Source organism: Enterobacter sp. WCHEn090032 (assembly GCF_003986875.1).
Classification (GTDB): domain Bacteria; phylum Pseudomonadota; class Gammaproteobacteria; order Enterobacterales; family Enterobacteriaceae; genus Enterobacter; species Enterobacter sichuanensis.
This window is the reverse complement of record NZ_RXRN01000037.1, coordinates 1-45,302: the sequence shown is the minus strand read 5'-3', so window position 1 is coordinate 45,302 and position 45,302 is coordinate 1. Positions and strand designations below refer to the sequence as shown.

The following is a 45,302-nucleotide window of genomic DNA, read 5'->3' as shown; positions in this document are numbered from 1 at the left end:
ATACACCCCAAAGGGGAGAGGGGACTGGTTGGTGCGGTCTGTAATACCAGCACCGGTCCGCATTTCTCCCTCTCCCTTTCAGGGAGAGGGCCGGGGTGAGGGTATTTTTTACGCCGGTATCTGGTCAATCTTACTGCTGCGCGACCACACGCGGTGCGCGGCGAGCAGATCAAACAGCTTCGTCATAAACGCGTCGTCAACGTTATCTCCCTCCACAATGCCGTCCTCACCTTGCTCGGCCACCTTCAACGGCGCTTTAAACTGTCGCGCATCGCCGGAAAGGGCGATCGGTTTCAGGTGCTTATAGGCTTCGAGCAGATAATAGACGGCGTCACCGTTGGTCAGCAGGCTGGTTATATCCCCGCCCGGCACAATCACCGCGTCCACCGTCAGCGACGGTGCACCGGCAAAGGTTGCCGCCACCGGCAGCACGGAGCCGTCATCAGCGGTCACTTCACCCATGCGTGAATAAAGCAGTTTGGCGTGTACGCCTTTGGTTTTCAGCGCCTGCATGATCCCCAGCACGTCGCTGGCGCGGGCTTTGTCATTCAGCAGGATCGCCACCACGCGGCCTTTGATCGACCCTCCCGGCACCGCGTACAGGCTCAGCGACGGATCTTTCTTGATGCCGTTAACCTCTTTCGGCGGCGCAAGATTGCGCTGCTCATCGGTCAGCGTGATACCCAGGTTATCCGCCACGCTCTGGGCAAGCTGAATATCAATATGCGCCAGCTGGTCGACTACGCGCTCGCGGATATACGTGCGCACCACTTTGCTCAGTTCAAAGCTGAAGCCGCCGATAATATGCTGCTGTTCAATCGGCGTCTGGCTGTTCCAGAACAGGCGAGGGTGGGCGTAATACTCGCCGAACGACGGGCTGCGCTCGCGAATTTTATTGCCATCGATCCGCTCCTGATACGATTCGAATCCACCACGTTTTGGGGCCGGAGGGGTTTCACGCGGCCAGTTATCGTTGATGGAGTTCGGCTCATAGTTGGCCGGGTTGGTATCAATATCCTGACGGTGCATCCCGTCGCGCTGGAAGTTGTGATACGGGCAGGTGGGGCGGTTGATCGGGATCTCGTGGAAGTTCGGCCCGCCAAGACGGCTGATCTGCGTATCGGTATACGAGAACAGGCGTCCCTGTAACAGCGGATCGTTGGTGAAATCCAGCCCCGGCACGATATGTCCGGGGTGGAAGGCGGCCTGTTCGTTTTCGGCAAAGAAGTTATCCGGGTTGCGGTTGAGCACCATTTTACCCACCAGCTGAACCGGCACCAGCTCCTCCGGGATCAGTTTTGTCGGGTCCAGGAGATCGAAATCGAACTTAAATTCGTCCTCTTCCGGGATCAGCTGCAGGCCCAGTTCGTATTCCGGGAAGTCACCGGCTTCAATGGACTCCCACAGCTCCCGGCGATGGAAGTCCGGGTCGCGCCCGGTCAGCTTCTGCGCCTCATCCCACACCAGCGAGGCTTTACCCGCCACCGGTTTCCAGTGGAAACGGACAAACGTGGCTTTCCCCTCGGCGTTGATCATCCGGAAGGTGTGAATGCCAAACCCCTCCATGGTGCGGTAACTGCGGGGGATCCCGCGGTCTGACATCGCCCACATCACGTTGTGCAAGGTTTCAGGTTGCAGAGAGACATAGTCCCAGAAGGTGTCGTGCGCACTTTGTCCCTGCGGTATGGCCCAGTGGGGCTCCGGTTTTACCGCATGGACAAAGTCAGGAAATTTATGCGCATCCTGAATGAAAAACACCGGGGTGTTATTACCCACCAGATCGAAAATACCCTCTTCGGTATAAAACTTGGTGGCGAAGCCGCGGATATCACGCACTGTATCCGCCGAGCCCGCACCGCCCTGAACGGTGGAGAAACGCACAAACACCGGCGTTATCTTGTCCGGGTCGGAGAGGAAGTCCGCTTTGGTGATCGCTTTCAGGCTCTTGTAGGGCTGGAAGTAGCCGTGCGCAGCGGAGCCGCGCGCGTGGACGATGCGCTCCGGTATGCGTTCGTGGTCAAAGTGGGTAATTTTTTCCCGCAGGATAAAATCTTCCAGCAGGGTTGGCCCGCGGGACCCGGCGCGCAGGGAGTTCTGGTCATCAGCGATGCGCACCCCCTGGTTGGTGGTCAGCGCATAGCCTTCTCCGCCTTTGCGATGAGGATCGAGGGATTTGAGCTTCTCATTGCCGGTGTCCGGTGATTTCAGACTGCCCGGCGCGGTAGGCTGCTCGCCTGGGGCGGACGGGCCAGGGGAAGGGCGATGAGAGCCATCTTCAGGGGCAAGTGAGTCCATCCCAGGTTGCGATTCTTCGGTGCCATGAATGGGTGATTGATGTGTTTTATCTTTGTTCGACATTGCACGCTTCTCCTTTATTCATTCCTAAAAAACCCTGTTAACTATAGAACAATGTAGGGAAAGGGCAGGTGAACTAAGAGTTTTCAGATACTGACTGCGTAAAAGGCACGCTCAACCACACGCAAGGCGCGACGCGTGGGGGCAGGATCGGCTATCATAGAATTTTCCTGCTTCAAGAATTTGTTTTAGTGAATCCGTCGCTTATGAAACCTCTTCGTCAACAAAACCGCCAGGTTATTAGCTATGTGCCCCGCGTTGAGCCCGCGCCGCCTGACCATGCCCTGAAAGTGGAGGGGTTTCGCGATGTCTGGCAACTGCGGGGTAAATACGTGGCCTTTGTGCTGATCGGCGAGCACTTCCGTCGGTCCCCTGTGTTTAACGTGCCGGAAGCGGCCCAGCGCTGGGCAATACAGATCCGACAGGATGAAGACATCCTGGAATAACCCTCAGTCTTTTCCTTTGTGACCCCGTCCGCGCGTACAAAATAAAATACAACCCTGTTTGTCAGGGTTATTGGATAGATAAAATGCATACTGAGTGTTTTATTTATTCCGTGCTGGCGCAGTGGGTGGTCAAATAATGAAATAATAAAGCGTGATGTATTTCATGTTATTTTTGCTGCAAAAGTTAATCTGTTGTTTTTAAGATGAAAATAATTTCATGATATTTTAGGTGTAACTTCTATCCTATAAATGTTAATAAAAATTTAACGTTTTCAGGATGGTAAAATATGCACCAGGCGCGTAATACTGCGGGGATACAGTATCCCTTGTCTCGTCTCGCTGTGGCTGTTCGTCATGCTATTCCTTTCCTGGTTATTGCCGCGCTGCCGGTCAGCGCGGCGACGACGATTAATTCCCAGTCGACAACGTATACGCTGTCCGGTCCCGGCCCGTTTGATATGCCTTCGCCAAATAACATCACCGTGACCAGCGGCGCTGCGATTGACGGCGACACGACGCAGGACTGGCAGGTAACCGTCGAAGATGGCGCCACGGTGGATGGCCCGTCATATGGCCTGTCGCTTGGCTCAGCATCGGGGAACACGTTGCTGAATCTGGGGGGCGATGTGACAACGACGGGAAGTGGTTCCGGAGGAAATGCCGCCGGGGTCCGACTGACCAACGGCGGCACGCTGAATATTCTCTCGACGGGTTCGATTAACAGTAATAGCGACGGTATTTTCCTGACCACCGGCGGCACGGTGAATAACAGCGGCTCAGTGAGTGGCGCTGATGGTGGTACCTCTGTTTATTTTAGTTCCGGCACAGGCGTTTATAACGGCGACAGTAATTCGGTTATTGGTGGGGGCTACGGTATTATTGTGGATGCGGGAACGTCAACAATTACCAACGCCGGTACAATTGACTTACTGCATAATGGCGTCTGGTTTCGCGGCAGTTCTTCGGGCTCTGTTGATAACCAGACTGGCGGTATTATTCATTCGACCAGTACCTCTAATTATGGGATTGAAATCAACGCTTCGGGCGTGGTGACTATTACTAACGAAGGTGCTATTACCGGTAATACCGGCATTATATTGGGTACCAGCGGACACACCCTGACAAACAGCGGCGCCATTATCGGTACCGGGGGGACCGCCATCTCGCTGACGGGGAATAATAATACCGTCACTCTCGATACGGGGAGTGATATCACCGGCAATATTGCCGCAACCGGAACCGGTAATACCCTGACGCTAAACGGGCAGGGCACGCTTAACAGTAACGTTACTGGCGTGCAAAGTATTACCGTGGCGGCAGATGTCGGTCAGAGCTGGCTCCTCAACGGCACGTCAGACACGACAGGCACCATAAATCAGGCGTTGCATGTGCAAAGCGGCACTCTGATCCTCAACGGAGCCCTGACTAACAGCGGTGCTGGCGGGGGAACCACCATTGATGGCGATGCGACTCTCCAGCTAGGCAACAATTCCACCTTTGGCAGCGTAACGGGGAACATTGTCGATAACGGCACACTGCGCTTCTCCCGAACCGATGATGTGAGCATCGGCAACGCCATCAGCGGCAGCGGGAGCGTCAATCAGGCCGGAAACGGCCAGACCACGCTGACGACCGCCAACACTTATTCCGGCGGCACCGTGGTGGATGCCGGCACGTTAAATGCGGCAGATCATAATGCCCTTGGCTCCGGGAACGTCACCATTAACAGTGGCGGGACGCTGGCCTTGTCTTTCAACGGTGACGCTTTCACCAATACCATTACCAACAACGGCGTGCTGGACGTCATTGATGCGGATAACACCCTCGTCGGGAATATCACCGGCACCGGGGAAAGCCGAATCAGCGCGCTGACGACAACCATCGATGGTGACAACAGCGGCTTCAGCGGCCTGTGGAACATTGTCAGTGCCGGGTCGGCATTCATCCATACCGCGGAGAGCCTCGGCGCAGGCACGATACAGCTGGCAGGGGTGCTCAACATTGTGCCCGCTACGGGAGGATTTCTGTTGAGCAATGCCCTTACCGGTACCGGCCTGCTGAAGATTGCGCTGACCGGCGGGAACGCCTTTGATTTTACCAATACCGTCGGGACGCTTTTTACCGGCACCATGGCGATGGGGGCTGGTACCTTCAGCCTTGATGGCGTGAATACCCAGACCCTGACCAACGCCACGCTGCAACTGGATCCGGGCAGCACCACCACGGTGGGGTCGACCCAGCAGAATATCGGCAACCTGACCTTTAACGGCGGCATCCTGCGCTTCCCGGACCTTCCTGGCGGGGTGATCAATACCGGCAATCTGACGATGACCTCCGGCACCGTCCGCGTGGATCCGAATGACATCCTGGACACCAGCAACTTGCTGCGCACGGATGATGGCGCGGGCGTGCAGCTCGTCACCTCGACCGGAACTGCCGGGGCAGCATCAAATTTAACCCTGCAGGATTTAACCGGGAATACGCTCACCACCTCACAAGCGAATATCGTTCAGGGGGTAGACACCGTAGCGGTGGCGACCTACAGCAATTTTGGCCTGAACGGGAGCGGCGGGCTGGCCGTCGGGTACACCCTGAGCCAGCTGGATATTCAGCCTGGGCAAACCTTAACCCTCTCCGGCGACGCGGCTACCCCTTCCGGGGCGGCAGATATGAAAGCGCTGCTGATCGGCAGCGGTAATCTGGTGGTTAATGCGACCGAGGCCATTACGCTTGCGAACGCGGGCAATACCTACACTGGCACTACGACCGTGACCGGCGGCACCCTGCGTGCAGGGGCGGTAAACGTGATTGACGACAGCAGCCAGGTCACGCTGAACAGCGGCACCGCGTTCGATCTGAACGGTTTCGATCAGAGCGTCAATAACCTCAATGGCACCGGGAACGTCACGCTGGGGGCGAATACGCTGACGGAGAATACCGCGGGGACCGTGACCTATAGCGGCGTTATCAGCGGTACCGGCGCGGTGACGGCCGCAGGGCCGGGGACCTGGATCCTGACCGGCGATAATAACTGGACTGGCGGCACGACCATTGATACGGGCGTATTACAGCTGGGAGCCGGAGGAACGTCCGGGGGCATTACCGGCGATATCACCAACAACGGCGCGCTGGTGATCAACCGTTCGAATGCCCTGACGCTGGCCGGAGCCATCGACGGGACGGGGACCGTCACCCAAAGCGGGACGGGGGAAACCACCCTGAGCGGGGCAAACAGCTACAGCGGAGGGACCACGGTCAGCGCCGGAACCCTGAATGCCGCTAGCGCGACGGCGCTGGGCACGGGCGCAGCGTCGGTCAGCAGCGGCGCGACGCTTGATCTCACCTTCAGCAGCAGCACCATCAGCAACGCTATCGCCAATGCCGGGCGGGTGGAGGTCACCGGTGTAAACGAGACGGTCAACAGCGTCTTTACCGGCGCGGGTGAGAACCGCATCATCGCGGCGGGAACCGTGCTCGGCGGCAATAACAGCGGCTTTACCGGCAACTGGAATATTGTCACCGGGGCAACCGCGAACGTCGGCGCAACGCAGAACCTGGGCGATGCCGCGGTTCAACTGGACGGGACGCTGAACATTGCCCCGGCAAGCGGGAATTACACCTTCACCAACACCCTGACCGGGGCCGGGCTGATGACCGGCGTGCTTGCCAGCGGCAGCACCTTTGCGTTTGATAACACCGTCGGCAGCGCCTGGACCGGTACGCTGCGGCTCGGACAGAGCAATTTTGATCTCTCAGGTGATAACACCACCACCCTGACCAACGCCACCCTGCAGCTCGACGCGAATAACACCACCACGGTGGGCAGCGGCCCGCAAAATGTCGGTAACCTGACGATGAACGGCGGAACGCTGAAGTTCGGCAATCTGCCTACCGGGGTCATTACTACCGGCCAGCTGACGCTGACGTCGGGTACGGTGCAAATCGATCCCTCTCAGGTCGCCAGTAGTGGGGGGACGCTGCTGACCGAGGACGATGGTTCTGGGTTGCAGCTTATCGCCGCCACCGGCACCACGGGTGCGGCGTCGAACCTGACCCTGACGGATCTCTCCGGCAACGCCTTGAGTAGCGCGCAGGTTAATATCGACCAGAACAGCGCCACGGTCGCCATCGGTACCTACGGCTACAGCCTGAACAACACCAACGGGCTGGGTGTTGGGTATACCCTTAATCAGCTGGCTCTGCAGTCCGGCCAGACGCTCACGCTCTCCGGTGATACCGCCACCCCGACTGGTGCGTCGGACATGAAGGCTCTGATTACCGGCAGCGGCAATCTGGACATTGACGCGACCAACGCTATCACCCTCACCAACGCCGGTAACAACTATACCGGGACGACGACGGTAACGGGCGGTACCCTGCGCGCAGGTGCGCTTAACGTGATTGATGACAGTAGCCAGGTCACACTCAACAACGGCACCACTTTTGACCTCAACGGTTTCAATCAGAGCGTGAAAAACCTCAACGGCGCGGGCAACGTGACGCTGGGTGCCGGCGCGCTGACGGAGAATTCCACCGGCAACGTGACTTACGCGGGCGCGATCAGCGGCACCGGATCGGTCACCCATGCGGGCAGCGGAACCTGGATCCTTACCGGCAACAACACCTGGACGGGGGGGACGACGCTGAGTGGCGGCATACTCCAGCTGGGCGCGGGCGGGACCAGCGGGTCGATTGTCGGCAACGTGACCAACAATGCAAGACTGGTGGTTAACCGTTCAGACAATGTCACCTTGTCTGGCGTGATTAGCGGAACAGGCACCCTGACCCAGAAGAGCGCCGCGACAGGCACCACCTCGCTGACGGGCGCTAACACCTTTACCGGCGCGACCACGGTCCAGCAGGGCACCCTGCAGCTGGGCAACGGCGGGACCACCGGCTCACTTGCCAGCGCCAGCGCGGTAACTGTCGACAGTGGCGCGACGCTGGCCTTTAACCGCAACAACGCCCTGGCGGTCGGCAGCACCATTACGGGTGACGGCAAGGTCACGCAGGTCGGCAGCGGGACTACCATTATCAGCGGGACCAACAGCTATACTGGCGGAACCACCGTCGCGGTGGGAACCTTAAACGCCTCGAACGCCAGCGCGCTGGGGACCGGGGCGGCTACCGTAAACAGTGGCGCGAATCTGCTGCTCTCCTTCAGTGATGGCACTTTCGCCAACGGTATCGCCAATGCCGGGTTACTGAATGTGGCAGGAGCAGGCAATACCCTGAACAGTAATATCACCGGGGCGGGGACCAACCGCGTCAGCGCGCTCAACACCATCCTTGCCGGGGATAACACGCTCTTTACCGGCAACTGGGATATCACCAGCGCCGGTTCGGCGACGGTGACCGGCGGGCAAAATCTGGGCGATGCCGCCGTACAACTGAACGGCATGCTTAATGTCGCACCGCCGGGTGGCGGCTGTACCTTTACCAACACCCTCACCGGGGCCGGCGTGATGATCGTTGAGCTCTCTCCCGGTAACAGTTTTGCTTTCGATAACACCGTTGGTAGCGCTTTTACCGGCACGTTAATGCTGGATCAAAGCATGTTCGCTTTGTCCGGCGCCAACACGACCGCACTTACCCGCGCCACTCTGCGGCTTAACGCGGGCAGTGAAACCACCGTCGGCAGCGGAACGCAAGCTATCGGTAACCTGACGATGAACGGCGGGGCACTGATCTTCAACGGTGAAGTGCCACCCGGACAGCCAGATGGCTCGGTGGCGGTCACGGATTTAACCCTGACCAGCGGTGAAATCCGCACCGAAGCACCTGTGACAGGGATCCCCAATCCGGCACCGACGGGACAGAACCTGATGGAAGAGGATGACCGGGAGATCTTATCCCGGCTGGTCTCCGCCTCGGGCACCGTGAGCGGCGCGGCGGGCAACCTGACCCTGACCGATCATGACGGCAACGCCATCAGCGATCCGCAGCAGTTTGCTATCACCGAAGGCGGGACGGCGGTTGCCAATGCTACCTACAACTACTCCCTCAGCACCGGCACCGGCAACGACGGGCTGTATATCCAGTACGGGTTAACCACGCTGGATCTGCTGAGCGCCCAGACCCTGCACCTGACGCCGGATGCGGGCGCGGTGGGCGCGGCGGCGACGCTCAGCGCGCAGGTAACGGGGGGCGGGAACCTGGATGTGGATGCCAGCGCGGCAGGAGGCCAGACGGTGACCCTCAGCAATAGCAGCAATAACTATACCGGGGCGACCACCGTATCGGGCGGCACGCTGCGTCTTGGCAGCAACCAGGCGCTCGGCAACACCAGCCTGCTTACCATCAACAGCGGGGCGAATACCAGTATCAATGGCATGACCCAGACCATTGGCACGCTGGCGGGCGACGGTGGGCTGGCGATCAACGGCGGTAATTTGACCATCAGCAACGGTGGGACGTTTGGCGGGGTCACCAGCGGCGCGCTCGGTGCGCTGAAGCTGACTGGCGGCACCCTGACCCTGACCGGGGCGAATACTTTTACCGGCGTCACCACCCTCGATAGCGGGGCAACCCTGCAGGTGGGGGCGGGCGGCACCACCGGCAGCTATGTCGGGCCAGTCGTTGACAACGGCACCCTGACCTTTAACCGCAGCAATAACGTCGCCCTGACGGGGGCGGTGACCGGCAGCGGGGAACTGCATCAGGACGGCGCGGGCACGCTGTTTGTTAACACCAACGTCGGCGTCACCGGACCCGTTGTCATTAATGCCGGGACGCTCAGCATTGGTGACGGCACCACCGATGGCAATGTGACCTCCAATATCACCAACAACAGCGCCCTGCAGTTTAACCGCAGCGACTGGACTTACGGCGGCGTGATCAGCGGTACGGGCACCGTTGAGCAGGTCAGCGCCAGTCAGACCACGCTGACCGGGGCCAACACCTACAGCGGCGCGACCGCCGTCAGTGCCGGGACTCTAAACGTGGCGAACGTTGCCGCCCTGGGCACCAGCGCCGCGACGGTTGATGACGGCGCGACGCTGGCACTGTCGTTTGGCTACGGCACCTTCGGCAACGCGGTGGCAAACAACGGTCTGCTGGACGTCATCGGGGCCGGGAATGCCCTCACTACCAACATTACCGGGACCGGCGTTAACCGTGTCAGCGCGCTTCAGACCACTCTTGCCGGGGATAACAGCGGCTTTAATGGCAGCTGGGATATCACCCGCAGCGGCGGGGCAACCATCACCGTCCAGCAGAACCTCGGCGGTTCACCGGTGCAGCTGGACGGCATTCTCAACGTTAGCCCGGCCAGCGGCTTTACTTTTATCAACGCCCTTACCGGCAGCGGTCTGCTGGCTGCTACGATGGGCAGCGTCAGCGACGCCTTTAACTTCGCGGCCTCGGCGGGCAGTGCCTTTACTGGCATTGTGGCGCTGCGGCGTGGCACGATGGCGCTGGAAGGGGATAACGCCAGCGCATTAACCAATGCGACGCTGTCGCTGGGGACGGGCGCTGTTGCTAACCTGAACAGCGACCAGACCATCGGCAACCTGACCTTTGCTGGCGGTCTGCTGGATGTGGCGATGAAGACGCCGGATTCGGCCGATATCCTGACGGTCAATAACCTGAACGTTGATTCCGCCGTGACGCCGCCGAACGTTGGTGTGGTGAATCTGCAGACCGCCGCTCTGCCGCCGGGGGCAAAACCGGACGGCAACTTCCTTGACCAGGATAACGAGGTGGATAACGGCATTCAGGTGGTGAAAGCCACTACCGTCAGCTCGGAGGGAACCCAGCTTAAGCTGCTGCTGGACGGGACTGCCCCGGCGGATGAGGTCGACCAGGTCTCCGACGGCTTTGGGCACGACGACGTGCTGGCGACTTACGGCTACACCGCCGTGATGACCGCAGGCGCGAATGCCCCTGGTGGTCCGGGGTTATACGCGGGCTATATGCTCAAGGTGTTAAACAGCCAGTCAACGGCGGTGATCGACACCGCGGGCGCCACGGACAATACCCTTGGGGCGCAGTTGACCGGCGTGGGGGATTTCGACTTCCGCGCCAACGACGGTACTATCACGCTCGCGAATACCGCCAACGACTATCAGGGCAAAACCCTTGTCACCAGCGGCACGCTGCAGTTGGGCGGCAACAACACCCTCGGCCAGTCCAGCGCGTTGTATATCGCCGCCAGCGCCATCACCGATATCAACGGCTTTAGCCAGAACATCGGTGCGCTGAACGGGGCGGCGGGCAGTACGCTGACGCTGAACGGCGGGGCGCTGACCATCACCAACGGCGGGCAGAGCGACGGGGCATTGACTGGCGGCGGCAACCTGAACCTGGCAGGGGGTGAACTGACGGTTAGCAATGCTAACCGCGGTCTGACGGCGACCGTCGATATCGCTGATGGCGCCACTGCGCATCTCAAAAATGCCGACGCGCTGGGCAGCGGCGACGTAGCCCTTAATGGCACGCTGGTGCTGGACTCCGTGACGGGATCGTTCGCCAATGCCCTGCAGGGCGCGGGTGCCATGAACCTGGTGAATGCCAGCGACGTCACGCTGACCGGCAACAACGCGCGCTACAGCGGCGCTATCGATATTGACGCCGGGAACCGCCTGACGGCACAACAGGCTGCGAACCTTGGCAGCGCGACCCTCACCAACGACGGCGAGCTGGTGCTGGACGCCCGCGATAACTGGGCGTTTGCAAATGCGATGAGCGGCAGCGGCCTGGTGACCAAAGCCGGGGCCGGTGTGGTGACCCTTGCCAGTGATTACGGTCATACCGGTGGCACCCACGTTGAGGCGGGCACCCTGGCGCTGGATAACAGCGCCGCGGCGCTCTCCGGCGGCGGGGTCGTCACGGTGGATGAGGGAGCCACGCTCGGCGGCTACGGTAAGATTGTCGGCAATGTCACCAGCAGGGGGACTGTCTCCGCCGGGGACGCCATCACATCCCTGACCGGTGGCGCAGGAAATCTGACTATTCAGGGCAACCTCGATAACTTCAACACCGTTAACCTGGCGGGGAACAGCGTTGGCAATACCCTCACCGTCACGGGGAACTATACCGCCCACAGTACGCTGGTGCTCAATACGGTACTGGGCGGCGATAATTCGAAAACCGACAAACTGGTGGTGCAGGGTGATACCCGTGGCCATACCGACGTCTATGTGAATAACAAAGGCGGATCCGGCGCGCAGACCGTCAACGGGATCCGCGTCATCGAGGTCGATGGCGCCTCAAACGGCGACTTTACCCTGGCTAACCGCGTAGTCGCCGGTGCGTATGACTATCAGTTGTTTAAAGGCACGCCGACCAGCAGCGACGGGGACTGGTATCTGCGGGTTCCTGTGGAGCAGCCGGTGGTGCCGATTCGCCCGGAAGCGGGGGCCTATCTGGGTAACCAGAGCGCGGCGATGGATATGTTCACCCACAGCCTGCACGACCGTCTGGGGGAAAGCCTGTTTGTCACCGGCAACGGTCAGCAGGTGAACGCGCCGTCCGCCTGGATCCGCACCTTCGGCAACCGCACCGACAGCCGGAGCGCGGGACAGATTGGGCAGGATACCTGGAGTAACGGGATGCAGATTGGTTTCGATCTTGCCAGTAATTTGCAGGTCCAGAACCGCTGGCAGGTGGGCGTCATGGCGGGTTACGGCTCCGCGCGAACCCGTAACCAGAGTGACGGTCAGAGCACCGTCGCCCGCAGTGAAGTGGATGGCTACAGCGTCGGTTTGTACGGCACCTGGTTTGCGGACGGGCGCCCGGAAGGGACCGGGCCGTACATTGACACCTGGACGCAGTATGGCTGGTACAACAACAAGGTGAACGGAGACGGTCTGCCGGAACAGAAGTATGACAGTACCACCCAGACCGTGTCGGTGGAGGGGGGCTGGGCCTTCAATGTCTATAACACCTCGCTGATGAGCTTCTTCGAGCAGGTCATCTATACGCATTACGATGCGGACGATGTGAAAGAGGACAACGGTACGAAGGTGAAGATGAACGACGGTGGTTTCAGCAACCGGCTGGGCGTCAGGGTCTACGGCTATTCCGCCGACAGGCAGGGACGTCAGTGGCAGCCGTTTATCGAGGTGAACTGGCTCTATCATGGCTATACCGACGCCGTGAAAATGGACAACACGCGTCTGGAATCCGATACGCCGAAGCATCGTTATGAGGTGAAAGCAGGCGTGGAAGCGAAACTGAATAATCAGTGGAGCCTGTGGGGCAATATTGGTACCCGGCAGGGGGGCAGCGAGTACCGCAGCGTAGAGGGCGGTCTTGGGGTGAAATACAGCTGGTAAAACATGGCAGAAATAAAAAAGCCCATCACATCATCGGATGGGCTTTTTTTATTCAACTGAAACGCGATTAACGGTGCGCCAGCTCGGCGTCGTCTTCACTTTCCAGAATCGCTTTGTCAGTTTGCTTCAGCCACTGGCTGGTCAGCGTTCCGGCGGTCATCGAGCCGCTGACATTCAGCGCGGTACGACCCATGTCGATCAGCGGTTCAACGGAGATCAGCAGGGCGACCAGCGTAACCGGCAGACCCAGCGCAGGCAGAACAATCAGCGCGGCGAAAGTTGCGCCACCGCCAACGCCCGCAACGCCTGCGGAGCTCACGGTCACAATCCCGACCAGCGTGGCGATCCAGACCGGATCCAGCGGGTTAATCCCCACCGTTGGCGCGACCATCACCGCAAGCATCGCCGGGTAGAGGCCTGCGCAACCGTTCTGACCAATGGTTGCACCAAACGAGGCCGAGAAGCTGGCGATAGACTCAGGCACACCCAGACGACGGGTCTGCGCTTCCACGTTCAGTGGAATAGACGCGGCGCTGGAACGGCTGGTGAAGGCAAAGGTCAACACTGGCCAGACTTTACGGAAGTATTTCAGCGGGCTGACGCCGTTTACACCCAGCAGGATACCGTGCACCACGAACATGATGCCCAGACCCAGGTAAGAGGCGACGACGAAACTTCCCAGCTTAATGATGTCCTGCAGGTTAGAGCCAGCGACCACTTTGGTCATCAGCGCCAGCACGCCATACGGGGTTAACTGCATCACCAGACGTACCAGCTTCATCACCCAGCTTTGCAGGGTATCGATGGCGGTCAGCACGCGCTCGCCTTTTGGCGCGTCGTCTTTCAGCAGCTTCAGCGCCGCCACGCCCAGGAACGCGGCGAAAATCACCACGCTGATGATGGAGGTTGGATTTGCACCGGTCAGGTCAGCAAACGGGTTCTTCGGAATGAAGGAAAGCACCATTTGCGGCACGGTCAGGTCAGCCACTTTACCTACGTAGTTGGTCTGAATCGCGGTCAGACGCGCCGTTTCAGCACTGCCCTGAACCAGACCTTCTGCCGTCAGGCCAAACAGGTTGGTCACCAGCACACCCACCAGCGCGGCAATCAGCGTGGTAAACAGCAGCGTACCGATGGTCAGGAAACTGATTTTGCCCAGTTGAGTGGCGTTATGCAGGCGCGCAACGGCGCTCAGAATAGAGGCGAACACCAGCGGCATAACGATCATCTGCAGCAGCTGAACATAGCCGTTACCGACAATGTTGAACCACTGAATAGAATCTTTCAGAACTGGATTATCGGAGCCATAAATCGCCTGTAATGCCAGACCAAATACGACACCCATGGCCAGACCGACCAGCACTTTCTTCGCCAGGCTCCACTGTTTGTGGCGCGTCTGCGCGAGAAGCAATAGCAATACAACGAACACAACGACGTTCGCGATGAGTGGAAAATTCATCCCCGTTCTCCTGATTTATTATCGGGCCGGTTTTTACCGATCCTGTTGGCGGAAGGTTAGCAGAAGTGTGATGTAGCGCTTATATCCAAATGGAATGGGTTATGACAAATGGGATGATTTTGTCGGTTTACTGTTCAATCTGGTGATGAATAAAACGATTGAACTGAAATTGCAGTGAATTAATCATCTGGGACGACCAGCGGACTGCACTGTTTTCGGGCAATGTTTGCGGCATCCAGACGGCGTAAGCAAACAGGGCCATGCACAATGCGCGCTCAAGCTGGTTACCTTTCTGGGGAACAAGGATGGGAAAACGGAAACGCCAGCGGCAGGGCCACAGCAGCGGCACGCCCGCAGGCGTCAGCATATCGGCGAGAATATGGCTCAGATAACCCAGCACCATGCCCTGAATGGCATCCGCAGGCACTATCCAGCTTTCGGGCACTTTTAAATAGAACAGCGTCAGCAGGCCAAATACGGCCAGCAGACTGTGGGTAAATCCCCGGTGGCCGAACGCGCGGGCGATGGGTTTTGACACCCACTTCAGACGTTGTCCGAGGAAGGATTTCGGGTGGTCGATGTCGGGCAGCAGACAGGTTAATACGGCGGAAGGGACAATATGCCACCAGTCCCCCTGTGCCAGCACGGGGGTGAGTTCAGCATTTTTGGCAAATACTGCACACGCAATAGAAAAAAGCAGGTGGCCTTCCGCCGTCATGATAAAACCCACGAAACTGTCAATTCATACAGTATAGGGTTTTTATACAGTAGGCGGAAGAGGTGACGGTGTAACTGTTTGTCACAAACCGGTGGTAAGGGTTAACCGCCCAGCAGGTGTCGCGCCGTGAGCTCTGTCAGTGACGTGAGCTTCACATCGGCCAGGGCAAACCGGGGATCGTGACGGCCCTCTTCAGCGGGCACCACAATGGAACGCATCCGCGCGGCTTTGGACGCCACCATACCGTTAACGGAATCTTCCAGCGCCACACAGTTAAGGGGATCCAGGCCCAGTTTCGCGGCGCAGTCCAGATAGACCTGAGGATGCGGCTTGCTGTAAGGCAATTTTTCAGCGGACGCCAGGGCGTCGAAACTGTCGCGCAGCTCAAACATGGTGAGCACTTTTTCCAGCATATGCAGCGGGGAGGCGGAGGCCAGGCCGACTTTCAGCCCCTGAGCTTTGCACAGCGCGACGGCGTCACGTACGCCGGGCAGCAGCGGCCTGTTCTCTTCCACCAGGGAAATCGCGCGGCTGATAATACGGGCGGTCACTTCATCACGGTCGGGGCCCACCCACGGCTGTTGGGCAAACCACAGGTCCACCACCATGTCGATGCGCAGACCCAGCGTATCAGGAAGTTCATTACGGCGGTTGATATCCACGCCCAGACTGGCCATGACGTCCAGTTCAGCGCGATCCCACAACGGCTCGGAATCGATCAGTAATCCATCCATGTCAAAAATTGCGGCAAGAATTTGGCGCGGTGTCGACATCACAACGTCTCCTTATCCAGGGTGTTCGACAGACGATACGTGCTAAGCACACTCTGCAATTTAGCATATTGCTTTTAAAGAGCGGGCGAAATTGATGACCAGCAGGTAGACTTAGGCACAAATAACGCGTCTTTATGAAGAGGAACTGATGACGTATCAACAAGCTGGACGCATTGCGGTCTTAAAACGGGTTGCTGGCTGGGTGATTTTTATTCCCGCCGTTATTTCTACGCTGATTTCTGTGCTCAAGTTCATGTACGATCACAGCGAAAAACAGCCGGGTATTAATGCGGTCATGCTTGATTTTGCGCATGTCATGATTGAGATGATGCGTTTTAACACGCCATTTTTGAATGTCTTCTGGTTCAACTCCCCCACGCCGGACTTTCATCAGCAGCTCAATATTGGGTTCTGGATTATCTATGCGCTGATCTTTATCGCCATGGCGTTGCAGGCCTCCGGCGCACGGATGAGCCGTCAGACGCGTTTTCTTCGTGAAGGGGTTGAAGATCAGATGATTCTCGAGCAGGCAAAAGGCCCGGAAGGGATGACCCGGGAACAGATTGAGTCCCGGATTGTGGTTCCGCGTCACTCCATTTTTCTGCAGATCTTCCCGCTCTATATCCTTCCTGCGATCGTCATTGTGGCGGGGTATTTCTTCTTCTCACTGCTTGGTTTTCTGTAAGCGATAAGGGTGGCGGTCAGGCCACCCGTTTTGTTGTCAGGCGGCAAGCATGCGTTCGAGCGCCCGCTGGGCGTTCACAAGGTGTTCGCCACCAAAGAGAATGGCGCGGTTCATCAGCGTATACAGCTGATACACCGGTTGACGATCGAGGAAACCGTGCGGCAGGGGGGAAACGGACTGGTACCCGTCGTATATTTGCGGCGGCTGCTCAGGATGCAGCGGCAGCATGGCCAGATCGCACTCTCTGTCACCCCAGTAACAGGCCGGGTCGTAGATATAGGGGCCGTTGGGCCCCAGCGCGCAGTTATCGGACCATAAATCACCGTGCAGCAGAGATGCCTGCGGCTGGTGGGAGGCCAGACGCTGCTGAACGTGTTCGACGATGGCATCAATATTGCCAAATTCCAGCCCTTTCTCAGCGGCCAGCTCAAGCTGCCAGCCAATGCGTTGCTCGGCAAAAAACGTCGACCAGCGGCGCTGCCAGGCGTTGGGCTGAGGGGTGGTGGAGAGATCGTTGTCGAAATCGAGACCAAACTGCGGCTGGTCGCTCCATTGATGGAGTCGCGCTAACTGCTGGCCGAGAATAAAGGCGTTATGGGCATCCAGCGGACGGGCAGGAAGATATTCCATCACCAGAAAGCTGTAGTCGCGGTCGCTACCCACGGCCAGGACCTGCGGAACTGTCACCGTTTTGCTGCGGGACAACAGCTCCAGCTGGTCAGCTTCGGCGGTAAATATTGGAAGAAGCTCACGTTCATCGCATTTTACGAAGAGATCGCGGCCTGCGTAGCGTAAATGCCACGCGGCGTGGATCTCACCGCCTGGCAGTTCGTTACGCAGTTCGATTTCACCTTCACCCAGTTGCTCACTTAAAAGATGACTGATAGCCTGCCACATGATGTCTCTCCCATGTTGTCTGCCAGATCATAAAGTTAGCGCATTATTGCGGTAAAAAAATACGAACTAACGCACACCTGAGCGGTTTAAATTCATGCAGGGCACTTATTGTTCTTTTTTCTGCCAGCTTTCCCAGGTATCGACGTCAATCTCGGTGGGTTTGTCGGTCACACTTTCCACCAGACTGGCGGCCAGCGCATGCACTTCTTCTTTAGTCAGCGCAGAGATGAGACCAAATGCCAGGGTGCCTAAATCGTGAATATTGCCCTCGTCATCCGTGAGCGTGAGGAGAAACTTAGCCCGGGTGAAGGCGTTGTTGAGCTCATTCAGCTCCGTCAGCGAGGCTTCATGAAGGTTGACGGTTACGACGTAGCGGGTGATGTCACCACTGCTCATAATTCACCTCATTGTTATCATGGAAGTTTTCTTAGCATAGTCGATAGTTTGCGTTTGGCGACTCAGAGATGACATTCCCCTCCATAACGATGAAGGGGAACGGGCGTTAATCTCGGGACAGGTAATCGACGATTTTTTGCGTATCGGCCAGTGAACACAGACGCGTGCCCTGGTTGATGGTTGCGGCGCTACCCGCCGCCACACCGTAACGCGCCATTTCCAGCAAAGACGCGCCCTGCGCCAGTTTCAGCGTCATCGCGCCAACCATGCTATCCCCGGCGCCAACCGTACTCTGGCTTTTCATGGGCGGTGGGACAACCTGAACGGCTGACGTTTCATCGACGGCCAGTGCCCCCTGAGGACCCAGAGAGACCACGACGCGTCGTGCTTTGCCGCTGCGTACCAGTTCCTGTGCGGCGGTGCGAACATCATCCGGTTGCGTCAACTCTCGGTTGACCAGCGCGCTGAGCTCTTTCTGGTTCGGTTTGACCAGCTCCAGATTGCCCGGCACGAGTGCCGCCTGAAGGGCCTCGCCGCTGCTGTCGACAATGCAGCGGATGCCGCGCTGCTGCGCCGCCTGAATAAGCGCGGTTAATTTATCTGTACTCACTCCGGGGGGCAGGCTGCCGCTTATCACCAGCAGTGCGCCGCTCTCTATGGTCAGTACTTTCTCTTCAAGCTGACGAAACTCGTCATCACTGAGCTTCGCGCCGGGCATCACAAAGCGATACTGCTCGCCGCTGGATTCCACGTGCACGTGCAGGTTCTGCCGCGTCCAGTCTTTGGCCTCCACGGTCTCTACGGCGACCTGTTCATCTGCCAGCAAAGAGACCAGGTGTTCGCCGGTGGCGCCGCCGACGGGAAAAATTGCCATGGCGTGGCCGCCAAGGTGCGTAATGGCGCGCGCCACGTTGATACCGCCGCCGCCGGGCTCAAAAACAGGGGCGCTACAGCGCAACTTACCTTCCGGGTAAATCTGCGGCGTCAGGGTTGCGGAATCAAGGGAAGGGGAGAGCGTCAGGGTGTAGATAGAAACCATCATTACCTCCTTTTAGCGTGGGTTCCTTTTAGTCTGGCACCCTTTGTCTGGAACGCAATGTAAATAACAGTATGATTTTAAATATGAATACAGACGTAAAGTGAGGCGCGGGATATATAAAATAAAACGCTTTTTGGGATCGTTCTTATTCAAAAAATGAAATAAGAAAACATTGCTATGTTATTTGCGGCTTTTTATAATTTGTTACCTTTCTCTGGACGCCTTGTCATTGATCCTCAAGAAAGATTCCGGGACCGTGTGGTCTCTTTTTTTGTTGTACGGACTCCTTAATAAAATGAAGCTTTTAAAGACAGTTCCCGCTGCACTGATGCTGGCGGGTGGCGTGTTTGCAGCTATGAACGCAGCCGCCGATGATACCGTTTTTACTGTCATGGACGATCCCACCACCGCGAAAAAACCTTTTGAAGGTAACCTGAACGCTGGGTATCTGGCACAATCCGGTAACACCAAAAGCTCCTCTCTGACAGCGGACAGTACGCTCACCTGGTACGGTAACACGACCGCCTGGTCGCTGTGGGGAAATGCCAGCAACACGTCCGCGAATGACGAACGCTCTTCCGAGAAATATGCGGTAGGCGGACGTAGCCGTTACAACATGACCGACTATGACTACCTGTTTGGTCAGGCAAGCTGGTTAACCGACCGCTACAACGGTTATCGCCAGCGCGATGTGTTTACCGCCGGTTATGGTCGCCAGTTCCTGAACGGTCCGGTACACAGCTTCCGTTTTGAATTCGGTCCAGGTGTGCGCTATGACGAGTACACCGATGGCGATACCAAAACCCAACCGCTCGGTTACGCGTCCGGGACCTATGCCTGGCAGATGACTGACAACACCAAATTCACGCAGGGTGTTTCTGTATTTGGTGCCGACGATACGACGCTGAACTCTGAGACGGCGCTGAACGTGGCCATCAACGAACACTTTGGGCTGAAAGTGGCCTACAACGTCACCTGGAACTCGTCACCGCCAGAAACGGCACCGGATCATACCGACCGCAGAACCACGGTTTCACTGGGTTATAAAATGTAATTATGGCGGGCCGATGAAAATGTCGGCCCGTTTCTCATCTCAGGCCAGTTGGCTTTCCTTCTGTTGATGTTTAGCCCCAAATCATCGCCGCCCAGCGAAGTAGCAGCATTGCGCCGCAGATGGCAATCAGCACCAGCACCATTTTCCAGTGTTTTACGGCAAATCGTTTTGTTGGCATAACCTGATCCTTGTTTGTTAACACCCACAGTCTATCAAACAGGGCTGATACATGCCCCTTCACAGGATCGATCAGGTTATGCCAGCGTAGGGTTGGGCTTAGAACCAGTGGAATCGTTCGGCGAGAATCAACAATAAACCTGTCGCTGAAAGGATGTTCAATATCACAACCGTTCTACTGGATACGTTCATGGTATGCACCTTTGGGTTTAAAGATCTGTTCAAGAGTAGCCCAGCATTCCAGGAATGCGAGCACCGGGAACTGGCCACCAGCAAATTCATGCAAAAGTGCCAGCGCATCAATCTGCCAGCAGAGGATGCATACGCCCTGTGATTAGTGTTACCATTACGAAGCCTGCCGTAAATCCGAATTATTCTGATTCTGGCAGGTGAATGATGACGAACCAATTTGACGATTGTTGGTCAGATGGTCTCGTAATCTATCGTCAAATCACGATTATTTTCTTTGTATATGCTCTTATGTGTGGGGCATCACTGCAAATAAGGATATAAAATGCCTGTAATTACTCTTCCTGATGGCAGCCAACGCCATTTCGATCACGCTGTAAGCCCAATGGATGTTGCCCTGGATATCGGTCCGGGTCTCGCGAAAGCGACTATCGCTGGCCGTGTTAACGGTGAACTGGTGGACGCCTCCGATCTCATCGAAAACGATGCGACACTTGCCATCATCACCGCGAAAGACGAAGAAGGTCTGGAGATCATTCGTCACTCCTGCGCGCATCTGTTAGGTCATGCCATCAAACAGCTGTGGCCCAACACCAAAATGGCGATCGGTCCGGTGATCGACAACGGTTTCTACTACGACGTTGACCTTGACCACACCCTGACTCAGGAAGATATCGACGCGCTCGAAAAACGTATGCACGAGCTCGCCGAAACCAACTATGACGTCATCAAGAAGAAAGTCAGCTGGCACGAAGCGCGTGAAACCTTCGTGAAGCGCGGCGAGAGCTATAAAGTCTCTATTCTTGACGAAAATATCTCCCATGATGACAAGCCTGGCTTGTACCATCACGAAGAATACGTCGACATGTGCCGTGGACCGCACGTGCCGAACATGCGCTTCTGCCATCACTTCAAACTGATGAAAATCGCAGGCGCTTACTGGCGTGGCGACAGCAACAACAAGATGCTGCAGCGTATTTATGGTACCGCGTGGGCCGACAAAAAAGCCCTGAACGCGTACCTGCTGCGCCTGGAAGAGGCCGCGAAGCGTGACCACCGTAAAATCGGTAAGCAGCTTGACCTGTACCACATGCAGGAAGAAGCGCCGGGTATGGTGTTCTGGCATAACGATGGCTGGACCATTTTCCGTGAACTGGAAACCTTCGTACGCTCCAAGCTGAAAGAGTACCAGTATCAGGAAGTGAAAGGTCCGTTCATGATGGACCGTGTGCTGTGGGAAAAAACCGGCCACTGGGACAACTACAAAGATGCGATGTTCACCACCTCGTCTGAGAACCGTGAATACTGCATTAAGCCAATGAACTGCCCGGGCCACGTTCAGATCTTCAACCAGGGTCTGAAATCCTACCGCGACCTGCCGCTGCGTATGGCGGAGTTCGGTAGCTGCCACCGTAACGAACCATCAGGTGCACTGCACGGTCTGATGCGCGTGCGTGGCTTTACTCAGGATGATGCGCATATCTTCTGTACTGAAGACCAGGTCCGTGATGAAGTTAACGCCTGTATTCGTATGGTCTACGATATGTACAGCACCTTTGGCTTCGAGAAGATCGTGGTCAAACTCTCAACGCGCCCGGAAAAACGTATCGGTAGCGATGAGACCTGGGATCGCGCAGAAGCGGATCTCGCCGTGGCACTGGAAGAGAACGGGATTCCGTTCGAATATCAGCTGGGCGAGGGCGCATTCTACGGGCCGAAAATTGAATTTACCCTGTATGACTGCCTCGATCGCGCATGGCAGTGCGGAACGGTACAGCTGGACTTCTCCCTGCCGCAGCGTTTAAGCGCCTCTTATGTTGGCGAAGACAACGAGCGTCAGGTACCGGTTATGATTCACCGTGCAATTCTCGGTTCTCTGGAGCGCTTCATCGGCATCCTGACCGAAGAGTTTGCTGGCTTCTTCCCAACCTGGCTTGCGCCGGTGCAGGTCGTGGTGATGAACATTACCGATTCTCAGGCGGATTACGTTAAAGAATTGACGCAGAAACTACAAAATGCGGGCATTCGCGTAAAAGCAGACTTGAGAAATGAGAAGATTGGCTTTAAAATCCGCGAGCACACTTTACGTCGTGTCCCGTATATGTTGGTCTGTGGTGATAAAGAGGTGGAAGCAGGCAAAGTTGCCGTTCGCACCCGCCGTGGTAAAGACCTGGGCAGCCTGGACGTAAGTGAAGTGATTGAGAAGCTGCAACAAGAGATTCGCAGCCGCAGTCTTCAACAACTGGAGGAATAAGGTATTAAAGGCGGAAAACGAGTTCAAACGGCACGTCCGAATCGTATCAATGGCGAGATTCGCGCCCAGGAAGTTCGCTTAACAGGTCTGGAAGGCGAGCAGCTGGGGATTGTGAGTCTGAGAGAAGCAATCGAAAAGGCTGAAGAAGCTGGAGTAGATTTAGTTGAAATCAGCCCTAACGCCGAACCGCCAGTTTGTCGTATCATGGACTACGGCAAGTTCCTTTATGAAAAGAGTAAGTCTTCTAAGGAACAGAAGAAAAAGCAAAAAGTTATCCAGGTTAAGGAAATCAAGTTCCGTCCTGGTACCGACGATGGCGATTATCAGGTAAAACTCCGCAGCCTGATTCGCTTTCTGGAAGATGGCGATAAGGCCAAGATCACACTGCGTTTCCGCGGTCGTGAGATGGCCCACCAACAGATCGGTATGGAAGTGCTTAACCGCGTCCGTGACGATCTGAGTGAACTGGCAGTAGTCGAATCCTTCCCTACGAAGATCGAAGGCCGCCAGATGATCATGGTGCTCGCTCCTAAGAAGAAACAGTAGGCCTTCAAGTAGCAATTCCTGTGGAGCCTTTGTGCTTCACAGGTTTTGTTCGCCTGGGTTTCGTTTATTTAACAATGCGAAGTGGAAGTTATTAAAATGCCAAAAATTAAGACCGTACGCGGTGCTGCTAAGCGCTTCAAAAAAACCGGTAAAGGTGGTTTTAAGCACAAGCACGCTAACCTGCGTCACATTCTGACTAAGAAAGCTACCAAGCGTAAACGTCACCTGCGTCCAAAAGCCATGGTTTCTAAAGGCGATCTGGGCCTGGTTATCGCGTGCCTGCCGTACGCATAAGTCGTTTCGTTTAACTTTTTTAACTTAGAATAGATACAGGAGAGCACACATGGCTCGCGTAAAACGTGGTGTAATTGCACGTGCACGTCACAAGAAAATTTTGAAACAAGCTAAAGGCTACTACGGTGCGCGTTCACGCGTATACCGCGTTGCCTTCCAGGCTGTTATCAAAGCAGGTCAGTACGCTTACCGTGACCGTCGTCAGCGTAAGCGTCAGTTCCGTCAACTGTGGATTGCGCGTATCAACGCAGCAGCACGTCAGAACGGTATTTCTTACAGCAAATTCATCAACGGCCTGAAAAAAGCCTCTGTTGAAATCGACCGTAAGATCCTGGCTGACATCGCAGTATTCGACAAAGTAGCGTTCACCGCTCTGGTCGAAAAAGCGAAAGCAGCACTGGCATAAGCCAGTTGAGAGAGGGGGCCTGGCTCCCTCTTTTCGTTTCAACAGCATCAAAACGTTGACAATTTTTGGGCTACCCTTTTCAATAAGGCGTTAGGTTCCTTACCACACAAGGTAACGCAAGCATGAATGCTGCTATTTTCCGCTTCTTCTTTTACTTTAGCACCTGACATCAGGAGGCTAGCGCGTGAGAGACGAAACGGAAAACAGCGCCAGAAAGCCTCCTGATGGAGGCTTTTTTTGTATCTGCCGCTGGTAAATATCGCTACATAACGAGGAAAATCATGTCACATCTCGCAGAGCTGGTTGCCAGTGCAACAGCCGCCATTAATCAGGCCTCAGATGTTGCCGCGTTAGACAATGTCCGCGTCGAATATCTTGGTAAAAAAGGGCACCTGACCCTTCAGATGACAACCCTGCGTGAACTGCCGGCAGAAGAACGCCCGGCAGCAGGTGCGGTAATTAACGAAGCCAAAGAGCAGGTACAGCAGGCTCTGAACGCGCGTAAGGCTGAGCTGGAAAGCGCGGTGCTGAATGCGCGTCTGGCCGCAGAGACGATCGACGTTTCTCTGCCGGGTCGCCGAATTGAAAACGGTGGTCTGCATCCGGTTACCCGCACTATCGATCGTATTGAAAGTTTCTTCGGTGAGCTCGGCTTTACCGTGGCGACTGGCCCGGAAATTGAAGATGATTACCATAACTTCGATGCCCTGAACATTCCTGGCCATCATCCGGCACGTGCTGACCACGACACTTTCTGGTTCGACGCGACCCGTCTTCTGCGTACCCAGACCTCCGGCGTTCAGATCCGTACCATGAAGGAGCAGGAACCGCCAATCCGCATTATCGCGCCGGGCCGCGTCTATCGTAACGACTACGATCAGACTCACACCCCAATGTTCCACCAGATGGAAGGCCTGATTGTTGATAAAAACATCAGCTTCACCAACCTGAAGGGCACGCTGCATGATTTCCTCAACAACTTCTTTGAGGAAGATCTGCAGGTTCGTTTCCGTCCATCCTATTTCCCGTTCACTGAACCGTCTGCGGAAGTGGACGTGATGGGTAAAAACGGTAAATGGCTGGAAGTGCTGGGCTGCGGTATGGTGCATCCAAACGTGCTGCGCAACGTGGGCATCGATCCGGAAGTTTACTCTGGCTTTGCGTTCGGTATGGGCATGGAACGTCTGACCATGCTGCGCTACGGCGTGACCGATTTACGTGCATTCTTCGAAAACGATCTGCGTTTCCTCAAACAGTTTAAATAAGGGCAGGACAGAACAATGAAATTCAGTGAACTGTGGTTACGCGAATGGGTTAACACCACGCTGGACAGCGACGCGCTTTCTAATCAGATCACCATGGCGGGTCTGGAAGTGGACGGCGTTGAGCCGGTTTCGGGCGCGTTCAATGGCGTGGTCGTGGGTGAAGTAGTGGAGTGCGGTCAGCACCCTAACGCGGACAAACTGCGCGTAACAAAAGTCAACGTGGGTGGTGACCGTCTGCTGGATATCGTCTGCGGTGCACCAAACTGCCGTCAGGGGCTGAAAGTGGCCGTGGCGACCGTCGGTGCTGTGCTGCCGGGTGATTTCAAAATCAAAGCTGCCAAACTGCGCGGTGAACCGTCAGAAGGTATGCTGTGCTCGTTCTCTGAGCTGGGGATTTCCGACGATCACAACGGCATCATTGAACTGCCGCTGGATGCGCCGATCGGTACCGATATCCGCGAATATCTGAAGCTTGATGACAACACCATCGAAATCAGCGTCACGCCAAACCGTGCTGATTGCTTAGGGATTATCGGCGTGGCGCGCGACGTTGCCGTGCTGAACCAGACCGAACTGAACGCGCCGGAGATCGTCCCGGTTGAAGCGACCATCAGTGACGTTCTGCCTATTCAGGTTGATGCAGCGGATGCCTGCCCACGCTACCTCGGTCGTGTGGTGAAAGGCATCAATGTTAAAGCGCCAACCCCGCTGTGGATGAAAGAGAAACTGCGTCGCTGTGGTATCCGTTCTATCGATGCGGTGGTTGACGTGACCAACTACGTACTGCTGGAGCTGGGTCAGCCGATGCACGCGTTCGATAAAGATCGTATCGAAGGCGGTATTGTGGTGCGCATGGCGAAAGAGGGTGAAACCCTGGTTCTGCTCGATGGCAGCGAAGCGAAACTGAACGCCGACACGCTGGTGATTGCTGACCACAGCAAAGCGCTGGCGATGGGCGGTATCTTCGGTGGCGAACACTCTGGCGTGAACGATGAGACGCAAAACGTGCTGCTGGAATGTGCATTCTTCAGCCCGCTCTCTATCACCGGTCGCGCACGCCGTCACGGTCTGCACACCGATGCCTCTCACCGTTACGAGCGCGGTGTTGACCCGGCGTTGCAGTACAAAGCGATGGAACGTGCCACCCGTCTGCTGATCGACATCTGCGGCGGTGAAGCGGGCCCGGTGATTGATGTCACCCACGAAGCCACGCTGCCGAAGCGCGCGACCATCACCCTGCGTCGCAGCAAGCTGGATCGCCTGATCGGTCACCACGTACCCGATGCGCAGGTGACCGATATCCTGAAGCGTCTGGGTTGTGAAGTGACCGAGGGCCAGGACGAGTGGCAAGCCGTTGCGCCATCCTGGCGTTTCGACATGGAAATTGAAGAAGATCTGGTGGAAGAAGTGGCCCGCGTGTACGGCTACAACAACATCCCTGACGAGCCGGTGCAGGCGGGTCTGGTGATGGGGACCCACCGTGAAGCCGACCTGTCCCTGAAGCGTGTGAAAACCATGCTTAACGACAAAGGCTACCAGGAAGTGATCACCTACAGCTTTGTTGATCCAAAACTGCAGCAGCTGATCCACCCAGGTCAGGAAGCCCTGATCCTGCCAAGCCCAATCTCCAGCGAAATGTCGGCTATGCGTCTGTCTCTGTGGACCGGCCTGCTGGGCACTGTCGTTTATAACCAGAATCGCCAGCAAAACCGCGTGCGAATTTTCGAAAGCGGTTTGCGCTTTGTGCCGGATAATCAGGCAAATTTAGGCATCCGTCAGGATCTTATGCTGGCTGGTGCGATTAGCGGTAACCGCTATGAAGAGCACTGGGACCTGGCAAAAGGCACGGTTGATTTCTACGATATGAAGGGCGATCTGGAAGCGATTCTCGATCTGACCGGTAAATTATCTGAAATTGAATTCCGCGCAGAAGCCATTCCGGCCCTGCATCCGGGTCAGAGTGCAGCCATCTATTTAGCCGGCAAACGTGTTGGTTTTATTGGCGTTGTTCACCCTGAGCTGGAACGTAAACTGGACCTGAACGGCCGTACCATCGTGTTTGAGCTGGAGTGGAACCTGGTGGCAGACCGCGTGATCCCTCAGGCTCAGGACGTCTCCCGCTTCCCGGCAAACCGCCGTGATATCGCGGTTGTGGTCGCCGAAAATGTGCCTGCAGCAGATATTTTGGCCGAATGTAAGAAAGTTGGCGTAAATCAGGTAGTTGGCGTAAACTTATTTGACGTGTACCGCGGCAAGGGCGTAGCAGAAGGTTTCAAGAGCCTCGCTATCAGCCTTATCCTTCAGGATACCAGCCGTACACTCGAAGAAGAGGAGATTGCCGCTACCGTCGCCAAATGTGTAGAGGCATTAAAAGAGCGATTCCAGGCATCATTGAGGGATTGAACCTATGGCGCTTACAAAAGCTGAAATGTCAGAATATCTGTTTGATAAGCTTGGGCTTAGCAAACGGGATGCCAAAGAGCTGGTAGAGCTGTTTTTCGAAGAGATCCGTCGTGCTCTGGAAAATGGTGAGCAGGTAAAACTCTCCGGCTTTGGCAATTTTGATTTGCGAGACAAAAACCAACGTCCGGGTCGTAACCCGAAGACGGGGGAAGATATTCCCATTACAGCCCGCCGCGTGGTGACCTTCAGACCCGGCCAGAAGTTAAAAAGCCGTGTCGAAAACGCAACGCCCAAAGCAGAGTAATATGAACTAACTAAAAAGGCCGCCCATGCGGCCTTTTTTCTTTGCGCTCCCTGGCAAACCCGCCGTAAAATCAATGATATCTCTCGCAAATAAAACCGAATACATGCTTGATTACGCCCATCGCCAGCACCGTTCCGATCAACGTCGCCTGCTTTTACTGGTGCTGCTGCTCATTGTCGCCGCAGGGATTAGCCTCTGCGCCGGTGACAGGTGGATAGGGCCTGAGAGCTGGTGGGGGCCAGACGGGCAACTCTTTGTCTGGCAAATTCGTCTGCCGCGCACCGTCGCGGTGATGCTGGTGGGGGCCGCGCTGGCGCTGGGCGGCACCATTATGCAGGCGTTATTTGATAACCCGCTGGCGGAACCGGGGCTGCTCGGCGTCTCGAACGGGGCTGGAGTGGGGCTGATTGCCGCAGTGATGCTGGGTGGGGGAGAACTCTCCGGGTGGAGTATTAGCCTGAGCGCCATTCTCGGCGCATTACTGATCACGGTCATCCTGCTTCGCTTCGCCAGGCGGCACTTATCAATCAGCCGTCTGCTGCTTGCCGGCGTGGCGCTCGGGATCATCTGCAGCGCGCTGATGACCTGGGCCGTCTACTTCTCAACCTCCTTTGACCTGCGACAGCTCATGTACTGGATGATGGGCGGCTTTGGCGGCGTTGACTGGCACCAGGGCTGGCTTATGGCGCTGCTGGTCCCGGTTATTGTGTGGGTTGCCCTGCAGGCGCAGCCGCTGAATATGCTCGCGCTGGGTGAAACCTCTGCCCGCCAGCTCGGTATGCCGATTGGGTTCTGGCGTAATGTGCTGGTCATTGCCATTGGCTGGCTGGTCGGCGTCAGCGTCGCCCTCGCGGGGGCAATTGGTTTTATTGGGCTGGTGATCCCGCACATGCTGCGTCTGTGTGGCCTCACTGACTATCGCACCTTGCTTCCGGCCTCGGCTGTTGCCGGGGCCGTCACGCTGCTGGTGGCCGATATCATCGCCCGGCTTGCCCTGACAGCCGCAGAGTTGCCCATTGGCGTGGTGACCGCCACGCTGGGCGCGCCGGTCTTTATCTGGCTACTATTAAAAGCTGGACGTTAAATCACGATAGCCGTAAGACAACCTGAGGGAATGCTATGCAGTCAGATATCCTGAATACTGAAGTGACCACCATTGATGGCGATAACACCACGCTGGAAGGCTACAAAGGCAACGTGTTGCTTATCGTCAACGTGGCATCCAAATGTGGCCTGACGCCGCAGTACGAACAGCTGGAGAACATTCAGAAGGCCTGGGAGAAGGACGGTTTCACCGTGCTGGGGTTCCCGTGCAACCAGTTCCTGGGCCAGGAGCCGGGCAGCGAAGAGGAGATCAAGACGTTTTGTAGCACCACTTATGGCGTCACGTTCCCGCTGTTCAGCAAAATTGATGTCAACGGTGAGCATCGTCATCCGCTGTACGCGAAGCTGATCGCTGCCGCACCGAAAGCCGTTGCGCCGGAAGGAAGCGGTTTTTATGAACGTATGGCCAGCAAAGGCCGCGCGCCGCTCTACCCGGATGACATTCTGTGGAACTTCGAAAAATTCCTGATTGGTCGTGATGGCCAGGTGGTGCAACGTTTTTCACCGGATATGACGCCTGAGGATCCGATTGTGATGGAATCTATCAAGCTGGCGCTGGCGAAATAATGTCACTGCTGATGCAGCTCACGGACGTTGCCGAAAAGGGACGTCTGGCGCCGATAACCGGTACCGTCAATGCGGGTGAAATTCTGCATCTTGTCGGGCCGAACGGCGCGGGGAAGAGCACGTTGCTGGCGCGGATGGCAGGCCTGGTCGGTGGTGAAGGGCAGGTAACGCTGCTGGGGCATCCCCTTACCGACTGGACGCCAGTCTCGCTGGCGCACCGGCGCAGTTACCTTGTGCAGCAGCAGACACCGCCCTTTGCGATGCCTGTCTGGCACTACCTGACGCTGCATTTGCATGATAAACACCATACGGCGCTGCTGACGGACGTGGCTGCCGCCCTGGGGCTGGAAGATAAACTGGCTCGTCATGCCAGCCAGCTTTCGGGCGGAGAGTGGCAGCGGGTGCGTCTGGCGGCCGCAATCGTGCAGATCCACCCGGCCGGTAATCCTCACGGGCGGCTGCTGCTGCTTGATGAACCGATGAGCGGTCTGGATGTGGCGCAGCAGGCGGCACTGGATACGCTGCTAAGCACCCTGAGCCGAAAAGGCATCGCCGTGGTAATGAGCAGTCATGACCTCAACCATACCCTGCGTCATGCCCACCGGGTATGGTTGCTGTCGAAGGGAAACCTGATCGCCAGCGGTACGCGGGATCAGGTTCTCACGCCACCTCATCTTGCCCGCGCGTACAATATGGCGTTCCGCAGGCTGGATATAGAGGGACATAAGATGCTGATTTCTACCGGGCAGGAGTAACCGTTTCTTGCCTGTTCACACACTTGCACGCTAAATTACGAAAAGAACAAAAAAAGCAGAGGATTCGTCTGAAATGCGATTCTGGTTTCTCCTGATGGCTGCACTCTTTCTTGCGGGATGCAGTAGCCATCGTGCTCCGCCGCCTAACCCACGGCTTTCAGATTCGATTACCGTCATTGCCAGCCTTAATGATCAGCTGAGCAACTGGCGCGGCACGCCTTATCGCTACGGCGGCATGAGCCGTGGCGGGGTGGATTGTTCCGGCTTTGTGCTGATGACGTTTCGCGATAAGTTTGATTTACAGCTGCCGCGCGAAACGCGTAAACAGGCTGAAATTGGTACGGAAATTGATAAAGACGATCTTCTGCCGGGGGATCTGGTTTTCTTCAAAACCGGGTCGGGTGAAAGCGGTCTCCATGTGGGGATATATGATACAGACAATCAATTTATTCACGCATCGACCAGTCGTGGGGTGATGCGTTCTTCTCTGGATAATGTTTACTGGCGTAAAAGTTTTTGGCAGGCTCGACGTATTTAGTCGCCGCCGGACGCCTCTTATGACGGCAGGGTAACTTATAATTCATGCCGTTTTTTCTCAAATAAGATGATTAAAGTTAAATTTACCTAAAATTAGCTTAGCCCGCATGTGTCTGTTTTATCTAAAACTGGCTATTATTCTGCAACCAGGATAAGATTATTTTAGATTCAGGGATAAATCTGAAAATTAATACGGAACTAATGAAATTAATCTTATTAAAATCAAGACAGTGGAATTGTGTCAGCAATTGCTCCAGGATGTCCTCTCTCATCTTTAATGCGGGGCGAGTGCAATGATTATTACGCTAGATAATGCTTACCAGTCTGAACTGTTGCTTCAGCCTGCCCGTAATAGCGCAGGTGAGCTTAAAGGTTTAGACATTGTGGTTAACTTTACTGGCGTCGGCAGCGAAGTGAGGATCCCTACTGAACTCGTTATCCCGCGGCTTTCCGAGGCGGAAGAGTTAGCGCTGTTTAACGAAAAACTGCAATTGCTTGATACCTGTAAACTGTTTTTTATTCAGCATCAGTTAATTGCATGGATCAATATTACACCTGTAATTGTTGAGTTTTTATTAAGTAATGGAAACGCTGTTTCAATTCTTGAGCGCTATCCGTTTCTGGAGTTTACTGTTAATGAGAATTATCCAGGTTTAAATAACGGAAAGGACGATCTGCAGCTGGCAAGAATGGCGATCCATTTCCCGCTGGTCCTGGCAAACTTTGGCGCAGGCGCAGCATCGCTCAAAGCGGTCTATGATGGATTATTCAAACGGGTCATTCTCGATAAAGGATTCATTCAGCAGCGTGCTCAGGAACTCTCCTTTGAGCCCTTTATGCGCGCTATCCTCTGGCAAATCACGCCGCACTGCCAGTCGGTGATCGTCTCGGGCATTGACGATCACGCCCTGTTGCAGCGCGTCCTGTCCTTCAATTTTGGTGCCATGCAGGGGGCGCTGTGGCCTGCCGTCTCTGCTGAACACGTCACCACGCTGGTTCAGCAGCGATAACCCTTGCTTTCGCCCGTGTTTAAGACCGGGTAAACCCTCTACACTAAAAGCAGGAGGACTTATGACCCTGTCTTTTACTGCTCACTGGCATGACGAGTTGCCTGGTTTTTACACCGCACTCAAACCTACACCGCTACAAAATTCCCGTCTCATCTGGCATAACGATCGGCTGGCAGACGAGCTGGCTATTCCACCAGCGCTGTTTCAGCGTTCAGACGGCGCTGGCGTCTGGGGCGGCGAAACGCTACTCCCCGGGATGCAACCCCTGGCTCAGGTCTACAGCGGGCATCAGTTTGGCGTCTGGGCGGGTCAACTGGGCGACGGCAGGGGGATCCTGCTCGGCGAACAACAGCTTCCCAACGGGGAGACGGTTGACTGGCACCTGAAAGGCGCAGGGCTGACTCCCTATTCACGCATGGGCGACGGGCGCGCGGTACTGCGTTCAACGATTCGTGAATGCCTGGCATCTGAAGCGATGCATGCGCTGGGTATTCCCACGACCCGTGCGCTGTCGATTGTCACCAGCGATACGCCGGTCGCGCGCGAAACGATGGAAAAAGGGGCCATGCTGATGCGCATTGCGCAAAGCCATCTGCGCTTCGGTCATTTTGAGCACTTTTACTATCGCCGCGAGCCGGACAAGGTTCGCCAGCTTGCGGATTTTGCCATCCGTCACCACTGGCCGCATTTGCAGGACGAGGCGGATAAATACGTTCTCTGGTTCAGGGATGTGGTGGCCCGCACGGCCACGATGATCGCACGCTGGCAAACGGTGGGCTTTGCCCATGGCGTCATGAATACGGACAACATGTCGATCCTCGGGCTGACCTTCGATTACGGTCCGTTTGGTTTCCTCGATGATTATCAGCCGGGGTATATCTGCAACCACTCCGACTACCAGGGGCGCTACAGCTTTGACAATCAACCGGCGGTGGGACTGTGGAATCTGCAGCGTCTTGCGCAATCCCTGTCACCGTTTATCGACGTCGATGCCCTCAATGATGCGCTCGATGGCTATCAGGAGACGTTGCTACGCGACTACGGCACGCTGATGCGCAACAAGCTTGGGCTGATGACCCAGGAGAAAGGCGATAACGATATCCTGAATGGCCTGTTTACGCTCATGGCGCGTGAGGGCAGCGATTATACCCGTACCTTCCGCATGCTGGGCCAGACGGAGCAGCACAGTCCTGGCTCGCCGCTGCGCGATGAATTTATCGACCGACAGGCGTTTGACGACTGGTTTACTCAGTACCGCACGCGGCTACAGCAGGAGCAAGTAGATGATGCTACCCGCCAGAGGCAGATGAACGCGGCGAACCCGGCGATGGTGTTGCGCAACTGGCTGGCGCAGCGGGCGATTGAGCAGGCAGAGCAGGGGGAATACGCTGAGTTACACCGTCTGCATGTGGCGTTGCGCACGCCGTTTGCCGACCGGGATGATGATTACGTCAGCCGCCCGCCTGACTGGGGCAAGCGGCTGGAGGTCAGCTGCTCAAGCTAGTCTTTTGCCGGGTAGCGCTACGCTACCCGGCCAGGACATTACTGAGCGACCCAGCCGCCATCCATATTCCACGCTGCGCCACGAACGTTGACGGCGCTGTCGCTACATAAAAACAGCGTCAACTCGCCCAGCTGTTCCGGGGTAACAAACTCCCCGGAAGGCTGTTTCTCGCTCAGAAGCTGGTCCTGGGCCAGATCCGGCGCGACGCCCTGTGCAATACGTTTGTCGATCTGCTGTTGTACCAGCGGGGTCAGTACCCAACCGGGGCAGAGCGCATTTGCGGTAATACCGGTGCGCGCGGTTTCCAGCGCCAGCGACTTCGTAAAACCCACCACCCCATGCTTGGCAGCAACGTAGGCTGACTTCTCTTTTGAGGCCACCAGGCCGTGAACGGAGGCGATATTAATGATGCGCCCCCAGTTTTTCTCCCGCATGGCAGGCAGCGCCAGCCGGCTGGTGTGGAACACCGCGGAAAGATTAATGGCGATAATGTCATTCCATTTTTCAACCGGAAACGCCTCAACCGGAGCCACATGCTGTATCCCGGCGTTATTGACCAGAATATCCACCCCGCCAAACTGCGTTTCGGCGTAGCGCATCATGGCTTCAATCTGCAGGACATCACGCAGGTCCGCATCGTGATAGCCCGGTTTTTTGCCCAGTAGCGCGATCTCTGCGCGCGCCGCTTCGCTGTCACCGAAACCGTTAAGAATTAATTGTGCCCCGGCTTTCGCCAGTACCCGGGCGATCCCCAGGCCAATGCCGCTGGTTGAGCCGGTCACCAGGGCGGTTTTACCGTTCAGATTCATCTTTTTCTCCTTACACAATGCCGGTCAGATAGAACACGGCAATGACAAAAAGCACTGCCAGACTTTTAATGATAGTGATAGCGAAAATGCCGCCGTAGGCCTGACGATGGCTCAGACCGGTGATCGCCAGCAAGGTGATCACCGCGCCGTTATGGGGAAGGGTATCCATCCCGCCGCTGGCCATGGAGGCCACGCGATGCAGTACCTCAAGAGGAATATTGGCCGCGTGGGCGGCGGCAACAAACGTGTCGGCCATGGCCGCGAGGGCAATGCTCATCCCGCCGGACGCCGAACCGGTGATCCCTGCGAGAACGGTCACGCTGATGGCCTCATTGAGTAACGGATTTGGAATGGCCGCCAGCGCGTGGGATAACACCAGAAAACCGGGCAGGGCGGCGATCACCGCACCAAAACCGTATTCCGAGGCGGTATTCATCGCGGCCAGAATGGCCCCGCTGACCGCCGTGCGGCTGCCTTCCGCCAGACGTCCGCGGATATTGCGAAAGCCAAAAGCCAGCACCAGCACGATACCGGCGATCAGCGCCGCTTCCACGGCCCAGATGGCGGTGATCTTGCTTACCTCGATCACAATCGGCTTTGCCAGTCCGGGAAGGGTCAGCTCGTGGCTGGTGCCGTACCAGCCGGGGATCCAGCGGGTAAGCAGCAGATTGAGGATCCCTACCAGCAGCAGAGGAGAGAGGGCAATCAACGGGTGAGGAAGGTTAATGTCGTCCGGCGTTTCCGGTTCATTTTTCAGATCCGTGCCGTACCCCTCGTTGTTCTGCAGCGCTTTGCGGCGCTGGCGCTCCAGCCAGAGCAGACCAAAACAGATAATAAACAGCGAACCAATCAGCCCCAGCCACGGCGCGGCCCAGGCGTTTGTGCCAAAAAAGCTGGTGGGGATAATGTTCTGGATCTGCGACGTGCCGGGCAGGGCATCCATGGTAAACGAGAATGCCCCGAGCGCCACGGTGGCCGGGATCAGCCGTTTCGGGATGCCGCTCTGGCGGAACAGTTCGGCGGCAAAGGGGTAAACCGCAAACGCCACCACAAACAGCGAAACGCCACCGTAGGTTAACAGCGCACACACCAGGACAATCACCGGGATGGCGTGACGCCGCCCGAGGATCCGAATCGCTGCGGCGACGATAGCGCGCGAGAAGCCGGAGAGTTCAATCAGCTTGCCAAACACGGCACCCAGCAGGAACACCGGGAAGTAGAGCTTGACGAAGCCGACCATTTTTTCCATAAACAGCCCGGTAAACGTCGGGCCGACGGCGCCAGGATCGGTCAGCAGCACGGCGCCGAGCGCCGCAATCGGGGCAAACAAAATCACGCTGTATCCGCGATAGGCCGCCAGCATCAGCAGTGCCAGCGCCGCCAGGGCAATTAACACACTCATTACGACTCCTCACTTTAATTATTATTCGGGTACCAACGAGAGGCTTAACGCTCGACGGTCAGGGCGATGCCTTGTCCGCCGCCAATACACAGGGTGACGAGCCCTTTTTTAACGTCGCGGCGCTGCATTTCGTACAGCAGCGTCACGAGGATGCGGCAGCCGGAGGCGCCAATCGGATGACCAAGGGCAATCGCGCCGCCGTTTACATTTACCTTGCGCGCATCCCAGCCGAGCTGCTTGCCCACCGCCAGCGCCTGAGCGGCAAAGGCTTCATTGGCTTCAATGAGATCCACCTCATCGAGCGTCCAGCCCGCCCGCGCCAGCGCCGTCTGGCAGGCGCTCACCGGACCGATGCCCATCACCGACGGGTCAACCCCCGTCACGGCGTAACTCACAATGCGACCGAGGATCGGCAGTCCGCTCTGCCGCGCATTTTCTTCGCTCATCAGCAGTACCGCAGCGGCACCGTCATTGAGCGTCGAAGCATTTCCCGCCGTGACTGTGCCTTCCTCGCGTAAAAATGCGGGGCGCAGTTGCGCAAGCTGCTCAGTGGTGGTCTCTGGTCGGGGCTGTTCATCACAACGAATAACCCGCGGTGGCTTTTTGCCCTCTTTCACCGTGACCGGCGCTATCTCGGCGTCAAACCGACCGGACGCAATGGCGGCCGCCGCTTTTTGCTGCGACCGGGTGGCGAAATCGTCCTGCTGTTCGCGGGAAATACCGTACTGCCGGGCAACGTTTTCAGCGGTGATACCCATGTGGTAATCGTTGAATGCGTCCCACAAACCATCGGTAATCATGCTGTCCTGCAGACCCGTATGGCCAAACCGCAAACCTGACCGCGCCCCGTCCAGCAGATAGGGGGCGTTGCTCATGCTCTCCTGACCGCCTGCGATAACTACCCCGGCGTCGCCGCTGCGGATCGCCTGCGCGGCGAGTTGCACCGCTTTCAGGCCCGCGCCGCACACCAGATTGACCGTTGTCGCTGGCGTGCTGACGGGTAACCCGGCGGCGATGGCCGTCTGACGCGCCGGGTTTTGTCCACATCCCGCCGTCAGCACCTGACCGAAAATCACGTCGTCAATCTTCCCTTTATCAAGACCGCTGCTCTCAAGCAGGTGACGTACCGCGACAGCCCCCAGCTCAACCGCAGAGAGGGAGGCGAGCGATCCGCGAAAACTGCCGACAGGGGTACGCGTTGCCCCGACAATCATGACCTGTTTCATCCGAAGCCCTCAGCTAAAGCGCATCTCGCGCACGTCGTCCGCCACAATGATTTTCCCGGCCGTTTTCGCCACGATCTCGTCAATACTGACGCCGGGGGCATACTCCCGCAGGATGAACGCGCCGTCCTCAATTTCCAGCAGCGCGAGGTCGGTTAACACCCGACGGATGCAGCCCACGCCCGTGAGCGGCAGCGTGCAGCGCGGCAGCAGCTTTGACTCACCGCTTTTTGAGGCGTGGGTCATCACCACAATGATGTTCTGCGCCCCGGCAACGAGATCCATCGCGCCGCCCATCCCCTTCACCATTTTTCCGGGGATCATCCACGAGGCGATATTGCCCTCAACGTCCACTTCAAAGGCACCCAGCACGGTCAGGTCGACATGACCGCCGCGGATCATGGCAAACGACTGCGCTGAGTCAAAAATGGCGGCCCCTGTCCGTGCGGTGACGGTCTGTTTACCGGCGTTGATCATGTCGGCGTCGAGGCTCTGCTCATCGGGGAAGGCGCCCATCCCCAGCAGACCGTTTTCCGACTGGAGCATCACGTCCATCCCGGCGGGAATGTAGTTCGCCACCAGCGTCGGAATGCCGATCCCCAGGTTGACGTAGTAACCGTCGCGCAGCTCGCGGGCCACGCGCATGGCCATCTGTTCACGGGTCAACATCGTCACACTCCTTGCGCGCGCAGCGTGCGCTGCTCAATGCGTTTTTCAAACTGGCCGACAATCAGCCTGTCGACGTAAATGCCCGGGGTATGAATAGCCGACGGAGGCAGTTCACCTGGCGGAACAATCTCTTCCACCTCCACCACCGTTATCCGGCCCGCGGTTGCCATCAGCGGATTAAAGTTTTGCGCGGTATGGCGATAGATAACGTTGCCGTACCAGTCCGCCTTCCAGCCTTTGATGAGCGCGAAATCCCCGGTAATGGCCTCTTCGAGGATGTAATGTTTACCCGCAAACTGGCGCACCTCTTTGCCTGCAGCCACAGGCGTGCCATAGCCGGTCGCGGTGTAAAACGCGGGGATCCCGGCGCCGCCTGCGCGCACCTTTTCGGCCAGCGTCCCCTGCGGCGTGAGTTCCACCTCCAGCTCGCCGCTCAGCACCTGCTGCTCGAACAGCGCGTTTTCGCCGACGTAAGAGGCCACTACCTTGCGAACCTGCCGCGTCTCAAGCAGGATCCCGAGACCGAAGCCATCCACGCCGCAGTTGTTAGAGACCACCGTGAGACCCTGCACCTGCCGGCGTCTGACTTCGGCAATCAGGTTCTCCGGAATGCCGCACAGGCCGAAGCCGCCCGCCAGCAAGGTCATCCCGTCCGTCAGCCCATCCAGCGCCTGCGCATAGCTGCCGACGCGCTTATCCAGTCCTGCCATACTCATCCCTCCCGTTAACCGTGCCGGTATCATTAGGGGCGGCGACTCATTTGTTAATTTTGAATTTGTGACCCACTCATTTGGTTTTTTTATTAATTTCCTGTTAACTAAATTTTTTCAATTAGTTAACAAGGTGAAAAATGAGAATGAGTGTCAAACAGTTACGCGCGTTTTTAGCGGTAGCTCACACTCTGAATTTCGCACACGCCAGCGAACGGCTGAATCTCTCTCAGCCAGCCCTGAGCCTGACGATAAAAGGGCTGGAGGATGCGCTCGGTGGACCACTTTTACAGCGCAGCACGCGCAAGGTAGCTCTGACGCAGGAAGGGGAGACCTTTTTGCCGATGGCTCGGCAGCTGCTGGCGGACTGGGATAACGTTGAAGAGGCCATGCACCAGTGCTTTACCCTGCAGCGCGGTAAAATCTCGGTCGCGGCCATGCCGTCGTTTGCGGCGAATGTCTTACCCGAGGTGCTAAAAGCGTTTCGCGACCGCCACGCCGGGATCAACGTCACCGTGCATGATGTGATTAACGAGCAGGTGATAGAGATGGTCCGGGAAGGGCGCGTGGAGATGGGGATCGCATTCGAGCCTGCGCCAACGCACAACCTGCTGTTTACCCCGCTGGGCCTCGACCGGTTTATTGCCATTGTGCCGAAAGATTCTGCGCTTGCAGGCAAAAAGCGCCTGACATGGGACGCGCTGCTGACGCTGGATTTCATTACCCTGCAGCGTCCCTCTGCGGTGCGTCTGATGATGGAAGAGGAGCTGGCGCGAAGCGGCAGAAAACTGGAGGTCGCCCTGGAGAGCCATCAACTGGTGACGGTTGGGCGCATGGTCGCCAGCGGGCTGGGCGGCAGTGCCGTACCTGCGCTGTGTGAGACCCAGATGGCCTCACTAGGCGCGGTGTGTATTCCGCTGGACAGCCCGCCTATTGAAAAGTGTATCGGGGTGATCCATCCCGGGCACACGCAGCTTTCTAAAGCAGCGCATGCCCTGCTGGAAACCCTGAAAGATTTTTATCAGCCGTGTCAGGGGGCGAGAAACACCTGCGGCGCGGCGTGAGCCGGGTGCCGGCCAACGTGAACCTGCGCGCCGTACCACTTTGCCAGCGCATTGGCCTGCAAAACGGTTTCCGGTTTCCCCTGGGAGACGATTTTTCCGCCGTGCAGCAGCAGGATGCGATCCGCCCACAGCGCCGCCAGATTAAGGTCATGCAGCACCACGCACACGTGCAGATGTCCCCGACGGGTCAGGGATTTCAGCAGGCGCAGCAGATGCTGCTGGTGGTAGAGATCCAGCGCAGACGTGGGTTCATCCAGAAACAGCCAGCCGCGTGGCGCACCGTCGCACCAGAGCTGAGCCAGCGCGCGGGCGAGCTGGATGCGCTGCTGCTCGCCGCCGGAGAGTGCGGCAAACTGCCTGCCCGCCAGCGGTAAACACCCGGTAACGGCCATCACTGCTTCTACTACCGAGGCTTCAGGCGTGCGGGTCCAGGGCGCGCGACCCATGCCGATTACTGCTTCAACCGGCCAGTCAAATCCAATCTGCGTGTTCTGGCGCATCACCGCCCGGTAGCGGGAGAGCGTCTCCGGCTGCCAGGCGGCGATCGGCGTGCCCGCCAGGCTGCATTGTCCGCCCGCCGGTTTAAGATAGCCGGTAAGCAGCCGCAATAGCGTGGATTTCCCGGCGCCGTTGGGGCCAATCAACGCCACCATCTCGCCCTGAGATAAGGTCAGCGACACGTCGTTAATCAGCGTCCGTTGCCCGATGCGAAAAACAAGGTTTTCGCCACAATAGCGTTCAGCCATGCGCGCCTCCGCGACGAAAGATAAGCCACAGGAACCCCGGTGCGCCGAGAAGGCTGGTCAATAAGCCGACCGGCATTTCCGCCGGGGCGACCACGCTGCGCGCCAGCGTATCGGCTACCAGCAACAGCAACGCTCCGGCCAGCACCGAACCAGGGAGTACGGCGCGGTGGTCGGCTCCCAGCCACATGCGCACCAGGTGCGGCACCACCAGACCGACAAAGCCGATAACGCCGCTGACCGCAACGGCGGCAGCCACCAGCAGGGCACAGCACAGCAGCAGGATCCGCTGCACGCGGGCGACGTCCACGCCGAGGTAGTGCGCCTCTTCGTCACCCAGTTGCAGCAAATTAAGGGCGCCTGCCAGACGCCAGATAACCAGCACGGTGGGTATCATCAGCGACGAGACGGCCAGCAGCGTCGACCACTGCGCCTGGCCGAGGCTGCCCATTCCCCAGAGCGAAAGCTGGCGAAGCTGGGCATCATTGCTGAGCCATGACAGCACGCCGACGGCCGCGCCGCACAGGGCGTTGATGGCAATACCTACCAGCAACAGGCGCGACAAAGAACCGTCACGTTGTCGGCTGAGGATAAAAATCACCAGGGTGGCGGCCAGCGCACCGAGAAACGCCGCCAGCATCGGGGCATACAGCATCACCAGGGCAGGCAGCGAGAGGGGAAGCACCACCCACAGCGCGACGGCAAGTGCCGCGCCGCTGCTGATGCCGAGCAGGCCCGGGTCTGCCAGCGGGTTGCGAAACAGCCCCTGCATCACGCAGCCCGCCACTGCCAGTGAACCGCCGATCGCCAGCGCCAGCAGCACGCGAGGCAGGCGGATCGTCAGCCAGATCTGACGCAGCGCCTCGTCTGTGCCGTTCCACAGCAGGCTGACCGGAAGGTGTAACGCCCCGACCCCGGTTGCCGCGAGGGTGATGATGACCAGGATCGCGGTCAGCATCCATAACGATAAGGTGATCCGCCGGGACATCAGGGCAGCTGCTCCGCTTTGCTGCGCAGTTGCTGGATGGCCTCAGGCGTTCGCAGGCTGAAGCCCAGCAGCGCCATATCGTCAATCGCCAGCACCTGCTTGTTTCGTCCTGCCGGGGTTTGCGCCAGGCCGGGCAGCGTCCACAGGTTCGCTTCACCGCCCAGGGCGGTGATTCCGTCCGAGGAAATCACCACCAGATCGGGCCGGCTGGCGATGATGCCTTCCTGAGACAGCGGCTGATAGCGGCTGAACCCCTGCATCGCGTTCTGCAGTCCCGCCGCGCGGATAGCGGCATCGGCGGCGGTCTGTTGTCCGGCAGCCATGGCGGTCATCCCGCCGTGGTTGAGAATAAACAGCACCCGCTTGTTGAGCGGCGATGCGGGAAGTGTCGACAGCGCCTGACGCAGCCTGTTGCGCAGGGCTTGCCCCTCGGCCTCGCGGTGCGTTGCTTCCGCCACGATCCGCACCTTTTCATCAATGACGCTCAGGTCGTTACTGGCGGGAATTTCGATCACCCTGACGTGGCTTTGCTCAACCTGCTTTAGCGCCAGAGACGGCTGCGCCTGGGCGCTGGCCAGCACCAGCGTGGGGCGCAGGGATAAGATCCCTTCCGCGTTGAGCTGGCGCAGATAGCCTACGTCAGGCAGCGCATTCGCCGCCTGAGGCCACTGGCTGGTGCTGTCGCGCGCCACCAGCGAAGAGGCCGCGCCGAGGGCGTAGACAATCTCGGTGATGTCGCCGCCGAGCGTGACGATTTTCTCCTGCGGGGCAGCAAATGCCAGCAGGGGCAGGGCGCCGATCAGGGCAAGCCACCGTTTCATGCGGCCAGCCCTTTCGCCGTTAAGGCGTCAATCTGGCTGCGCCACCGGCTCTGCTCCGGTTCGCCTTCGGTACGCTGGCCGTACAGCTGGGCGATTTGCGTCCCGTCGGCGGCAAACAGCTCCAGGCTGGTGACATGCCCGTCTGCCGTTGGTTTGCGCGTGACCCACGTTTCCGCAATGGATCCTTCAAGCAGATGCAGGGTAAAGGTTGGGTTAAAGATGTTCAGCCAGCCTTGCATCGGCACCAGCTTTTCCACCGCGCCGGTGAAGATCTGCACGCAGCCGCGGTTGCCGACGAAGATCATGATGTCGTTCCCGTCCTGGCGGACCGTCTCCAGCAGCTGCGCCAGCGCGGTGTTCTCTACCCTGCAGGCCAGATCGTCCCCCACCAGGCGAAACGCCTGCTGGCGGCTGAGGTTATGGCGCTTGAGCAGGCTGAAGAACTGATGCACGTCGGTCATGGCGCGCCACTCGGCATCCACGCGCGCGGCTTCCGGATGATCAGCGTGGGCCGGGCGATCGGCCACCTGTAACCCCAGCGGGGGATTCTCGGCAAAGATAAAGCGGGTCAGCATGTCGCCCCAGGCGGAAACGTCGGTGTTCTCCGTGGCGTAGACCTTCAGCAGGGCATCGCCCTGGTGGTCGAAGAACTGAATGCTCTGCCGCTCGCCGCGGGCGGTGGCTTCGCTGATGTGAAATACGCTTGCCCACTGGTTGAGGAACAGGCGCAGATCCAGCGCGCGCGGGTTAAGCACCAGCCCGGCGTGTCCGGTCAGGTGCTGGTTGGTGAAGCTCCCTTTCTGTTCATGTACGGCATAGTCGTTACGGCAGATACATTTGGTTTCGCCCACCGCTTCCAGCGCGCCCAGGATCTCGCGGATTTCACCGCGCAGTCGCCAGGCGTCGTGACCCACGCGGGCAAAGGCCAGCTCTGCTTCGCTGATGTGCATTAAGCCAGCGATATCGCGCGCGTACTTTTCCGGATTATCTTCTTTGAGCTCAAGCCAGCGTGTGTAGTGATTCATTGTCTTTTCCTTCTGAAGAGTGGCCCCGACGGGAATTACCACTGATAACTTACGAAAATCTTGCCGTTACGGCCGTCCTGCGGAATGCCCTGAGGTGACCAGTACGCTTTGTCAAAGGCGTTGCCCAGCACCAGCGTTGTGGTTACGCCTTTGAGCCGCTCCTGACCTTTGTAGCTCACGTAGAAATCGTTGACCGCATAGCCCGGCTGCTGGCTGTAGCTGCTGCTGATATGCGTTGAGCGATCGACAAAGGTGCCAATCCAGCCGACGGAGAAACCGCTTTGCGCCACCGGAATGTCTAGCTTGCTGGTCACGGTGTCCGGGTTGATGCTGGAGATGTATTCGCCCGTATCGGTGTCTTTCCCGCGCGTGCGGTTATAGGCCAGGTCAAGGTTGAAGAGGTCGGCCGAGTAGGTTGCCATCATGTCCCAGCCCCAGATTTTGGCGTTCGGGACGTTATAAGACATGGTGGTCGCGGCGGCAAAATCGACGGTGGTGGAGATGTAGTCTTTGGCGTTGGTATCGAAATAGCTGGCTTTAAACTCCAGCGCATCGTTGGCGAGCAGCAGATCGTCGAAGCGCAGGCCAAAACCAAACTCCTGCGTTTCGTTGGTTTCCGGGCGCAGGTTCGGGTTTGGCACCCAGTAGTTGGTATAGAAGCGTCCGATGGAGAAGTGTTTGGCGTCGTTATACATCTCGCCCATGGTAGGCGCGCGGAACGCCTGCGCGTAAGAGCCAAACAGCATCAGCCAGTCGGTCGGGCTGATGGTTAACCCGGCGCGGGATGACCATTTATCGGCATCGACATCGTCGTAGCCATCGCTGCTGCCACGGTAATTGTCATAGCGTGTGCCGCCAAGGAGGGTGACGGGAAGATCGCGAAGGGTAATTTCATCCTGCAGCCAGCCAGAGCTGAAATCGATCTTCGCTTCCGGGAAGCCGGTGGTGGCCCCGCCCGGGTGCTGCTCCTGACGGTAGTATTCCCCACCGTAGGTCAGCAGATGTGCCGCAAAGGTGTCGCTGAACAGGCGCGTGCGGTTTTCAACTTTGCCGCCTTTGGTGGTCTGCTGGCGAAACTCACCGCTGCTGTCGATATTCTGTGCGTTAATGCGCGCTTCGGACCAGTAAATTTTCGCGTCGGCGTTCAGCCAGTCGTTACCCGCCGGGGCAATGTTATAGCCCAGCTGCGCGTCACGCTGAATGGTGGAGCGATCGGTCATCGGGTTACTGCTGTCCGCCCCGGGAGTTTGCGGGTTTTTCGGCTCCCGGGCGGCGTTGTTATAGTAGCGCAGGGAGCCGCTCAGGGTCTGGGCCGGGTCGATTTTCCAGCTGCCTTTCGCCAGCATGTTATTGATGGATTCGTCGTTAGGCGCCGTTGCTCCGTCGCTCTGGCGGATATCTCCGCGATCGCGGCTGGACCAGGACACCAGCCCGTCCAGCGTGTCTGTGCGGCCGTAGGCGCTGGCCCCCATGCCAAGGCTACGATCGCCCGTCGCGCCGGTACCAAACACGCGGTAACCGCTGCTTTTCCCCGGCTCCAGCAGATCCTTCGCATCGACGGTGTCATACGAAATCACGCCGCCCAGCGCGCCGCTGCCGTACAGCAGTGCCGACGGACCGCGAACCACTTCGATACGTTTAATCAGCGCCGGGTCGAGGAAGGTGCTGTTCAGGTGTCCGGTATCGGTTCCCTGGCGCACGCCGTCCACCAGCACCAGCACGCCGCGACGGTCATAGCCGCGCAGGTTCACGTCCTGCCCGTTGGTACGCCCGGTGCCGTCCAGCGTCAGACCGGGGATGTTACGCAGCAGGTCGGCAGCCGAGCTGGCGGTCTGTTTCTCCGGCGCGCTGGCGTCAATCACGCTCACCATCATGGGGGCTTCAAAGGCGCTGCGGGCGTTACCCGTGGCGATCACGGTCATTTCATCGGTGGCGGCAAAAGCGATGCCCGGCAGGGCGCTGACGATCGCCAGCGCCAGAAGTGACGGGCGTAAAGATGCGGAAGGCAGGTGTGGCATAGCAACTCTCCATAAGCATTGAAAAGCGCTGGCTGCCTGGGTTTCACCTGGGTGGCTGGCGTCGTTTTTTGTGTTGTTTATTTCGTGAGGATCAGTTTTCCGGCATGGGTCTGGCGCAGAAGGTAGCGCTGGCCGTCATGCTCGATAATGACCCGTCCCTCATCGCCGAGCAGGGTTTTGCTGTCAATCCTGCGCTCGGTAGGGGCTGGCGCTGTGTGTGTTTTTGCTGGCGTTGCCGCGCTGTTATCCGTACGTGACATAATGTTTATAAATAACAATCAATGTAACAATGATAATCATTATCAATAAACTGCAAATTCACAGCAAGCGTTTTTGTGAAAAAAGGGGGTGGGGATCAACTTTGGGGGGAAAGTGCGGTTTGATGCCCTCACCCCGACCCTCTCCCACGGGGCTGG

39 protein-coding genes and 1 other annotated feature are annotated in these 45,302 nt (G+C 57.5%); of the genes, 19 read left to right on the top strand and 20 right to left on the bottom strand.

Annotated features, from left to right (window positions below):
• Nucleotides 1–108: 108 nt before the first annotated feature.
• Complete coding sequence (gene katE, locus EKN83_RS21430) at nucleotides 109–2,358, bottom strand: catalase HPII (protein ID WP_126801667.1); 2,250 nt, start codon at nucleotides 2,356–2,358, stop codon at nucleotides 109–111.
• A gap of 203 nt (nucleotides 2,359–2,561) precedes the next feature.
• Here katE and cedA point away from each other — a divergent pair, with 203 nt between their 5' ends.
• Both cedA and EKN83_RS21420 read left to right on the top strand, forming a co-directional pair.
• Nucleotides 2,562–2,801, top strand: coding sequence for a cell division activator CedA (gene cedA, locus EKN83_RS21425; protein WP_205742921.1), 240 nt, complete (start codon nucleotides 2,562–2,564; stop codon nucleotides 2,799–2,801).
• Nucleotides 2,802–3,127: 326 nt separating this feature from the next.
• Nucleotides 3,128–13,078, top strand: coding sequence for an autotransporter outer membrane beta-barrel domain-containing protein (locus EKN83_RS21420; RefSeq protein ID WP_185857693.1), 9,951 nt, complete (start codon nucleotides 3,128–3,130; stop codon nucleotides 13,076–13,078).
• A gap of 67 nt (nucleotides 13,079–13,145) precedes the next feature.
• On the opposite strand, the gene tcyP is transcribed toward EKN83_RS21420, so the two are convergent.
• The 3 genes from tcyP to hxpB form a co-directional block, all read right to left on the bottom strand.
• Nucleotides 13,146–14,537 (bottom strand): cystine/sulfocysteine:cation symporter, encoded by a 1,392-nt coding sequence (tcyP, locus tag EKN83_RS21415; RefSeq protein ID WP_126801664.1) that lies wholly within the window; start codon nucleotides 14,535–14,537, stop codon nucleotides 13,146–13,148.
• A gap of 127 nt (nucleotides 14,538–14,664) precedes the next feature.
• Nucleotides 14,665–15,255 carry a metal-dependent hydrolase gene (locus EKN83_RS21410; protein WP_025757350.1) on the bottom strand — a complete coding sequence of 197 codons (591 nt, stop codon included), beginning with the start codon at nucleotides 15,253–15,255 and terminating at the stop codon, nucleotides 14,665–14,667.
• A gap of 101 nt (nucleotides 15,256–15,356) precedes the next feature.
• The gene (hxpB, locus tag EKN83_RS21405) at nucleotides 15,357–16,028 is read right to left on the bottom strand and encodes a hexitol phosphatase HxpB (RefSeq protein WP_094918961.1); all 672 of its coding nucleotides are present in this window, start codon (nucleotides 16,026–16,028) and stop codon (nucleotides 15,357–15,359) included.
• A gap of 148 nt (nucleotides 16,029–16,176) precedes the next feature.
• Between hxpB and EKN83_RS21400 the strand changes: the two genes are divergently transcribed.
• The gene (locus EKN83_RS21400) at nucleotides 16,177–16,713 is read left to right on the top strand and encodes a YniB family protein (RefSeq protein ID WP_025757348.1); all 537 of its coding nucleotides are present in this window, start codon (nucleotides 16,177–16,179) and stop codon (nucleotides 16,711–16,713) included.
• Between the two features lie 36 nt (nucleotides 16,714–16,749).
• Here the strand turns inward: EKN83_RS21400 and EKN83_RS21395 are convergent, their stop codons facing one another.
• The 3 genes from EKN83_RS21395 to pfkB all read right to left on the bottom strand — a co-directional run bounded on the left by EKN83_RS21395 (nucleotide 16,750) and on the right by pfkB (nucleotide 19,045).
• Nucleotides 16,750–17,610, bottom strand: a complete 861-nt coding sequence (locus tag EKN83_RS21395) for a fructosamine kinase family protein (protein WP_025757347.1) — start codon at nucleotides 17,608–17,610, stop codon at nucleotides 16,750–16,752.
• A 105-nt stretch (nucleotides 17,611–17,715) separates the two neighbouring features.
• The gene (gene ghoS, locus EKN83_RS21390) at nucleotides 17,716–18,006 is read right to left on the bottom strand and encodes a type V toxin-antitoxin system endoribonuclease antitoxin GhoS (protein WP_025757346.1); all 291 of its coding nucleotides are present in this window, start codon (nucleotides 18,004–18,006) and stop codon (nucleotides 17,716–17,718) included.
• 106 nt (nucleotides 18,007–18,112) lie between these two features.
• Nucleotides 18,113–19,045 (bottom strand): 6-phosphofructokinase II, encoded by a 933-nt coding sequence (gene pfkB / locus EKN83_RS21385; RefSeq protein WP_126801668.1) that lies wholly within the window; start codon nucleotides 19,043–19,045, stop codon nucleotides 18,113–18,115.
• A 295-nt stretch (nucleotides 19,046–19,340) separates the two neighbouring features.
• Here pfkB and EKN83_RS21380 point away from each other — a divergent pair, with 295 nt between their 5' ends.
• Complete coding sequence (locus EKN83_RS21380; RefSeq protein ID WP_025757344.1) at nucleotides 19,341–20,099, top strand: YdiY family protein; 759 nt, start codon at nucleotides 19,341–19,343, stop codon at nucleotides 20,097–20,099.
• Between the two features lie 70 nt (nucleotides 20,100–20,169).
• On the opposite strand, the gene yniD is transcribed toward EKN83_RS21380, so the two are convergent.
• Together yniD and yncL are read right to left on the bottom strand one after the other, a co-directional pair.
• Nucleotides 20,170–20,277, bottom strand: coding sequence for a small membrane protein YniD (yniD, locus tag EKN83_RS21375; protein ID WP_008500658.1), 108 nt, complete (start codon nucleotides 20,275–20,277; stop codon nucleotides 20,170–20,172).
• Between the two features lie 98 nt (nucleotides 20,278–20,375).
• The gene (gene yncL, locus EKN83_RS21370; protein ID WP_021241082.1) at nucleotides 20,376–20,468 is read right to left on the bottom strand and encodes a stress response membrane protein YncL; all 93 of its coding nucleotides are present in this window, start codon (nucleotides 20,466–20,468) and stop codon (nucleotides 20,376–20,378) included.
• A gap of 322 nt (nucleotides 20,469–20,790) precedes the next feature.
• Between yncL and thrS the strand changes: the two genes are divergently transcribed.
• The 14 genes from thrS to selO all read left to right on the top strand — a co-directional run bounded on the left by thrS (nucleotide 20,791) and on the right by selO (nucleotide 33,414).
• Nucleotides 20,791–22,719 (top strand): threonine--tRNA ligase, encoded by a 1,929-nt coding sequence (gene thrS / locus EKN83_RS21365; protein ID WP_025757343.1) that lies wholly within the window; start codon nucleotides 20,791–20,793, stop codon nucleotides 22,717–22,719.
• A 3-nt stretch (nucleotides 22,720–22,722) separates the two neighbouring features.
• Nucleotides 22,723–23,265 (top strand): translation initiation factor IF-3, encoded by a 543-nt coding sequence (infC, locus tag EKN83_RS21360; RefSeq protein ID WP_023616141.1) that lies wholly within the window; start codon nucleotides 22,723–22,725, stop codon nucleotides 23,263–23,265.
• A gap of 96 nt (nucleotides 23,266–23,361) precedes the next feature.
• Nucleotides 23,362–23,559: a 50S ribosomal protein L35 gene (gene rpmI, locus EKN83_RS21355; protein WP_001124225.1), complete on the top strand. Its 198-nt coding sequence runs from the start codon at nucleotides 23,362–23,364 to the stop codon at nucleotides 23,557–23,559.
• A gap of 49 nt (nucleotides 23,560–23,608) precedes the next feature.
• Nucleotides 23,609–23,965, top strand: coding sequence for a 50S ribosomal protein L20 (gene rplT, locus EKN83_RS21350; RefSeq protein WP_000124850.1), 357 nt, complete (start codon nucleotides 23,609–23,611; stop codon nucleotides 23,963–23,965).
• A gap of 117 nt (nucleotides 23,966–24,082) precedes the next feature.
• Nucleotides 24,083–24,206: a sequence feature (Phe leader region), on the top strand.
• Entirely contained in the window at nucleotides 24,088–24,132 is a 45-nt protein-coding gene (gene pheM, locus EKN83_RS21345; RefSeq protein WP_001386830.1) for a pheST operon leader peptide PheM, read from the top strand. (Overlaps the previous feature by 45 nt.)
• Nucleotides 24,207–24,246: 40 nt before the next feature.
• Entirely contained in the window at nucleotides 24,247–25,230 is a 984-nt protein-coding gene (pheS, locus tag EKN83_RS21340; protein ID WP_003857809.1) for a phenylalanine--tRNA ligase subunit alpha, read from the top strand.
• A 15-nt stretch (nucleotides 25,231–25,245) separates the two neighbouring features.
• Complete coding sequence (gene pheT / locus EKN83_RS21335) at nucleotides 25,246–27,633, top strand: phenylalanine--tRNA ligase subunit beta (RefSeq protein WP_126801663.1); 2,388 nt, start codon at nucleotides 25,246–25,248, stop codon at nucleotides 27,631–27,633.
• Nucleotides 27,634–27,637: 4 nt separating this feature from the next.
• Nucleotides 27,638–27,937, top strand: coding sequence for an integration host factor subunit alpha (gene ihfA / locus EKN83_RS21330; protein ID WP_003857805.1), 300 nt, complete (start codon nucleotides 27,638–27,640; stop codon nucleotides 27,935–27,937).
• A gap of 103 nt (nucleotides 27,938–28,040) precedes the next feature.
• The gene (gene btuC, locus EKN83_RS21325; protein ID WP_185857694.1) at nucleotides 28,041–29,021 is read left to right on the top strand and encodes a vitamin B12 ABC transporter permease BtuC; all 981 of its coding nucleotides are present in this window, start codon (nucleotides 28,041–28,043) and stop codon (nucleotides 29,019–29,021) included.
• A gap of 35 nt (nucleotides 29,022–29,056) precedes the next feature.
• Complete coding sequence (locus EKN83_RS21320) at nucleotides 29,057–29,608, top strand: glutathione peroxidase (protein ID WP_025757339.1); 552 nt, start codon at nucleotides 29,057–29,059, stop codon at nucleotides 29,606–29,608.
• Nucleotides 29,608–30,363, top strand: a complete 756-nt coding sequence (btuD, locus tag EKN83_RS21315) for a vitamin B12 ABC transporter ATP-binding protein BtuD (RefSeq protein WP_126801661.1) — start codon at nucleotides 29,608–29,610, stop codon at nucleotides 30,361–30,363. Before EKN83_RS21320 ends, btuD begins: the two co-directional genes overlap by 1 nt.
• 73 nt (nucleotides 30,364–30,436) lie before the next feature.
• Nucleotides 30,437–30,901 carry an NlpC/P60 family protein gene (locus EKN83_RS21310; RefSeq protein ID WP_025757337.1) on the top strand — a complete coding sequence of 155 codons (465 nt, stop codon included), beginning with the start codon at nucleotides 30,437–30,439 and terminating at the stop codon, nucleotides 30,899–30,901.
• A 292-nt stretch (nucleotides 30,902–31,193) separates the two neighbouring features.
• The gene (locus tag EKN83_RS21305; protein WP_025757336.1) at nucleotides 31,194–31,910 is read left to right on the top strand and encodes an EAL domain-containing protein; all 717 of its coding nucleotides are present in this window, start codon (nucleotides 31,194–31,196) and stop codon (nucleotides 31,908–31,910) included.
• A 61-nt stretch (nucleotides 31,911–31,971) separates the two neighbouring features.
• Complete coding sequence (gene selO / locus EKN83_RS21300; protein ID WP_126801660.1) at nucleotides 31,972–33,414, top strand: protein adenylyltransferase SelO; 1,443 nt, start codon at nucleotides 31,972–31,974, stop codon at nucleotides 33,412–33,414.
• 38 nt (nucleotides 33,415–33,452) lie between these two features.
• On the opposite strand, the gene EKN83_RS21295 is transcribed toward selO, so the two are convergent.
• Genes EKN83_RS21295 through EKN83_RS21275 form a run of 5 tightly spaced genes read right to left on the bottom strand, consistent with a single transcriptional unit; the run spans nucleotide 33,453 to nucleotide 38,227 of the window.
• Complete coding sequence (locus EKN83_RS21295) at nucleotides 33,453–34,223, bottom strand: 3-hydroxybutyrate dehydrogenase (RefSeq protein WP_045285283.1); 771 nt, start codon at nucleotides 34,221–34,223, stop codon at nucleotides 33,453–33,455.
• Nucleotides 34,224–34,233: 10 nt separating this feature from the next.
• Nucleotides 34,234–35,625 (bottom strand): GntP family permease, encoded by a 1,392-nt coding sequence (locus EKN83_RS21290; RefSeq protein WP_126801659.1) that lies wholly within the window; start codon nucleotides 35,623–35,625, stop codon nucleotides 34,234–34,236.
• Nucleotides 35,626–35,669: 44 nt separating this feature from the next.
• Complete coding sequence (locus EKN83_RS21285) at nucleotides 35,670–36,851, bottom strand: acetyl-CoA C-acetyltransferase (protein ID WP_126801658.1); 1,182 nt, start codon at nucleotides 36,849–36,851, stop codon at nucleotides 35,670–35,672.
• Between the two features lie 9 nt (nucleotides 36,852–36,860).
• Entirely contained in the window at nucleotides 36,861–37,517 is a 657-nt protein-coding gene (locus EKN83_RS21280; RefSeq protein ID WP_095440830.1) for a CoA transferase subunit B, read from the bottom strand.
• 2 nt (nucleotides 37,518–37,519) lie between these two features.
• On the bottom strand, nucleotides 37,520–38,227 hold the full coding sequence (locus tag EKN83_RS21275) for a CoA transferase subunit A (RefSeq protein ID WP_025757330.1): 708 nt from the start codon (nucleotides 38,225–38,227) through the stop codon (nucleotides 37,520–37,522).
• A 140-nt stretch (nucleotides 38,228–38,367) separates the two neighbouring features.
• Here EKN83_RS21275 and EKN83_RS21270 point away from each other — a divergent pair, with 140 nt between their 5' ends.
• Nucleotides 38,368–39,291, top strand: a complete 924-nt coding sequence (locus EKN83_RS21270; RefSeq protein WP_185857692.1) for a LysR family transcriptional regulator — start codon at nucleotides 38,368–38,370, stop codon at nucleotides 39,289–39,291.
• On the opposite strand, the gene EKN83_RS21265 is transcribed toward EKN83_RS21270, so the two are convergent.
• The 6 genes from EKN83_RS21265 to hemP form a co-directional block, all read right to left on the bottom strand.
• Entirely contained in the window at nucleotides 39,258–40,037 is a 780-nt protein-coding gene (locus EKN83_RS21265; protein ID WP_126801656.1) for a heme ABC transporter ATP-binding protein, read from the bottom strand. The two genes, EKN83_RS21270 and EKN83_RS21265, sit on opposite strands and share 34 nt — an antisense overlap.
• Nucleotides 40,030–41,022, bottom strand: coding sequence for a FecCD family ABC transporter permease (locus tag EKN83_RS21260; RefSeq protein WP_126801655.1), 993 nt, complete (start codon nucleotides 41,020–41,022; stop codon nucleotides 40,030–40,032). The genes EKN83_RS21265 and EKN83_RS21260 overlap by 8 nt, the downstream gene beginning before the upstream one ends.
• Nucleotides 41,022–41,843, bottom strand: coding sequence for a hemin ABC transporter substrate-binding protein (locus tag EKN83_RS21255; RefSeq protein ID WP_126801654.1), 822 nt, complete (start codon nucleotides 41,841–41,843; stop codon nucleotides 41,022–41,024). The genes EKN83_RS21260 and EKN83_RS21255 overlap by 1 nt, the downstream gene beginning before the upstream one ends.
• On the bottom strand, nucleotides 41,840–42,868 hold the full coding sequence (locus EKN83_RS21250) for a hemin-degrading factor (RefSeq protein WP_126801653.1): 1,029 nt from the start codon (nucleotides 42,866–42,868) through the stop codon (nucleotides 41,840–41,842). The genes EKN83_RS21255 and EKN83_RS21250 overlap by 4 nt, the downstream gene beginning before the upstream one ends.
• Before the next feature lie 35 nt (nucleotides 42,869–42,903).
• Nucleotides 42,904–44,886, bottom strand: a complete 1,983-nt coding sequence (locus EKN83_RS21245) for a TonB-dependent hemoglobin/transferrin/lactoferrin family receptor (protein ID WP_126801652.1) — start codon at nucleotides 44,884–44,886, stop codon at nucleotides 42,904–42,906.
• 77 nt (nucleotides 44,887–44,963) lie between these two features.
• Nucleotides 44,964–45,146, bottom strand: a complete 183-nt coding sequence (hemP, locus tag EKN83_RS21240) for a hemin uptake protein HemP (RefSeq protein WP_025757323.1) — start codon at nucleotides 45,144–45,146, stop codon at nucleotides 44,964–44,966.
• Nucleotides 45,147–45,302 lie beyond the last annotated feature (156 nt).

Bases quoted from the DNA above. Each gene is read 5' to 3' on its own strand.
- katE (WP_126801667.1), bottom strand. From the start codon at position 2,358: ATGTCGAACAAAGATAAAACACATCAATCACCCATTCATGGCACCGAA.
- cedA (WP_205742921.1), top strand. From the start codon at position 2,562: ATGAAACCTCTTCGTCAACAAAACCGCCAGGTTATTAGCTATGTGCCC.
- tcyP (WP_126801664.1), bottom strand. From the start codon at position 14,537: ATGAATTTTCCACTCATCGCGAACGTCGTTGTGTTCGTTGTATTGCTA.
- EKN83_RS21410 (WP_025757350.1), bottom strand. From the start codon at position 15,255: ATGACGGCGGAAGGCCACCTGCTTTTTTCTATTGCGTGTGCAGTATTT.
- hxpB (WP_094918961.1), bottom strand. From the start codon at position 16,028: ATGTCGACACCGCGCCAAATTCTTGCCGCAATTTTTGACATGGATGGA.
- EKN83_RS21400 (WP_025757348.1), top strand. From the start codon at position 16,177: ATGACGTATCAACAAGCTGGACGCATTGCGGTCTTAAAACGGGTTGCT.
- EKN83_RS21395 (WP_025757347.1), bottom strand. From the start codon at position 17,610: ATGTGGCAGGCTATCAGTCATCTTTTAAGTGAGCAACTGGGTGAAGGT.
- ghoS (WP_025757346.1), bottom strand. From the start codon at position 18,006: ATGAGCAGTGGTGACATCACCCGCTACGTCGTAACCGTCAACCTTCAT.
- pfkB (WP_126801668.1), bottom strand. From the start codon at position 19,045: ATGGTTTCTATCTACACCCTGACGCTCTCCCCTTCCCTTGATTCCGCA.
- EKN83_RS21380 (WP_025757344.1), top strand. From the start codon at position 19,341: ATGAAGCTTTTAAAGACAGTTCCCGCTGCACTGATGCTGGCGGGTGGC.
- yniD (WP_008500658.1), bottom strand. From the start codon at position 20,277: ATGCCAACAAAACGATTTGCCGTAAAACACTGGAAAATGGTGCTGGTG.
- yncL (WP_021241082.1), bottom strand. From the start codon at position 20,468: ATGAACGTATCCAGTAGAACGGTTGTGATATTGAACATCCTTTCAGCG.
- thrS (WP_025757343.1), top strand. From the start codon at position 20,791: ATGCCTGTAATTACTCTTCCTGATGGCAGCCAACGCCATTTCGATCAC.
- rpmI (WP_001124225.1), top strand. From the start codon at position 23,362: ATGCCAAAAATTAAGACCGTACGCGGTGCTGCTAAGCGCTTCAAAAAA.
- rplT (WP_000124850.1), top strand. From the start codon at position 23,609: ATGGCTCGCGTAAAACGTGGTGTAATTGCACGTGCACGTCACAAGAAA.
- pheS (WP_003857809.1), top strand. From the start codon at position 24,247: ATGTCACATCTCGCAGAGCTGGTTGCCAGTGCAACAGCCGCCATTAAT.
- pheT (WP_126801663.1), top strand. From the start codon at position 25,246: ATGAAATTCAGTGAACTGTGGTTACGCGAATGGGTTAACACCACGCTG.
- ihfA (WP_003857805.1), top strand. From the start codon at position 27,638: ATGGCGCTTACAAAAGCTGAAATGTCAGAATATCTGTTTGATAAGCTT.
- btuC (WP_185857694.1), top strand. From the start codon at position 28,041: ATGCTTGATTACGCCCATCGCCAGCACCGTTCCGATCAACGTCGCCTG.
- EKN83_RS21320 (WP_025757339.1), top strand. From the start codon at position 29,057: ATGCAGTCAGATATCCTGAATACTGAAGTGACCACCATTGATGGCGAT.
- btuD (WP_126801661.1), top strand. From the start codon at position 29,608: ATGTCACTGCTGATGCAGCTCACGGACGTTGCCGAAAAGGGACGTCTG.
- EKN83_RS21310 (WP_025757337.1), top strand. From the start codon at position 30,437: ATGCGATTCTGGTTTCTCCTGATGGCTGCACTCTTTCTTGCGGGATGC.
- EKN83_RS21305 (WP_025757336.1), top strand. From the start codon at position 31,194: ATGATTATTACGCTAGATAATGCTTACCAGTCTGAACTGTTGCTTCAG.
- selO (WP_126801660.1), top strand. From the start codon at position 31,972: ATGACCCTGTCTTTTACTGCTCACTGGCATGACGAGTTGCCTGGTTTT.
- EKN83_RS21295 (WP_045285283.1), bottom strand. From the start codon at position 34,223: ATGAATCTGAACGGTAAAACCGCCCTGGTGACCGGCTCAACCAGCGGC.
- EKN83_RS21290 (WP_126801659.1), bottom strand. From the start codon at position 35,625: ATGAGTGTGTTAATTGCCCTGGCGGCGCTGGCACTGCTGATGCTGGCG.
- EKN83_RS21285 (WP_126801658.1), bottom strand. From the start codon at position 36,851: ATGAAACAGGTCATGATTGTCGGGGCAACGCGTACCCCTGTCGGCAGT.
- EKN83_RS21280 (WP_095440830.1), bottom strand. From the start codon at position 37,517: ATGTTGACCCGTGAACAGATGGCCATGCGCGTGGCCCGCGAGCTGCGC.
- EKN83_RS21275 (WP_025757330.1), bottom strand. From the start codon at position 38,227: ATGGCAGGACTGGATAAGCGCGTCGGCAGCTATGCGCAGGCGCTGGAT.
- EKN83_RS21270 (WP_185857692.1), top strand. From the start codon at position 38,368: ATGAGAATGAGTGTCAAACAGTTACGCGCGTTTTTAGCGGTAGCTCAC.
- EKN83_RS21265 (WP_126801656.1), bottom strand. From the start codon at position 40,037: ATGGCTGAACGCTATTGTGGCGAAAACCTTGTTTTTCGCATCGGGCAA.
- EKN83_RS21260 (WP_126801655.1), bottom strand. From the start codon at position 41,022: ATGTCCCGGCGGATCACCTTATCGTTATGGATGCTGACCGCGATCCTG.
- EKN83_RS21255 (WP_126801654.1), bottom strand. From the start codon at position 41,843: ATGAAACGGTGGCTTGCCCTGATCGGCGCCCTGCCCCTGCTGGCATTT.
- EKN83_RS21250 (WP_126801653.1), bottom strand. From the start codon at position 42,868: ATGAATCACTACACACGCTGGCTTGAGCTCAAAGAAGATAATCCGGAA.
- EKN83_RS21245 (WP_126801652.1), bottom strand. From the start codon at position 44,886: ATGCCACACCTGCCTTCCGCATCTTTACGCCCGTCACTTCTGGCGCTG.
- hemP (WP_025757323.1), bottom strand. From the start codon at position 45,146: ATGTCACGTACGGATAACAGCGCGGCAACGCCAGCAAAAACACACACA.